We start from the raw sequence: 57,671 nt of genomic DNA on the forward strand, positions 1-57,671 counted from the left end.
AAGTGGGGATTGATAATGTTTGGCTTTCATGGCTTGATGACCCCAAAGACGGACAGGCGGGTAAAATAGCTGCCGGGCAGCGAAAGGTAACCGAAAAATTGGAGCAAATAAGTGAAAAGATAGCTGATAAGAAAAATAGCAGTAATCATTCGCTTGCGGCCGAACGGATAAATGATATACTGGGTTTTTATGGTATAAAGGATGCCAATGATACAAATACCGAAAAGAAGTCTAAAATTCCGGCTGTACCGCTAATGGGAATTAACAATTTACGGAAGATAGGAAAAAACGTCGCTTATTTATCTCCGGGAAGTGTTTTGGATTTACCTAAATTACCTCCGGGCTCGGTAAAGGTGTACGTGCTTGGGCCGCCAAGGGATACCAATTTGTTGTTTGATATCAACCCCAATAAAGATGAAACTTACGATACCAAACTGGCCGCAATAAGTAACCTTGCCGATGGCTACCTGCTGGCGATGACAAATTTTAAAGGTGAGGTTGACCCCGAAGAAAAGAATTTTCCGTTTGATAAAAAGCACGAAAAATTACTAAGTACAGATTGGTTTATAAACAGTGAGTATAAATCGGAAGCAAATGCCTGGAGAACAATAGATGATGAATGGCTTGACCAGGCCGAGCAATTGTCTTTGTACCTGGATACCTACACCAATAACAGCAGCCTGGTATTAGCATTTGAGTTGGTAGAATCTGGTAAGGTTTTATTGTTTGTGGGCGATGCCCAAACCGGTAACTGGCTTTCATGGAAAGATATTGCCTGGGATAAAACTAAAGTAAAAACAGGATTTTCTTTAGATTATTTACTCAATAACACGGTGTTATATAAGGTGGGCCACCATTGCAGTCACAATGCCACCTTAAAAGAATATCTTGACGATAAGATCATACACAAGGATCTTGTTGCCATGATCCCGGTTGACAGGGCCGACCCCAATATCACTAAGAAGAATGGTTGGAAAATGCCGGCGGTAAATCTTTTTAAAAAATTAAAGGAAAAAACACAAAACAGGGTTTTGATGATGGATATAGGCTATGATCCTGATTGCGACCCCGACGGCGAAGCCAAAGAATCATGGGCTAAAGTACCTTTTAAGCCCGTGTACAATAAACAAAAATTTTACATCGAATATGAGGTTCATGGCGATCTCAATTGATCATTTGACAAAGTTACCTTATACATTGGTTAAACGATTTTAAATCGTTTAACCAAACAATCTTTCATTGCTACTGTAACAATATAGCCTCCTTAGGCATCTATATTGAAACTATATCCGAATTTAGCGGCTGCTTTGCCGTGCGCGGTAGTGTTGATGATTTTAATTAATAATGATGTTGCTTATCCTGTCTTCCAAAAAAATCCAAACAAAACGTTTTTTTAATGCCCTGGCTTTATTGCCGGCCATTGTTTTAGTAACTGCATCCTGTGGTAATAAAAATAAGCAGGCCGCCAGCCAGGAACAGCAAGTATTGGATTACAAAGTAGTGCAGGTACAACCGCGGCAGGCCACGTTGAATGTTGATTATCCCGCAAGTATACAGGGGCAGCAAAATATCGAAATAAGACCAAAGGTTGATGGTTATGTTGAAAGGATCTATGTTGACGAAGGCTCCGTTGTAACCAAAGGGCAATTGCTTTTTAAAATTAATGCTCCGCAATATGAGCAGGAGGTACGTACCGCCGAGGCCGGTATTAAAACCGCCGAAGCCGATCTGGCGCTGGCTAAAATGCAATTGAATAAGGTAAAACCACTGGTCGAGAAAGATATTATCAGCCATTACGAGCTGGAATCGGCCGAGTATACGCAGCAGTCAAAAGCAGCAGCGCTGGCCCAGGCTAAAGCCGCATTGGTAAATGCAAAAGTGAATTTAGGTTACACTACCATCACCAGCCCCGTGAATGGTGTTATAGGCGCTTTACCCTACAAATTGGGCAGCCTGGTAACCAGCAGCACAACAGACCCGCTTACTACGGTTTACAACACCTCAAATGTTTACGTATATTTTGCCCTGAACGAAAAGCAATTGCTTGGGTTTAGTCGCGATAGCACAAATAAAACATCTTTTAAAACTAAATTGAGCCAGTTGCCGCCGGTTTCGCTCATATTGCCCGATGGCAGTACTTACGAGCATGCCGGTAAGGTTGAAACCGTGAACGGTTTAATTAACACCGCAACCGGCGCGGCCAACGTACGGGCCGATTTTGCAAACCCGCGCGGGCTTATCCGCAGCGGCAGCAGCGCGGTAGTACGCATCCCTAATGTTGTAAAATCGGCGTTATTGGTGCCCGAAAGCGCCACTTATGAATTGCAGGACAAACGTTTTGTTTACGTGGTTGATGGTCAGCACAAAATAAAAAATGTGGCCATTAAAGTGATGGATAATACGGCCGGCCAGTTTTACGTAGTTACCGATGGCTTAAAGGCCGGCGATAAAATTGTGCTGGAAAGCTCAGGTAACTTGCCGGATGGCACCGAAATTAAACCAAACGAGGTTAGCGCCGGTTCGGTTTACGGCAACGTTAAATAATATCGTTTCTATTCCTTACCGTCATTTACAAAAGCGATACTATGCTTAAAAAATTTATAGAACGCCCGGTACTGTCTACCGTTATTTCAGTTTTGCTGGTCATACTGGGTATTTTGGGTTTAATAAACTTACCTATTTCGCAATACCCGGATATTGCGCCGCCTACCGTTCAGGTGCAGGCCTATTACAGCGGGGCCAATGCCGATGTAGTGCTCAAAAGTGTGATCATCCCCATGGAGGAGCAGATTAACGGTGTAGAGAACATGACCTACATGACCTCATCTGCCAGTAACGATGGTTCGGCATCTATCACCGTATATTTCAAAGTAGGAACCAATCCCGATCTGGCGGCGGTAAACGTGCAGAACAGGGTATCAAGGGCCACAAGTTTGCTGCCATTGGTGGTTACGCAATCGGGTGTTACGGTAGCCAAAAGCCAAAGCAGTAACCTCATTATCTTCTCGTTATACAGCGAGAATCAAACTTACGACGAAACTTTTTTGCAAAATTACGCCAAAATAAACCTGGTGCCGCAAATTCAGCGCGTTACAGGTGTTGGCAATGCCGAAGTATTTGGCTCAAGGGATTACTCGATGCGTATCTGGTTAAAACCCGATGTGATGTCGCGTTATAACCTGATACCCGATGATATTACCGAAGCACTTAACGAGCAAAATATAGAAGCCGCGCCCGGTAAGTTTGGCGAAAACAGCAATCAATCGTTCCAATACGTTATCCGGTATAAAGGCAGGCTTAAAACAGCTGCCGAATTTGGCGATATTATCATCAAATCAGTAGGGCAGGGCCAATTGCTCCGGCTGAATGATGTGGCGCGGGTTGAATTGGGATCATTGGATTACTCCTTTGATATCCAAACCAACGGATTGCCATCTGTAGGTGTGGCTATCAGCCAGACGGCTGGTTCCAATGCAAGGGATGTAATCAACGAATCGAAAAAAATACTGGATGCCGCTGCTGAAAAATTCCCCAAAGGGATGAAGATAGCTTACCTGGTTGATGCCAATAACTTTCTTGATGCCTCTATCGAAAAGGTGATCAGTACGTTGATAGAAGCCTTTATCCTGGTGTTTATAGTCGTATTCGTTTTTTTACAGGATTTCAGGTCCACATTAATCCCCGCCATAGCGGTACCGGTTGCTATCCTGGGCACCTTCTTTTTCCTTAACCTGTTTGGTTTCACTATAAACCTGCTTACACTTTTCGCATTGGTACTGGCTATCGGTATTGTGGTGGATGACGCCATTGTGGTGGTAGAAGCCGTACACGCCAAGCTCGACCAGGGATACAAATCGGCCAGGAAAGCTTCTATTGATGCGATGAACGAAATTTCGGGTGCTATTGTGTCTATTACGCTGGTCATGTCGGCAGTGTTTTTACCCGTAACATTTATTTCGGGCTCAACCGGGGTATTTTACAAACAGTTTGGTATTACGCTGGCCGTAGCCATTTTGCTTTCGGCCGTTAACGCTTTAACGCTAAGCCCTGCGCTATGCGCGTTGTTTTTAAAGCCGCATGAAAAAGGCACAAAAAAGCACGGTTTCATCAATCACTTTTATGTGGTTTTTAATACGGCCTTTGATGCCGTAACCGGTAAGTATAAAAAATCGGTTAACTTTTTGGCGCATAAAAAATGGATTGCCCTTGCAGCCGTAGCGGTATTTGCTACCATATTGATTTACCTGGTAAAAACAACACCATCCAGCTTTGTGCCCAATGAAGACCAGGGTACGGTGTTTGCGGCCATTAGCCTGCCGCCAGCATCGTCAATGGAGCGTACCGAGGCTGTTGCAAGCAAAATAGATAGTATAGGCCGTACGTTCCCCGAGGTTGTAAATAGCCTTAAACTGGTTGGTTTTAACTTTATCGCCGGATCGGGCAGCGCTTACGCCATGGTAATCATGAAGCTGAAAAACTGGGATGAGCGTAAAGATAAAAGCCAGAGCCTGCAAAGTATCATATCCAGGCTTACCGTTAAAACAGCCGGGCTGCGTGAAGCCAGCGTATTTTACTTTTCGCCGCCAACATTGCAGGGTTTTGGTAATAGTGATGGCTTTGAATTTGAGCTGCAGGATAAAGGCGGCCATACAGTTGATGAGTTGTTTAAGGTGAGCAACAATTTCCAGGCGGCGCTTAAAAAACGCAAGGAGATTCAAAGTCTTAACTCGTCGTTTAACCCCAATTTTCCGCAATTCCAGGTTGATGTAAATGTGGCTAAATGCAAAGAGGCAGGTGTAACGGTCAACTCGGTTTTAAATACTTTACAAGGTTATTACGGTGGTTTATACGCCTCAAACTTTAACCAGTTTGGTAAGCAATACCGTGTTATGGTACAGGCCGATTATGATTACCGCGCCAATGAAATAGGCCTGAGTAAAATATTTGTACGTAACAGCGCCGGGGCTATGGCACCGATTACATCATTTATTACCTTGAAAAGGGTGTTTGGCCCCGAATCTATTTCGAGGTTCAATCTTTTCACGGCGATATCCGTTTCCGGTTCTCCAAATCCGGGGTATAGCACTGGTAACGCCATACAGGCTATTAAAGAAGTTGCCAAACAAACCCTGCCTGCCGGTTACGATTTTGAGTTTTCGGGCCTTACCCGCGAGGAATTGAGCACCGGCACACAATCGGCCTATATATTTATGCTTTGCCTGGTGTTTGTGTATTTTTTATTGAGCGCGCAGTATGAAAGCTATATCCTGCCGTTCGCGGTATTACTATCACTCCCGGTTGGTTTAGCGGGTACGTACCTGTTTGCCTGGATTTTTGATATCGGCAGTAACATTTACCTGCAAATTTCGCTGATCATGCTCATCGGTTTGCTGGCGAAGAATGCTATCCTGATTGTAGAGTTTGCCTTGGAGCGCCGCCGGGCGGGTATGGATTTAATACCCGCTGCCATAGCAGGCGCCGAAGCCCGTTTGCGCCCCATCCTGATGACATCTTTTGCCTTCATATTTGGTATTATGCCATTGATGTTTTCGACGGGCGCTGGTGCAAATGGCAATAAATCCATAGGTACAGGCGCTGTAGGGGGGATGTTTGTGGGGACGGTATTTGGGGTGTTTGTAATCCCGGTACTATTTATCATTTTCCAGGCCCTGCAGGAAAAGGTTGGCCGTAAACGCAGGCCTGAGGACGAAGACGACGATGCGGAAGTGGTAACCGCCCATTAATTTGGTAAGAGATACAAGATGAACAGACAAAGTTTTAAATATATATTACCTTTTACGCTGCTATTTAGCGTAATGCTATCGTGTAAAGTAACCAAAACGTATAACCGGCCCGATATAAGCACGACCGGGCTTTACCGCGATGGGCAAACTGCCGACTCAACTACGATAGCTGCCTTGCCGTGGCAAAAGCTTTTTGCCGATGCCATACTCACATCGCTGATACAGGAAGGGTTGAACAACAATCTCGATCTTAAAACCGCAGTTCAGCGGATATTGGAAGCGCAGGCAACATTGCAGCAAAGCAAGGCTGCGTTTTATCCATCGTTAAGTGGCAATGCCAGTGTAACCCGGTCAAAACAATCATCAGCGGGCTTAAATTATCCCGCCGGTACAATTGTTAATACTTTAACCACCACTTACCAGGCCGGTTTAACAACCTCATGGGAGGCCGATGTTTGGGGTAAGCTAAGCGGTACAAAGCGTGCCGCGCTGGCTGGTTTTTTGCAAACCGATGCCGCCAAGCGGGCCGTGCAAACCCAGTTGATAGCCGATATAGCCAACAACTATTTTACCCTGCTGGCATTGGACAGGCAGTTGGAAATTACACTGGAGACCCTCAAAAACCGCATTAAAGATGTGGAAACCATGAAGGAGCTTAAGGCCGGTGCAGTGGTAACCGGCGCCGCCGTGGTACAAAGCGAAGCCAACCGCTATGCCGCCGAGGTTTCCATCCCCGATTTAAAACGAAGTATCCGCGAAACCGAAAATGCTTTGGATATCCTGTTATCAAGGCCGCCGGGCCCGGTTAACCGCGGCAGCTTGGTCACCCAGAACATGGCCACCGAATTACAGGCGGGTATCCCTACACAATTGCTTACTAACCGCCCGGATGTACAGCAAAGCGAGTATGCTTTCCGCGCCGCGTTTGAGAATACCAACGTGGCTAAAACGTACTTTTATCCATCGTTTACCATCACGGCCTCAGGAGGTTTATCTACATTACAGCTGAAAGACTTTTTTGTCAATTCCATATTTTACAATATTGCCGCAGGCCTAACCCAGCCCATTTTTAACCAGGGTTTGAATAAGGCCCGTTTACGCACTGCGCAGGCCCAACAGCAGGAAGCCCTTAACAGCTTCCAGAAAACATTGCTGGTAGCGGGGCAAGAGGTATCTAACGCTTTATATGCGCACCAAACCGCACTTGAAAAACAGGATGCCCGTGGTAAGCAGATCATCGCTTTGCAAAAATCCGTTGAGTTTACGCAGGAACTGTTGCGGTACAGCTCGGCTACCAATTACACCGATGTATTGACATCCGAGCAAAACCTGTTGGCGGCACAACTAAGTGGCGTTAACGACAGGCTGCAGGAGTTGCAGGCGGTAGTAAATTTATACCGTGCGTTGGGTGGCGGCTGGCGGTAGCAGCAGCGTTGACTTTAGAGCCTCACAACAACTATGTCATTACGAGCGATTGCTTCGTGTCTTATTATGAAGTATTTGCAAATAGTTTATTTTCAACGATATATATCAGTGATTTATGTCATTGCGAGGAACGAAGCAATCGCGAACTTTGTATGGTGGACCTGGATAGTTCGCGATTGCCACGCTATCGCTCGCAATGACATGGTAGTTTTGAGCAGCTAAAGCCAACACGTCATCTCCATCTTTTTAGGTTTTATCTGATGGGTAATGACATAGTTTTATACATTCTGCATATCCCCCCTAAAACAAAAAAGCTTCTTAAAAAAGAAGCTCCTTTTCATAGATAGGTGATATATGATGATCAGGCAATGAAGCCTGTAAATTGCGGGTTGTTAGCTTGTTTAGCGCCCAGCAATTGTTTGTGAATAGCCTTAAGGGTTATTACTTCCCTGGTAAACAGATCAACAATTGAATTTTTGATGTGTTTAACTGTTTTTTCGGTATTGATGTGTACTATTTGCATGACTCAGTTAATACTAATTTCGTGCCAAAACCCGTATAATTTTCTTTAGGGTTTAAAATTTATCCTGCGGCCTTCGGTATGCGTGTTAAACTCGGGTGCATACATGTTTTGCAGGCTGGTAACACCTGTTGCATAATTACCGGGCTGCACCACACGCAGTGTATATTCAAATACATAGTTTCCTTTTTTTAGTGCACTGATAAAAAAGTTGGTGGCCACATCCTTACTTACCTGGTAATAGTACAAGCCGTCCTGGTATTTATAGGCCGATAGGGTTTCCATCGGCTCTGTACCTGCAGGGCGCATGTCTTTAAGTTGCACATAGTCAAAATCACGGTCGGCTTTAAGGTAAACCACCACTTTTAGTACATCACCTGTTTTAGGCTGGTGAGCGGAATCAACCGCAATCAGTATTGGCCCGGCATCAGTTTGTTTCTGGATAAAATACTTGCGCTCCAATTGAACGTTGGTGTTTGATGGGGTAATTTTATCCAGCTTTTCGGTATACTGCCAGTACATAGCCCCCCAGTTAATGGTTTTACTGCTGTTACTTACCTGCACATGGCCAAGTGTCGGTTTTACCTGCTCATCAATCCATGTGGTTTTTATATAGCCGGTACCGGCTTCGGCTTTAATGCCGGGTTTTAACCCGGTCAGCGGTTTGCTGTTTAAGCTGATATTGATGTTTGCGGTATCAGCAAGTATATTTTCACCCTTTATTAAAAGCGCGTAGCAGGCTGCTGCCGTAGCTTTGGTAGTGCGCCAGTTGTTGGTTTGCTTGTTGCGCAACAACCAAATCTTCATTTCCTCTACTGCTTTTGTATTATTGCCTGCCTCGGTAAACAGCTCGATCATCAGCGATTGCGTTTCAACCGGCGATTGGTACCAATAATACCCTGCTTTGTTATTAGCCCAATACATGCCCAAGTCATCCGATTGTTGGGCAGTTTCCAGTAATGATTTTATGATCTCTGCCGCCGTTTCCTTTTTATCAAAACGATATAGCGTAAGTGCTATCATGGCCTTTTCAAATTCCGGTTGTCGTACCCATTGCCTGCCTGCCCGGGCCAGGTAATTGGCCCTGATGGTAGCCATTGCTGCATCGGGGGCGCGCTTTTTAAAATAGCTTTGCGCGTACCACGCATGAATTTCTATATTATCCAAATCCCTTGCCATATAGTTTTTGATATGCTTTTTGGCGTTTGCCTCATCAGCCTTAAGTTCATTATCTACATAATTTAACGTGTTGGGGATTATCTGAGGCAGCGTGGTATTGTCTTTATCTACCATATTCAGTTTCATAAGCTGGCCTATGCCTGCCAATATATGCTGGGTAATATACCTGTCCGAAAAGTCGCCGCCAAACCAGGGGAAGCCGCCATTTGCCAATTGCTTTTGTTTTAGTTTGTTTAGGTTAGCATTAAGCTCATAGCTCATTTTATTGAGGTCGAAGAGAAGCGCGATTCGTTTTTTCTGTTCGGTTTCGTCAACGGCATCCTGCAGCCATGGAGTTTCTTCCAGCAATACCGATTTCAGTTCCGGGTTTTTTTCGAGGTTGGATAGCAGGGCTTTTGAATCTGCCGTTTTCCACTGCTCAAATGCCCTTTTTATCAGCGGGTAATGGTTTACGATATTCACCGCGAAGCTATTGGCATAATACCGGCTAAAAATTTGTTCCGAACATTCGTAAGGGAATTCCATCAGGTAGGGTAGTGCCTGCACTGCCGTCCAGGCCGGGTTTTGGGTATATTCCAGTGTCAGCGTTTTATTGGTTAGGGTGCTGCTGGTTTGATTAACCAGTTTATCAAACGTAAAGTTTTTGGTTTGACCGGGCCGAACCATCATAGGCATGGTTTCGGTAACCAGCATGCTGTTGGGGAGCACAGGTAAGGTGTTTTCTTCACCATCGGTATAATTGCCGGCCGAGGCTGTTAACCGATAGGTGAGGGCCTCCAAACCGGCCGGGATAACGAGCTTAAAAGATACGGCCCCGGTTGATGTGCTATCCAGCTCGAAAGGCTGTTCTGCATATTTTGATTTGCCAAAAAGCGCGACAGGCTGCAAGGTAACCGCATTGGTAAATTCCAGTTTAGCTTGCCCTTTCAGGCGTTGGTTTGATAAATTCACAACCCTTGCCGAAACCACCAGTGTATCGCCCTCCCGCAAAAAGCGCGGCATATTGGCGCTAATCATCATTTTTTTCTGGGTGATTACTTCCTGTTCAATGTAGCCACTTTGCAAATCCTTATTATGCGCGAAGCCACGGAATTTCCAGCGGGTTAATGATTCGGGGACAGTAAAATCAATCAGCACCTGTCCTTTATTGTCGGTATGCAATTGGGGGTAAAAGAAGGCAGTTTCATTGAAATTTTTGCGGGTTACTATAGGTGCTGCCCCAATTTCTCTTGCTGTGCGGATAAGAAGGTCCTTATCAAATTTTTGGCCGGGCTTGGTTTTTATTTCTCTTAAAACTACTGTATCATCGTATAATTCATCATACATCATAGGAACATGACTACGCTGGGTTTTGAATTTAGGCGCCGCAGCGAAATTTGAAGTGCCTTCTTCCACCTCCTGTTTTATATCAGCATTTCCAACCGACTCATCTATCCTGACATCCTCGTTAGGGTCGCCTTCCTGGCTTTTAACACCCGGATCGGCCAATGCTAATTCCCTGCGCATATCCATGGGGATTTTCATGAATACTATCATTTTTACGCCCTTAACCGGCCGTATTTTCCTGCTGATATAACCCTTACCGCTGAATGTTAAAACCGAACCGGCAGGTACTTTGATCCTGAAATACCCGTACGAGTTGATGGTTGTGCTTATAGTTGAATTATTGATACCGATTCTTATCCCCGAAGCGACTCTGCCCCTCCAGTTAACTTTGCCTATTACATCGTAGCCGCCTTTAATAAGCCTGGCATTGCTCATATACCTGGCTTCTATTTGTTTATTGCTGAGCGCATTCTTTTTATTGGGCGCAATACCTTCGTTATTACCGCTGTAAAAATAATTATCGCCGCCATCGTAGTTAAAACCTAAATTATCAATGGATTCATAAATTCGGCCAGTTTCGTCATAATAGGGCTGGTATGGCTGGTCTCCTGAAGTGTTATCGTTGGCAGACGGAGGGGTGGTTTCCCACTCAAAATAACGGGCCATATATTGGTATTCGCTTAATTCTGTTTGCCAGCTTAATGGCCGGGTAATATCATCCAGCGAGGCATCATATAAACCTGCCAGTAATTCGGATGTTTGTTTGTTGTCGCCTCCGTCTATCTGCAGTTTCCATTGTTCTTTTTCGCCGGGTTGCAGCTTGTCACGCATCGTTAAAAAGCGGATATTTAATGGCTTAACCGTGTCTTTTACCATAATGCGCTGGTAATAATGATATTGCCGGTTGCCGTTTATCAATTCGAATTGCACGGTAAACGCATTTTTGCTGGTGGGCACTACCGGTACGTTTATTTTTTGCGGCGCACCTGCCTGTAGTTGCAATAACTGCGATGATAGCAATTTGGGGCCATCATACGTTTCAAAAAGCACCTTGCAGGCTTTGCCAATTCCTATATAAAAATTAGCCGGTTCATTAGCTGCAACCGAGGTAACCTGGGCTGTTACCCAATCTTCGGGTTTTTGTATATGGGCTTTATTGGCAATGTAATTAATATACTTAATTACTGATGCCGTGTCGCCGTTGTTATTTTTGGCGCTGATAACCAATGCATATACGCCGCCTGTTGATTTAAGGAGTTTGTTTAGGTCGATATTGGTGCCGCTCTTTTGGATGTCGATATCCAGGTTGGCTATTTTTTCCTGGCGTTGCCAGTTTGAATATGCATCTTCGTGGTTATAGGCAAAGTTGGGGAAGTATTTTTCGTAATCGGTTTTGCTCATCAGCCATTGGTCGGGTACATCCCAAAGCCTGTTTTTAAAGAATGCGTCGGGACCTTTCAATTCATACACTTTGATGTTGGCCTTGCCATTTTGCTTTTCATCGTTGCCGTTAAAAATGGTTAAAGCGGCGTTGGCATGTTGGCTGTCAATAGCTTTTTCGGGTACATCCGCCTCCAACCGGATCGGATTATCGCTGATGGTGATCTCACTGGTTGCAAAATGCGTTTCGCTATTGGCATCGGTGACGTTGGCTTGTATGCTAAACCGGCAGGTTTGGCCCTTATTTTCGTTATCCGGCCCGTTGGCCAAAAATCTGAACTTGAAGTTACCTTGTTCGTCGGTTTTAATAGTATCAACAGCAATTATTGCCTGCTGATTATCATTGTTATAGTCAGATCTTTTACTACCATAGGCGGCGTTAAAGTATGGCCGCATCTGCGGCTCTCTTGTTACATTATAAGCTACCCTGGCACCAGATAGTCCGTATCCCGAAAATGCATTTACCTTACCCTTAACAGTAATGCTGTCGCCAAGTTTGTAAAACTGTGTAAACGGCTCAAAATCCACTTTAAACGTCGGTCGTTTATATTCTTCAACTTTAACCATCATCCTGCCGTTGGCGGTGAATAGGGTTAGCCAGCCATTCAGCACATTTTGAGGAATGATAAAAGAGGAAGCTGCGGTCCCAAACTGGTTGGTTTGTAATTGAGCGATGCCCAATTGCTTATTATTCTGGTCACTTAATTTGATGTCCAGATCGGCTTTGGGCATAATGCTGCTTTTGCCGTTTACACTTTGCAGCTCCATGGCTTTAAAGTAAATGGTTTGGCCGGGGCGATAAATTTGCCTGTCGGTAAAAAATACGGTTCTGATAACGGGTGCATTATTTAAGATGGGCTGTGGCCAATGCGATTCAAATTTATCATCAGTAGTTAAACGGTCGCCTCTATAGCTTATATTTACTGTATAATAATGTGAACCCTGTGAATCAAAAAGAAACACGCCGTTTGCATCGGTTACCCCTTTAAATATAACCGGCCTTTTTTTAGCTTTACTTTCGTCTTCCTTACTGTTTGTAATCGTTACGGTTGCACCAGCCAGCATATTGCCGGTTTCGCGGTTTGTTACCCGTATTTCGCGCTTTCCGTCAGACCTGCTGCGCATGAGGTAAGTTATTGCGCTTACTTTAAATGTGCCCAGCTGTATCAGGCTATCCTTTACGCCTTGTAAACCGGCCATTACTAAATATCTGCCAGGTTGCAGGGCATCAATTTTAAACTCGGTAGTATGCTCCTTTAAATCGGTGGTTGCTGGCAGGTTTAGCTGCTGATCTTGTAATACCTTTAACGTTTTAATAAAAGCCAGCGTTTTTTCGCCTAGTTGAATTGAGCCAAAGTGGTTATCCAGTTTTCCGATATAGGTTAGCTGTGCATCTGTCACCTTATAAATACGATAGCGCGCCTTGTTAATATTGCGGTATTTTAAACCTGCCAGGATAGGTATACCCGGCGAGTTCACATCCTCAAAATTAACTTGCAGTTCTCTTTGTGTGATTTCATTTATCTTATTGCCTGCGCGTTGTGCGCCGGGGCTTTTGGGGTAACCGGCCATTGCCTTTTGAAGGTAAACCAGGGTGGTAGTTAAGCTATCTGCATCGGCGTAATAGTTACCAATGGCATCCAGCGCGTCGGCACAAATAACGCCGCCCGATGTATCAGCAGCAACGGTTTTAAGCGCGGCAATGTACAAGCTGTTTTTATTGCTCAGAGTGGCCTTGTCGTATAAGAAAGTAAGCCTTTTCATATCGAGGTCGGCCAGGGCCTTCCTGTCATTTTTTTGCAGATGGAAAGCTGTGCCCTGTTGTAGCAGGCGGATGCCATGATAGATGGTAGATGCAGTATCGGTAGTTTTTATAACCACGCCGGCAAAGGTTTTACTATCATCAAAAAAGCGTGGATCGTTTATAGAAAACGGCATTTTTGGTTTGGTGAGCGCTGGTTCGTCTGCCAGGAAAAAGTCAAATGCGCGGTGCAAAAGCAGGTCGTATAGCGTGGGCCTTAAGAAGCGGGTGTTTTTATCGCCTTGCAAAATGCCGTCTAAAATATCAAGCGGCGTGTTTTGTTCCCTGTCGACATCGTGTAACGATAATTGGTAAAGACTCGTGGTTTCATCAATAATAGTTGCCAGGTCCCATTTCCTGAAATCGATGTCTGGAACTTCCAATTTGCTCCGGCCGGCAAATGTGTACCGGTTTTGCTGGTAGTAATTCCAATACATATCGGCCAAAAACGATTGCAAAACCGGCTTAACCGGGTAGGATGACCGGCCGATATCTGCCTTCAAAGCGGTAATAACACTCACAAGTGCATCTTCCTTTAAATAAGTTAGGAATTTGGCATGATAAATAACCGCGCGCACCATTTGCGGTATGTTATTTTCTTTGCGTGCCAGGGCATCAAGCTTATCAACCTCTGTCAATGCCGATTTTGGCAAACCAACATCGGTTAATGAATCAATAGTGAATATGATGTTGTGATAACTGGTTTGTGCCGATGATGACCTGGCTATAAATAAAAAACAGGCAATAAAAAGGAATTTCAGGGTTTTGCAGGTATGTGATGGCATAAGGAATCAGGATATGATAGGATAACGGCAATATTAACAAAATATGATTGTTAAAAATTGTTAATTGTTTGGGATTGGATGTTGTCAGGTAACAACTCTACAAATTGGACAGTCGTTTTTTAATAGCTGCTTTTTGCCGTCCACGCAAGGTTGCACTAATTGCTGGCTATTTTTTATCCCAAAGCCTGTTGGTAACCACCTGGCCAATCACCTGCTCCCGGTAATTGCGGCTGATAGGGATTTTGCTGGTTTGGATAAATATCTCATTGCCTTCAATCCCATCAATTTTGTTGATGGCCACGATGTATGATTTGTGCACCCTGATAAAAGCCTTGCCGGCCAGGTTTTCCTCCAGGTTTTTAAGGGATAGCATGGTTACATATTTGCCTTTCATCGTAAATATGTTCACGTAGTTTTGCATGCCCTCTACAAAAAGGATCTCATCCAGCGGTACTTTTTCATATTTGCTACCGCATTTAATAAAAAAGTAATCGTCCGGCCTTTCGGTTTTAATGACATCGGCTGATGCAGGTTTCGTTAGCAGCCGGTGATAATCCCGGGCTTTGCTGGCCGCCTTAAAAAAACGCTCGAAGGTGATGGGTTTAAGCAGGTAATCCAGCACATCCAGCTGGAAGCTTTCCAGTGCATAGGTAGGGTAGGCGGTAGTAATAATTACCATGGGCGGTTTTTGCATAATCTTCAAAAACTCTATCCCATTCATTTTGGGCATCTGGATATCCAGGAAAATCAGGTCGGCAGGTTGCCGGTCAAGCAGTTTCATAAGCTCAAGCGGGTTCTCGCAAGTGCCCGCCAGTTGTAAAAAATCCACCTCGCGAACGTAGTTTCCAAGCCCTTCGCGGGCCAATGGCTCATCGTCAACAATTATACAATTGATATTCATATTAAGCCATTTGCATTGTTGGTGATATTTGGAGCACAGCAAGTGTTAGCTGTAGTTTTACCGTAAAAGTATCGGGTTGGCTGTCAATATCCAATTCATAAATGCCGGGGTACATCAAATCGAGCCTTCGTTTAACGTTGGCCAACCCTATACCGCCATATTTTACCGCTTGGTTAGCCTCGCCAGGGGCTGTACTGTTGCTTACAAACAAGCTAAGCCGCTGCCCTTCCAGTTCAAGTTTTATGCTGATCCAATTGCTGCCATTTACATGGGCCGATACGTGCTTGAATGCGTTTTCTACAAAAGTCATTAAAATAAAAGGGGCAATACCCAGGCGGCCGGAAAGCGGGGATGTTAGCCGGATATCGGCTTCAACTTCGGTATCATGTCTCAGCTTTTCCAGTTCTATAAAATTTTCAAGATAGGCTATTTCTTTTTGAAGGGGGATTTGCTGATCGTTGCATTCATAAAGCTGGTGCCGCAACAATTCAGAGAATTTGGCCAGCGAAGCGGATGCCATATCAGGGTTTTTGTGGATCAGAAAAAATATGGAATTGATACTGTTAAACAAAAAGTGGGGGTTAAACTGATATTTTAAAAATTTAAGCTCGGTTTCCAGCTTCTCTTTTTCCAGCATTTGTTGCCTTTTTTGCGTTTGTGCCCAGGTTTTAGTAAGCTTAATACTCATGGCAAGGGTGCTGCTGGCCACTATTGATGGCAGCGGATTGGCCAGGAAAAGGGTGAAAAAGTTATGCGGCCCGCTACCATACAAATCATCCATTGTTTTGCCCGATAGGATGGCGCTTAAAAAATAACCCGGAACAATCAGCATGGCAGCGATGATGATGGTTAATAACTCGTAAGTTATGTATTGCGCAAATTTGCCCTTTTCCATATAACGTGGCATCAAAAAATACAGATTAAAATACGCCGCCAAAGCCTGGAATATCAGGTAAAAACTAAACTTTACCGTGTAGGGAGAGAAAAAGATGCTGCGCGCAACGCCAATAGGATCGCCCTGGGAAAATACCCACCACAGGTAATTGTATAAAAACCAAAAGGGGAGGTGATACAATTTATACCTGATTAGCCAGTTTTGTTTGGATTGAATTTGAGGCATAGCTAAAGATACAGCTAATTGATTTATTTTTTAATGGCCGCAATCTCAACGGCCTTAATTAATTGACCAAATGCACCTGTTGGTGTATAACCGGTAAATTGTAATAAATACGGACTGTTTTAATAAACTTTGGCACTTTTAATGTATTTCATCAACCGGGGCAGTACGCTTGTCAATCGGATTTCTGTGCGGTAGTTGGTTTGTATTCTTTTGGTCATACAACCTTTTGTAATTGACCTATGAAATACTTAATCATCAGCTTACTAACGTTTCTTTGCCAGGCATCGTTTGCCCAGGTATCAGGAAAATTTGTGGATGCCACCGGGCAACCTGTTTCATTTGCAACGGTAATATTATTTGATAGTACCGATAACGCGCTGATAAAATCGGCGCTTACCGATGATAAAGGTGCTTTCAGGTTTGAACCGGTTACCCGGGGCAGGTACATGATTAAAGTAAGCGATATGGCTCACGAAGCCTGGTCGTCGCCCGTATTCGAGCTCACTGGTGCAAGGCCGTCAAAAGACCTTGGCGTTACCGGGTTAAAAGCAGCCTCCAAGCAGTTGGCCGAAGTTATGATCCGGGCCGATAAGCCTTTGGTACAGCAGGAGCCTGGTGGGATGGTAGTAAACGTTCAAAGCAGTATACTAACAAAAGGCAGTTCGGTTTTGCAGGTATTGCAGCGCTCGCCCGGGGTAATTATCAACCCCCAAAATACCAGTATCACGCTGAACGGGAAGGGCGGAGTAATGGTTATGCTGGATGGTAAGATGATGCGGATGTCCATTCCGCAGGTGCTTACTTTGCTAAACGGCATAAGCGCCGATGATATTGAAAAAATAGAATTGTTAAATACCCCGCCGGCCAAGTACGATGCTGACGGCAATGCCGGGCTTATTAACATCGTCACCAAAAAAAATAAACAGCAGGGTACAAACGGATCTGCTACCGTAACGGCGGGATATGGCCGGGGCGAAAAGGGATCAGCAAATATCTCAATCAACCACAATACCGGTAAGGTGGGCCTGCGGGCTTCTTATTCGTATGCTCATGATCGTGGCCATAGTGAGTTGTTTGCAGGTGGAACGGAAATTGTACCAGCCATAGGTGGGCAAACCGAGTTTATGTATACAGGGCTTGCCAAACCAATAGCCAAATACCAGGATGCTGAAATTGGTGCCGATATCCGGCCCAATCAAAAGACAACCGTTGGCGCCAGTATCTATTTTGCGGCCGGGAGTAACCACAACAATAATTACAACCATGGCCATTATGCCCTTAAGCCCGATTCTGTTTTGCTGTTCAATTCCTACCTCGATGGCATTAATCGCACTTACAATACCATTGGCTCCATTTACCTGGAACGGGAACTAAGTAAAGGCGAAAAAATCAATTTTGATGCGGATTATATTTATTACAAAAACAACGGGCAAACAAATGTTGAAAGCACCTTTGTTGATAATTATGGTAACCTGGCCGGAGCCGGCGACAGCCTGTATGCCCCCCGCCAGCGCGACCTGGCCAGTACCGCTATAAAAGTATCGGTACTTAAAGCGGATTATTCAAAACAAATAACCTCCAGACTAAAATTAGAAGCGGGTGCAAAAGGCACTTTCACCCGCAGCAACAGCACATCAGGAATTGAAAACATGCAAAACGGCCAATGGGTACTAAGCAGTGTAGGGGTATCCAATAACCTGGTTACAAAGGAGGTGATTGGCGCCGGGTATGCAACTTTAAATGCAAAATTGGATACCGCGACCAGCCTGGTTATAGGTGCACGCTACGAGTATTCGCACAACAGTACGGATAACGCCAGCAACGCGCAATATAACATCGACAGGAAATTGAAGAAACTGTTCCCGAGTGTGTTTCTGACTCGGAAACTTAATGACCATTCCCAGTTGCAGTTATCCTATACCAAACGCGTAAGCCGCCCATCGTACAGCGACCTGGCTTCCTACGTAACCTATAATGACCCGGTATCTGTTTTTACAGGCAACCCTGCGTTAAAACCTACCATTACCGATAATATTAAACTGGCTTATAATTACCACGATTACCTGTTTTCGATTTTATTCAGCCGCGATAAAGATGTGATATTACAAACACAGATTTCTACCGGGCCATCTAAAGGGCTGGTTTACCTTGCCCCGCAAAACGCACCTTATCAAAATAACATCACCCTGCAAACAAGCATCCCGGTAAAAATAACAAGCTGGTGGGAGGGGCGTTATGGCTTTGTTGGCGGCTGGCGGCAATACAAAGTGGACTATACGCCGCAAACTTTTATCAAATCATACTTTGCCGGATCGGTTGATTTTAGCGAAACATTTAAACTTCCCAAGAGCATCTCGGTGGAGGTTTCCGGTTATGCCTATTCAGCGGCGTATTATGCTACCTCAAGAAGCAACGGAAACAGGATGCTGAACCTGGGGATAAAAAAGGAGTTGGATAATAATAAAGGCAGTTTCCAGCTATCATTTACCGATTTGTTGTCGTCGGCAAGCTATTACGCTTATATCGGCCACCTTACCCGCGACGCTTTTAATTCGCAGGTATGGGTACGGTACAATGGCGAATCAAGAAGTTTTCCGATCATCAAGCTTACCTATTATCGCTCATTTGGCTCAAAAAACAAAACTCAACGGAAAGATGACAATGCATCAAAGGATGAAAGAAGACGGTTATAGATATAAACGATTGTGTCCTATATTAGGGCATGAAAAACATTATAAAAATATGTCTCGCTTTAATGGTTGTGGCCCAATCGGGCTTTGCCCAGCAAAAAACTTTTACTAATCCCTTACTGCCTTCCGGGGCCGATCCCTGGGTTATTTACAAAGATGGTTTTTATTATTATACCAATTCAACAGGGAATCACCTGGCTATCTGGAAAACTAAAGATATCACGCAACTGAAAACAGCCGTCAAAAAAACAATCTGGGCGCCGCCGGTGGGTACCAGCTACTCAAAGGAACTTTGGGCGCCCGAGCTTCATTTTATAAAAGGTAAGTGGTACATGTATTTTGCTGCCGATGATGGCAATAACAACAACCATCGGATTTATGTACTTGAAAACCCCACTGCCGACCCAACAGAAGGCACCTGGGAATTTAAAGGAAAAGTAGGCGACAGCACCAACAAATGGGCCATTGATGTATCGGTATTTGAAAACAAGGGACAGTTATACATGCTTTGGGCGGGCTGGGAAGGCAATGTTAACGTGCAGCAAAACATCTACATAGCCAAAATGAAAGATGCCTGCACCATTGACGGCCCGCGGGTAAAAATATCAAGCCCTGAGTTTGACTGGGAAAAGTATGGCGACCTGGGCGCGCAATCAAACCCGCCGCATGTTAACGTGAACGAAGGCCCCGAGATTTTGAAACATAACGATAAACTATTCCTGGTATACTCGGCAAGTGGCTGCTGGACGGATTATTATGCCCTTGGCATGCTTACAGCTTCAAAAAACGGTAATTTGATGGATCCCTCGTCATGGACAAAATCGGCCCAACCCGTATTTAAGCAATCGCCGGAAAACGGCGTTTATGCACCCGGCCATAATTCATTCTTTAAATCGCCTGATGGAACGGAGGATTGGATATTGTACCACGCCAACTCCAAACCAGGCCAGGGCTGTGGTAATGACCGGTCGCCCCGGGCGCAAAAATTTGGCTGGAAAAAAGATGGCTCGCCCGACTTTGGCGTTCCATTAAAAGAGGGCTTGCCTCTTGATATGCCATCGGGGAATTAAATATATTGATAAAACGTTGCCTGTTAGTTACAAATTAAACGTTATTTCACTACATAAGTCCTGCTTGAAAGCGGAATATTCAGAAACTATAACTTTCTCATACCCCGGTTTTTACTATTGCCGGTGTTGCCTGTCAGCTGGTAAACCTGTTTGTTATTTCCAACGCTATCGGTCACGGTAATATTTACCTTAAAGTCGTTATTGCTACCGTTAACCGATCCTTCAAGCCGAATTGAGTTTTGCAGGCCTCGTTGGGTAGCGGCAGCGAGTTCGATGGGTGTACTGTCTTTAAACGTAATTCCGCCATCAATTACTTCAATATTAGTCAGTCTGCCACGCCAGCCGTTATTAACCAAACCCATGGATACATAACTACTCCCATAACCGTCAGAATTGCTCAGGCCGATGGCAGGCTGCCCGCGCGTATAAATCGTTTTTATAACCATACTTAAACCATTGATTTTTATTACGGATGAGTTATCATCAGCATATTCATCTACTATCATGGCTTCGTATAACTGCTTTTTAGTAAGCTTTATCTGTTTAAGTGAATCTTTATGGGCAAGGTAATAGTTCCCGGCGTCTATCACAGTTTCGGAAATTTCCTTTTGCAAGTTTATTTCAACCAATGTTACTTCATCGTTACTAACACTTTGCACTTTCAGATAAAAGTTGCCATACGGCTGATATTGGTTTTTATCTGTTAATTCCAAATAATTCTGATCGCTTAAATGGCTTAGCTGGTCATTAATTTCAAGAGTTTTGTATTTGACATTTTCCTGTTTGAATCTATCGTCTCTATAAGCTGAATAAAAGTTGGTACCAAAATAATAAATAGCAACTACAGCCATCGTTATAGGTATAATAGCAAAATACCTGTCGCCCTTGATTCCGGATGGTTTTTCGGCCATTACAGTAGTGTAGGTTAAGTTATCATGCCAGTTGTTACCAGTTAAAAAGGAAAAAGTATCAAATGGGATAAACCTGGAAAACGTTCGTTTCAGGATATGGGATGTGTCGGGCTTTTCTCCATCTTCCGTCACCACTAAATTTTCGGCAAGCATTTTTCCCGGCGTGGAACCAAATGTTCGCTCAAAAATAAAATAATACGAAAACCTTAACACGACATATGAAAAAAACGGGTTAAAGGCATATTTAACTAAAAACCATAAAATTCCTTCACCCCTCGGGTACATCGAAAAGTTTTCGAGTCGGTCATACAGCGTTGTATATAATAATATGATTATCAGGTTATCAATCACGAAATGGAAAAGCCGCTCCCTTTTTTTTGGGTAATGGTAACTAAGCACAATATTTTCGCCATAGCCGATTAATTCGGTTCCGGGTTCCTTTGTATTCCTCAAAAAGCGCAAAATTATATAGCTAAGCCACATAACGCCGAACTGAAATGACAAAAACAGGCTAAAGTAACACAGCCTTGCCAGCACGCTTTCGTCCCGGGAATATAATTGATAGGTTAACCCGTAATTTAGTATAGCAAATGCAGTTAAGACCAACTTGTTACAAAACACGACAGAAAACCCAAATCTAACAAGCCGGGTTTCTTTTTGATTTGAAGCGTAATATAATCCACCGCCTGTCAATAACATGACGTAAAAAAATAAGTTAATGTAATTATCTTCATGATTAATCGCATGGCGATCAAGTACCCAGTTAAACTGGATAGACGACGCTATGCTTTTAATCAAATTAAAAACATAGGATCGACGATAAGCGAAACTATCGGCAACAATACCCGCGATGGCTATAATAATTGCGGCTAAGGATATATTTGCTTTGCTTGTAAATGTAGATTTAGGCATAGTAATTTTTATATCCTAAATATAGGAATACATATCATAAACAGGGTAGTAAAAATTAGGTTATTCGCAGTCGCCGGTTGCCTGGCCTTTGGGTGTATGCCCTTGCATCTTTCAAATAAATATTTCTACATTAGTATAACCAGTTACAAACTATTTAATTCCTGTCTGCCATGATCAAAAAGCATTTTCAACAAGGCCTGGCGGCCTGTTTATCACTTGTTATTTTATTTTCAACAGATGCCAAAGCGCAAAATAAGGATGGCTGGCGACAGCTTTTTAACGGTAAAGACCTTAACGGCTGGAAACAGGTTGGCAAAGGCAGCCGCTATGTAAAGGATGGCTTAACCGGCAGCCACGGCGGCATGGGCTTATTATACTGGACGAAGGAAAAATTCAGCAACTGCACTATCCGGGTAGTTTACAAAATGCAAAAGTTTAACAGTAATGCGGGCGTGTTCATCCGCATCCCGATTGAGCCGCGCGAAGAATGGATGCCTGTATTTTATGGATATGAAGTGCAGATAGATAACCATCCCGAAACATCAAAAGAGGATGATTACCACATAACAGGTACATTGTACTCACTCACCAAACCATTGGCCAAACCCGGCAAGCCCGGCCCGCAGTGGAATACGATGGAAATTACATTGGATGGCCCGCGAACTATAGTTGTTGTTAACGGCCAAAAAGTAACCGACTATAAGGAGGGAGACCCGACACCGGCCCGCAAATTTGATTTTGAACCGTTCCGCGGCACTCGTCCTAATGAAGGCTATATAGGCTTGCAAAACCATGGCGATGACGATGTTGTATTTTTTAAGGAAGTAGCTGTTAAACCATTGCATAAGTAATAACCATGGAGCAATTGGATGAAACAAAAAGTAACAATGGCATAAGCCGGGCCGACTTTATAATAAAAGCCGCTATAGCTACGGCTGGTTTTTACATTGTACCCCGTTTTGTGCTGGGTGGCAAAGGTTACACCGCGCCAAGCGATAAACTGTATATTGCCGCGATAGGCTGCGGCGGCGAGGCTGAGAACGATATTAAACATTTTGCTACCACGCCGAAAAAGAATGCCGTTATAGCCTTTTTATGCGATGTTGACGACAGGCAGGCCGCGCCGCGCCGCAAGGAGTTTCCAAAGGCGCCTTATTATCATGATTGGCGCGAGCTATTTGATAAACAGCATAAAAACTTTGATGCTGTAACCGTTGCCATACCCGATCATAACCACGCTTTGGTTGGCTTGAGCGCTATGCAGCTCAAAAAGCATCTGTACCTGCAAAAGCCTTTAACGCACGACATTTACGAAGCCCGCATACTAACCCAGGCATCCGAAAAATACCAGGTGGTAACCCAAATGGGCGACCAGGGTGCATCCTGCGATGGCATGCGCACCATGCGCGAATGGTTTGAAGCCGGCCTCATAGGCGATATTGAAAAAGTTTACTGCTGGACCGACAGGCCGGTTTGGCCGCAGGGTATTTCCTGGCCAAAAACAAGTCCGCCAATTCCTAAAGAACTCAAATGGGACCTGTGGCTGGGTACTGCAAAGCAAACCAACTACATTGATAACCTGGTGCCCTTTAACTGGCGTGGCTGGTGGGAGTTTGGCACCGGCGCGCTGGGCGATATGGGCTGCCACATTATGGGGCCGCCTTTTAAACTGCTTGGCCTGGGTTACCCAACCGAAGTTTCGGGCAGTGCCAGCACCGTTTACAGCGGCATTTTTAAAGAAGGTATTTATCCCGAAAGCGGGCCGGTATCCAGTTCTATTAAGTTTAAATTTAAGCAGCAAAATGGTAAAAACCTCGATCTGTATTGGATGGATGGCGGTATAACACCCGAACGCCTTAACGAGCTTGACCCTGCTTTAAACATGAATGAAGCGCTGGGCGATTTCCCCGGCGAAAATGATTTTGAAGGCTGTACATTATTTATAGGCACCAAAGGAAAAGTTTCCTGCGGGTGGGGCGGAAGCCACCCACGCCTGTTGCCGCTGGCGTTAAACAAGGATGTAATCGTACCCGAAAAATACCCGCGTGTTGCCGGCGGTATGGATGGTCATTGGTGGCAATGGGTTGATGCCAGTATAGCAGGTTATGGCAAAATGGAAGTCGATTCGCCATTTGTGGGTTACGCGGGGCCGTTGACCGAAACCGTATTAATGGGCAACCTGCTGCTACGTACCTTTAACCTGCGCGAAAAGATAAAACGAAACGACCCGGTTTATGGAAACATGGATGGCTACAAATTCAGTGGCAGGTACACCGGCTTAAATTGGGATGGCGAAAACATGCGCGTAACCAACTTTGAGCCTGCTAACCAATACATTCGCCGTACTTACCGGCAAGGCTGGGGCGAGTTGAAACTGTAATTAACCAGGGGAATATAAAACCGGGCGGGTGATATTTATCACCCGCCCGGTTAAAAGGGGCTTCATCAATTTATAAAGCTACCGTTGTACTGTTGGTCACCTTCCAGATGGCACTACCTGGTACAGGAAAGCTTACCCCGTTGGTATTGCCCCGGGTTGCGGCATCCTGTCCAAAATGGTATAGCGGATGCCCTTTGTAAACAAGCTGCGTTTTTCCGAATACGTCAATAGTGGTAAACTGCGTTTTATCAAAAATTGAAGGGATGCTGGCGACTCCTGTAACCTCATAAATAGGCCACGCGGCGTTGTTGCTGAAATCGGGTTTGGTAAAGTTGTTTTTGCCTGATGCATCCTTGCTAAACATGTAAAGTGTAAGCCCCCTGTCGTCGGTTATAAATTGCGACGATCCTGTACCGGCTATACCCTGGTCGTTGTATTGCACTTTATCTAGGCCAATTAGCTGTGCATTACCAAACATTACGGTGTAGTCGGCTTTTGCCATTGCCCAAAGATTGGCAACCTTATCGCCATTAGTATCGCCGGCTTTAACGTCTTTGCTGTAATAGTATAAAGGCCAGCCTTTAAATGTACTTTGCTTACTGCCATCAGGCCGGTTAATCACCCCAAAGTCTGACGATGTTAAGCCGGCGCCGATAGTGAGGCCTGCTTTGTAAAATACGGGCCAGGTAGTAGCGCAACCGTCAACACATGCCGATGTGCCGCTTACATCTTTAGCGAAAAAATAAAGCGAGAATCCGTTATTATCTGTAATTACTTTGCCGAAGGTGGCGTTATCGGTTAGCACAACTCCGGTAAGCTGCGGCGTTGGTATAATGCGGTTTGAACTTTTACTGCATGAGGTGCCCAACAGCACAATGCTTACAAACACTGCAATAATTGCATGAGGTAACTTGTAATTTTTCATAGGTTTTAATTTAAGATATAGTTGATTTTATTAGTCATTACTCTAAAAAGAGGTAAATGGTTGCTTTTTAAGAAATGTAAAATTTAAGGTGCACCTAAATGCTCAACGGCAGGTTACGGTGTGTACAGGGTTTTGTAGAAGTGTATCGGTAAGAAAAAAATGTCATTTCAAACGAACATGGGAGGGGCTTGAACGCTGGCGTGAGGAGAACTTGTACGTCCTGCATTCCTAGCGAGCTAATCGTGAAGCAGGGCGTACAAGATTTCTCACTCGTACCTCGTTTCGAAATGACAACTTTTTTTTAATAATGCTCGTGTATACAAGACAACTTGTTCGGGCAGACTCAGAGGAATATAATTAAGCCTCCCCAACCGGGGGAGATTTAGAAGGGGCTATTTCTATCAACCCCAATGCCCATATTTTAGTTGTGTATATTAAAAAAACACATTCGCAGCGTTTAATACCGGGCAGATAAAAATAAATTTCTATCTTTTCAACTAATATGAGCACGCGTATTTTAACAGCAACAGATATCAACCTTACATATACCCCTGTAATCAATTTCGCACTTCAACAAAACCATGTGCCGGTAATCCGGTCGCTGGTAATTAACAACACTACCGGTGCCGATTGGAATGCCCTCGAGGTTGAAATTACCGTTGAACCTGCATTTGCACCTTCATGGAAAAGGCTTTACGGGTATGTAAAACAAGGGGATGCGTTTGAAACAGGTGCTATACAGCTCAACTTATCAGCCCAATACCTGGCCGAATTAACCGAGAAGGTATCAGGTACTATAAATATCATCATTCGTAATGGTGATGAACTGCTAATATCAGAAAATCGCCAGATAGAACTGCTTGCTTACGACCAATGGAACGGCCTGGGCTTGTTGCCCGAGATGCTGGCAGCTTTTGTAACACCCAATCACCCGGAAATCCCAAAAATCCTTCGCCGGGCATCTGCCATTTTGCAAAGTTGGACGGATAACCCATCATTTGATGATTACCAAAGCCGTAGTCCCGATAGGGTACGTAAGCAAATGGCCGCCATTTACGAGGCCATTGCCGAGCAGCAACTGATATACTGTTCTGTACCTGCCAGCTTTGAAGAAAGCGGCCAGCGCATCCGGCTTTGTGATGCCATATTTGCCAACAGGCTGGCCAATTGCCTCGACCTATCGTTGTTATACGCCGCCTGTATGGAGGCTGTGGGTATTCACCCGATTATTATCATAGTGAAAGGGCACGCCTTTGCCGGCGGCTGGCTGGTTGACGAATCATTTGCCGATGCGGTGAATGATGATCCATCGCTTATTACCAAACGTACCGCGGATGGCATTAGCGAAATAGCCATTGTGGAAGCTACCTGTATGAACGCGGGCAACAATACCTCATTTGATTCGGCAGCAGCATCGGCCGGACAAAAAATGCTGAATGGCAATGAGTTTATATTGTTTATAGATGTAAAACGCGCCCGGTTCAGCGGGATAAGGCCATTACCACTGCGGGTACAAACCGCTGCAGGCTGGGAGATTATTGAAGAAAGCCGCCAGGAGCGGGCCAACGCCCTGCCCGACGAAATTTACGCCGGGCAAAAGCTAAAAAATGTTGATCATATCGAGATTTCCAAGCAACGCCTCTGGGAACGTAAATTACTCGACCTTACGTTGCGTAACAGCCTGCTCAATATCCGCATAACCAAAAGCGTAGTACAGTTTATGACCGTAAACGTAGGTAAACTGGAAGATGCCCTGGCCGATGGGCAGGAATTCCAGGTGTTGCCAAGGCCGGCCGATTGGGACAATTCGCTGCGCGATGCCGGTATGTACCAGGCACTGCATCAATCGGACCCGATTGCCGAGCTGATACAGCACGAGCTAAGTCAAAAACGCATCCGCAGCTTTTTGCCCGAGCCGGAGCTAACCAACGGGCTTACCAGTTTGTTCCGTGCCTCGCGAATATCAATTGAAGAGAATGGCGCCAACACCCTTTACATCGGCTTGGGTTTGTTAAGATGGTATGAAACTGATGCCAGCGAACGCCCAAGGTATGCGCCTGTGTTGCTGGTGCCTGTCGAGATCATCCGTAAATCGGCTCAAAAAGGCTATGTAATTCGCAGCCGGGACGAGGAAACCATGGTGAACATTACCTTGCTGGAGATGATAAGGCAGGACTTTGGCATCACCATAGGCGGCCTGGATACTTTGCCTAAAGACGAAAGTGGGGTAGATGTAAAACTGATATTTAACATTGTACGGCAGGCTATTATGGCCAAATCAAGGTGGGATGTGGAGGAGCAGGCGGTGTTGGGAACCTTCTCGTTCAGTAAGTTTATCCTCTGGAACGATATTCATAACAATGCCGAACACCTTTATCGCAATAAGGTGGTAGCCAGCCTGGTATCTGGTAAGCTGGAGTGGCAGGCGCAGGAAAATGCCGATGTATCGCTGATACAGGATAGCCAGCTGCACCCGGCAAATATCGCGCTGCCTATCAGTACAGATTCATCTCAGTTGCAGGCGATAGTTAGTTCGGGACAAGAAAAAAGTTTTGTGCTGCACGGGCCGCCGGGCACCGGCAAATCGCAAACTATTACCAATATTATAGCCAATGCCTTATATGCAGGTAAGCGGGTGCTTTTTGTAGCGGCAAAAAAAGCAGCGCTTGAGGTGGTAGAGGACAGGTTGGAATCAATAGGCATAGGCGATTTTTGCCTCGAGTTGCATTCCAACAAATCAAAAAAAACAGCGGTGTTGGAGCAGTTGAAAGCAGCAACCGAGGTAGCCCGCAAAGCCGCCCCTGAAAGTCACCGCGATGAGGCCGACCGCCTGTTTGCCCTGCGAAATGAGTTGAATACCTATGTTGAAGTGCTGCATAAAAAATACCCGTTCGGGTATTCGTTGTTTGATCTGTTTAGCAGCTACAGCCGTTTTGAAAAAGGGGAGGATAAGGTATATTTCGCAGCGGGCGCGATAGCGCAGCTAAGCCCTGCAAAGCTAACAGCGTGGCACGATGTGGCCGAAGAATTACAGGTAGCCGGCGCGCTGATAGGCCAGCCGGCCAACCATCCCCTGCAATACATGCGTTTGCAGCAGTATAATAACCAGGTTAAGCAAGACGCCGGCCAATTGATAGAACAATTGCTTGACCATTTAAGCAAATACCAAAGCCAGCTTGTTGGTGTAAGCAGGTTGCTGAAAATAAACGGGTTGGTTAAAAGCAAGGAACAGCAGCAATCGTTACATACCCTGGTAAGCTTACTGCTCGACTTACCCGATATCCCGGCATCATTGCTGCAGGCCGATTTCCCGGAACAAACCTTTGCCCAGGTGGCAGGCGTTGCGGCCCACGGGCAACAGCGCGATAAACTACGTTCGGCCTTGCTTGGCCGGTACCAAAAAGAAGTTTTGGATGTACCTGCTCAAAGAATTTTATCTGAGTGGAATATTGCCGACGCTAAATGGTTTTTACCACGGTGGCTGGGCCAGCGGGCAATTGCAAAAAACATGCGTGTGCTTTCGGCCACAGGGCAAATTGATAAATCGGCTATAGCCCAGGACTTGCAGCAGGTGATAGCCTTCCGGGCCGAGCAGGATGTGATTGACAAAGCCTCTTTTTTACCCGGCCTGCTCGGCTTTTTATGGAAAAATGGCGATCCCGACTGGGACGCGTTAATCCTTATAAGCGATGCCGTTATCAATATTAACCGCGCCGCAGGAACGCTTGTAGGTGCCACCCAGTTAAGGGAATGGCGGGCGACATTATCGCGCGAGTTTACCGAAGGCAGCAGGGCGTTTATCATATCAAACACAAGCACATTAAGCGGCTTGCTGGCTACGGAACAACAGGTAGCCACTACCGAAGGGCAAATTCAACAACTGTTAGGTATAAACTTTGCCGCGTTGCCTGTTGGTATCGGGGACTATACGGCCGACCTGATTGATGAGGCCGTTAAGTGGGTACAACATCTTGATGAATTGAAGGACTGGCATAACTGGACGCTAACCAGGGATAAAGCGGTGATCGCCGGATTAGACCCGCTACTTGATGCCTACGAAAAAGGTAATATAACGAACGCCGACCTGGTGAGGCAATTTCAGAAAGGATTTTACCGCTCGGCAGCCGAATATATATTAAGCCTGCACCCGGAGCTTGCCAGTTTTAACAGTGGCCTGTTTGGCGAAAAAATAAGGAAGCTTCGCGAGGTGAGCAGCAAGTTTGAAATGCTTACCAGGCAGGAGTTATATGCAAGGCTGGCAGCAAGGATTCCCTTGTTTACACAGGAGGCTTCACAAAGTTCGGAAATTGGTATGTTGCAGCGGGTGATCAGGAATAACGGGAGGGCTATGTCTATCCGCAAGATATTTGATGGCATTCCTAATTTGCTGCACCGCCTGGCGCCATGTATGCTCATGAGCCCCATATCGGTAGCCCAGTATTTTGATGCAGGAAACCCTAAGTTTGATCTGGTGATATTTGATGAAGCATCTCAGTTACCAACCTGTGAAGCAGTAGGGGCCATTGCCCGCGGTACCAATGTAATAGTAGTTGGCGACCCGAAACAAATGCCGCCAACCAGTTTTTTTGCTACCAATAATTTTGATGAGGACAATGTGGAGAAGGAAGACCTGGAAAGCATTTTGGACGATTGCCTTGCGCTATCGATGCCATCGCAACACTTGTTGTGGCACTATAGGAGTAAGCACGAAAGTTTAATTGCGTTTAGCAACGCTAAATATTATGATAATAAGCTGCTTACCTTTCCATCAACAGATGATATTACCAGCAAAGTAAGTTTTGTGCCGGTAGATGGGCATTATGATAAAGGAAAAAGCAGGCAGAATAAGTACGAAGCCAAAGCAATTATTGATGAGGTAATTAAGCGATTATCCGATCCGTTGCAGGCCGAAAGGAGCATTGGTATTGTAACTTTTAGTTCGGTGCAGCAACTGTTGATTGACGATATGCTTACCGAAGTATTTGCGCTGCGGCCCGATCTGGAAAAAATTGCCCTGGAGACCGGCGAGCCATTATTTATTAAGAACCTTGAAAATGTGCAGGGCGACGAACGCGATGTAATCCTGTTCTCCATCGGCTACGGCCCGGATGAACGAGGTAAGGTAAGCCTAAACTTTGGTCCTGTTAACCGCGATGGGGGCTGGAGGAGGCTGAATGTAGCCGTATCAAGGGCAAGGTACGAGATGAAGGTGTTTTCTACCTTAAGATCAGACCAGATAGATCTTAACCGCACATCGTCTGAAGGAGTAGCAGGGTTAAAAGCCTTTTTAGCTTATGCTGAAAAAGGAAAAACCGCTTTGCCTCCGCGTGCATCGGTTAAACAAAAAGAAGACGGAGGCTTTGAAATAAGCATCGCCGAATCGGTTCGTAAACAGGGTTATGAAGTACACAGCCAGATAGGTTGTTCTGATTTCAGGATTGACCTTGGGATTGTGGATAAGGAAAATCCATCGGCTTATATTTTGGGCGTGTTAACCGATGGGAAAAACTATCATGCGGCAACCACCTCGCGCGATAGGGAGATAGTGCAGGTTGATGTGTTAAAGTCGTTGGGATGGAATGTGCACAAGATCTGGTCGACAGAATGGTGGGAGAAGCCGGACAAGGTTATCAGCGGCATAATGGACGCGGTTACCAAGGCAGAAGAAAGTAAAAAGAAAGCTGCCGAACCGGCTGTAACGGAAAAAGCTAAGCCGGTACCACCGCGCCCCGAAGATTTAAACAACAAACCATCGTTTAACCAGGCTGTTGCGGAAACGCAAGCCCGGCCGGCAACCCCGGCTATTTTAAAAGTTGCCGAGGAATACGAGGTTAGCCACTTAGATACTGTTCATACCCTAACGGCCGATGATTTTATTATGCAGCATAATCGTGGCAAGCTCAAAGCGCAGGTATTTAATGTGCTGCAAACTGAATCGCCGATAAGCAAGGATCTGCTCATCAGGCGGGTTCTGGCAGCGTGGGGAATTAGCCGGGTAACGGCGCGGTTTGTTAATCACCTTGATGGGGTATTTGACCAGATGAACCTCACCCAAACCAAAACGGCAGGGGGCAATGTTTATTTCTGGAAAGCAGACCAAAGTCCCGAAAACTATAGCATCTACCGTATAGCCAAAACCGATGCCGATAAACGGGATGCTGATGACCTGCCGCCCGAAGAGGTAGCAAACGCTATCCGCGAAATTCTTCATAACCAGGTAAGCCTGGCCCGGGCCGACCTGGTAAGGGAAGGGGCGAAGCTGTTTGGTTTTGCCAGGATAGGCGCCAACGTTGAAAGCGCCATGCTAAACGGAATCAATATTGCGGTGAATAAGCGTTTTGCAACTGTAAATGGCGAGCGTGTAGTTTATAGTGGTTGATTTGTGTGCAAAAAATAGCAATGAGTATATAAATATTGCAAACTGCTAACTTAAAACTGCCAACTTTTTAACTACATTTGTACCCTTAACTGCAAACTGCCCACCGGCAAATTGCGAACTCAAAAAAATGGGGTCGACCGGAATTGACAGGATGGAGATAAGTAGGTAAGCATGCAGCGCGTTGGGTGAATTAGCGCTTAAATCTGAACGCTCAAACTTACAAATGGCGAAAATAACTACGCCTTAGCTGCCTAATTTAGAATTAGCATAGCTTTTGTCCCGCCGGTTCTGCGTTTCATTGGATCGGCATCAGGGGCATCGACAAATGAAACTGGCCTGCTTGGGGTGTGATAAGCGGGCGAGATAAAGCACCTACGGAACACGGTACAGGTAAGCGACTGACCTTCCTGTTCCCGACAATTAAACAGAAGCTAAGCATGTAGAAAGCTTACCTTATACCATGTTTGGACGAGGGTTCGAATCCCTCCGGCTCCACGAAAACGGTATCAAACACCACTAAAACCCTTCAAACGCTACGTTTGAGGGGTTTTTTGTTGCATTTTGGTGTCATTTGGGAGCAGAATGTTTTGGGGAAAAGGAAAAAAATCATTGTTTTGCGATGTACAACAATACCACAAAAAACTGGTCGAATGCTTACGAAACGCTGATTCGCCTGATCTTACCTCAAGGCCTTTTAGACGATTTTGAACTGACTGATGCTAAGCCAGCTGAAAACGGTCAGCTAAATATTTACCTCGAAGAAAAGAATCTGCCGCCGGCAGGTTATCAAAAAGCGCAATTAGAGTCGAAAGGCTTTCTGCCTGAAGCAGCCGTCCAGGATTTTCCTATCCGTAGGCATAAAGTAGTGCTATGCATCAAACAAGGCAGAAGGGAAGTAAAATCCAGTGGGAGATCTTTACGAGGATCTTGGATTTAGTGAGTAAAGGGGCTCGGATGACAACAGAATTCGGTATTCGTCCGGGCGATTTGCTAGGACGGAGATCAAGAGCCCGGACTGAAGCGCGCGGACAATTTCATCGTATCTAAGTAACACTCACCAACTTTATATAACCGTTTTTAGACAGCCGCTGAGAAGGGAAATAAACCAAAGGTTAATTTTTATTTTTTTCAACATCGAAGCTCTAAATAAGTCAGCGTCGAATATGGGAAATAAATCTACACTCTGGGCAAACACTGTCACTGTATGAGTATTGAGAAGTATTGTTTTAATATTGATATTTATTAATTTCCATAAATAATCAACTGGTTAATTAAACTAACGCCCGATAACTCTCATTTACTTAATAATTATCTGGTAACGTGTTATTTTTTAAAGTCGATTATGGAAACGGAGAATTAATATTTAATTAAAAAAAATACATTTATTTGTCTTTATCGTCGGTAACCTAGGGGTATTTATTACTATTTTTAAAGTTGCTAATATCAGTAACACTTTAACACAATGGCGATAATATATTCATTTGTTCGAGATCACTATAAAGCTTTCTTTACTTAAAGCTAAAAAAATTTCGAATTATTAAAAAACAAAACTCCGGATAGGTTCTTATGCTGCGTTTAAAAAAGCCTTCCTCCTTAACCAATCTATAAAAGAATCGTAGATTTAGCTTGTCGATAAATTCAGGATAAAAGTTAATTTCTTTCCTCGTTTGATGTAAAAAACCACCACAGGTATAAATTGCGCCTGTATAACCTGCTCCCCTTAGGTCAACTGCCATTGTTTCCTGTAAAATTGTTCCCATTCCTATAAATATTATATCAGGGTTTGACAAGACAAGGCTATAAATTAACTCCTGCCTTTCTTCTCTCCCGGAAAAATAACCGTTCTGATAACCTGCAATATTTAGCTTGGGATAATTGGACTTAAACACCATTACAGTTTCGTCGATGCTTTGAGCATCTGCACCCAAAAAAAACACGCTTAACTCATTTTCAAGTGCAATCTTAAAAACAAATGGAACAATAGAGGTCATATCACATGAAAACCTTTTGATTTTAAAAGCCGCAGCTTTTATCCAGTTTAACGCTAGTACTAATAATATCCCATCTGGTGCTATAACATCAAAACGTTCAAATAATTCCGGGTTATTAAAGGCCAAAGTATAAGAATGGGGATTTAAAAAAGTAATCAGCTTCCTTTTTCGAGGATCAAAATAATCAATGTCCGCAGGTATCCTGGAAGTAAATATATTGTATATGTCCATAGTACTTGGGATATTCATGGAGACTTAAATTCTTTCGCCGCCGTTGCTTATTTTTATGCTGCTTAACACTAGGCAAACCAAGAGCCAGAAATACCGGGACAATAAATTACAACCGGAACATATTAACCTATACGAAATAATACTATCAAAAAAGTCAGGGTATGCAAACGAAACTTATTTAGCTATGCTTTTAAGTTGCATCTTGTTTCTGCTGGATTTAGAACATCTTAGTCAAACTAACAATGTTGAATTTAAACAGGGCTGATACAAAAAAAGCCTCGAATGGTAACTAAAATAGTTTAGCTATACTGTTAGCATTAATTGTTCGTCAGTATTTATTTAAAGCGGCAGGTATTTAAAATTCAAAATATTTATCCCCTACAAAGTAGGGGATATCGCGCGACTCACCTTTAGTTTAAGGTATCAATTATGTTTCAGACTTGCCACTATTTATTCTTGTAAAGAATAGATAGTGGCATTTTGAACTTCGGAAACAAAGGCCTACAGTTGTTTAAACATAAATACGTATTGGTCTGCGGCCAGCAAATCAATACTTTCATAAAAGTTAAATACCGGCAGATATTTGTTTGTCATCAACACCAGCAACCCGATTTGGTTTCTATCAGCATATTCTTCGCATTGCGCCATTAATTTTTTGCCATAGCCTTTTTTTTGGGAAGCATTGCTAACAAAAAGCTCATCTATCATTAACTGATCATGCGTCCACCATGTTTTTCTATGTCCTAAAACTGCGCCAGCGGGGTGTTGGTTTTCATATATTATAAACCCAACAAAACTGGAATTATGGATAAGTTCCGATAGATACCTACCCGCCTTTTCAATTGTCCATTGGCAATTCCATGGAGGCGAGTTGTAGGCATCGGTAAATATTTTAATACAGTCATCAAGGTGGTTTTCGGTAATTGATATTATCTCCATTTGTGTTAAATAAGTTGCTTATGAGTGCTGTAACTGCCTGCATATGCACTCAGTAGCTGTTGTTTTAAAGCTTCCCGATCATAAATTTGCTGATAAAAGGCAAAAGCATTAGTTTTCAGGGTTTCGCGCGTGGAAGCGTCAAGATCATTGATCTTGTGAATAATTGAGCCCGGCTCATCGTTATTAAAACTAATACTGGTTACATTATCGACTATTAGATCCTTAAAAAAAGAAATATCCGACACCAGCGATGGCACTCTAAAATAATATGGGAGGGATAAGATACCCGATTGGGTACCGGATATGTAAGGAAACACCACGCAAAAGGCGTTGGTAAACAAGCTTTTTATTTCCTCATCATCTATATAGCGATTTATGAATAAGACATTCGATTCTTTTTGAACATTCCGTTCAAAATAAATATGTCCTTTGCCGGCTATCACCAAATGGCGCTTTGAGGTACCGGTAGTATCGTTTATAAAGGCATTATACAAAATATCAACTCCTTTATATTGTTCTACCTGGCCAAAAAATAAAATATAATTATCAATACCAGCTAATTCGGGAACCTTCATTTCACCGTTTTTAATAATATCGGTAACCAGCGTTGGGAAATTGTGATAGAAGATACTTTTTTTAACAAATGACTTTAACATCCAATTATACTGGTATTTACTACAGGTTACCAGGTTATCTGTTTGTTTTATAAGCCGGGTTACCCTCATTTTTACCAACACGGTACGCAAAATCCAGCTTAATATATTTTTATAAACCTTTTCATGAAAAAAAAGGTCGTGTACAGTATAATATACTTTGGCCAGCTTTTTCAATCGCTTTACATGAAGAGCGAGCGAAGAATCCTCAGTTAACAAATGGATTACATCAATATTATTATCCCTACAAACTTTATCTATGGTTTTTAGTAAGAGTTTAGGGTATACATTGTGCAGCAAGCCTTTAATTTTACTTTCCGGGAAGTCTAAAAAAATATAATTATCGCCATTGGGCGTAAGCGCCTTACGGTAATCGCATTTAGCGGTACAAACAAATATACCGTAACTATCGTCATCGCGTATTGTATTTACAATAGTGGCTGCAAACGGCAATAGCCCGGCGTAAAATTCAGAACAGATAAATAATTTTTTCATTTAAAACCGATAATGCGGATAATAACAACTGTTTAAGGTCATTTCCTGCTTTGTTAATCTGATGTTATTATCTTCTCTGCCGGGGGTGCTTTGTAGTATGAATTATCAAATTCATAGCCATAACCAAATTTTTTAACATTCACGCCGTTAAATACTATTTGCATATTAGGCAGCTTGTTTTCTTTAACCAGGGCTTTAATGAATTTTAACTCGCTTTTGCGGGTAATGCCCTGCCTCACTATATACAAAGTAACATCACTTAAGCGCGCTATAATGTGGGCATCGGCTACGAGGTGCACTGGCGGACTATCAATAATGATGTTGCTATAAATGTTTTTTAATTCGGTAAGCAACTCATCCAACTTGCCGTTTTCAAGTAGTTCCGTTGGATTTGAAATGAACGAACCACTGCTTATTATATCAAGCGCCGGGTTGACGCCTGATGGCTGAATGATTTTTTGAAGCTGGACTTTACCATTTAGGTAATCTGAAATGCCCGCATGTTTTTTTGATAACTTAAAAAGGTCCTTAATTGCCGCCCTCCTTAAATCAAGCTCCAGGATTATCGTTTTTTTGCCCGTGTTGGCCAATGATACGCCAAGATTACCTGTGATGAAGCTTTTTCCTTCGTTAGAAACGCTTGACGTAACAAGGGTAACATGCGACTGCCTACCAGCGTCATAAAGATCATGTAACTTAGTTCTCAGGCTTCTGAATTGTTCTGTTACCAAGCCCTTTTTGGGCACTATGCCCGGAGCGTCGCTATCCAAAGCCACTTCTGATAAAACAGGATGTTCTATAGCGTTTTCAATGTCCGTGGGGTCCAATATAACGCCACGGAATAAATGTGCCACGTATATGCCTATTGCGGGCAATACGATGCCCAAAATCAGTGCAACCAGGTAGATTAATTTTTTATTGGGCCATTTTGATGGCAAAGTATGGGCGGTATCAAGTATCTTGTAATTTGATACCGTAGTTGCGTAACTTAAAGAAACTTCTTCGCGCTTTTGCAGCAAATATATATACAGGTTTTCTTTGATGGATTGCTGGCGCTTAATGCTGATAAACTGGCGCTCCTGGCTTGGCAGGTTTGATATCGACGACTCAGAACTTGAGCTTTGTGCCTGAAGTTTACTTTGGGCATTAAGCAACGACGCCTTAATGTTTTTTACATTCTCTTTAATGGCGGCCTTGGTTGTTTTAATTTGGGCATTGATTTCTTCAAAATCAGGGTTGGTTTCCGGCGTAGTGGCTAGTAACTGATCGTGCTGCAATTGCAATTGGGAAAGCTTTTCGACCGAGCTTACCAGTGAGGGATCATTTATGCCTATAACCGCGGGAGCCTTATCGGCTGTATGTGGCGAATTTACAAACCGCTCAATACCATTAATAACACTTAACTGAACGTTAATTTCGCTGAGGTGGCTATCGTTATTTTGAAGTTTTTCAAGCTCGAATTTGGCATCAGAGGTGATATCTGTAAGCCTGTTGGAACTTTTAAAATTGGCAATATTCTTTTCAACGCCGTTTAGTTCGCCGGTTAACGAAGCCAGCCGCTGATCAATAAAGCTGATTGTGTTCTGTGTTTCTTTATTTTTATCGGCTATTTCATCCAGGTTGTAAACCTGGATCAGGTGGTTAATAATATCCTTTCCTTTTTGCTTGTCGGTCGTGCTAAAAGTAAGATCGACCGCTGTGGCCAGTTTATCTTCCAGGCTTGCATCTATATTTTTTTGATAATAGTCGGTTAATTTATCGGCGTCGAGCAGTGATATCCTGATAGTTTTATTTTTAAATGAAGAGACATTGGCCGTTGGAATGAGTTTCCAGCTACCGATTCCGGTATGCATAATGTCATTAAAGGAATATTGTTTGTAATCCCCGTCAGTCTTCATCAGGAAGGTTTTGTCGTCCTTTATCTCGATTGACATTTTAATTTCCTCATCGGCATCTGCATTAGGTCTAATAAAAACTAACTTAAAAGGCGTAGAAGCATAAATATCTTTATACAGTAAACCATCTTTTTGCTCATAGTTTACATTAAGCTGAAGATCATTAATAACCTGGTTAATAAGTTTGGCCGATTTTAACTTGGCAAGCTCATTTTCAACAACATCTGATGTTTTGGGCAAATCTATTTTATCTAAAACCGATTGGTTGGCATCGGGTTTATCAGCATCTTTCGGGATATTAACCAGCAAAGTTGCCTTTACCTGGTAAATTGGATGGGCAATTTTCAGGTAAACAAAAGCTATAATAAGCATTAATATGGTAGTTGCTAAAATTACCGGCCAATTGTAAACATATTTGGCAAAAAGCGACCTTAAACTAACAGATGACTTTTTTTCCTTTTCGGTAGCGAAGGTTAAAAACTGTGCGGCGTTGTTACTCATATAATTTAATTACGCGTTAATACTATGGCAACAACAGATAAGGCAGATATAATTATCCCTAAAACAGGCAACCCATTAGCTGTAAGTTTTGCCCGCCCTGGTGTTACGTAAATTTCATCGTTGTTTTTGAGGTAAAAGTAGGGTGAACTATAGATGTTTTTTGATGTAAGATCAAGTGGGACATATTTACGTTCGCCTCCTTCAACTCTTATCAATATAACCTTTTTTCGTTCGCCGGTAATATTCAAATCCCCGGCCATTGTAAGGGCCTGTATCACGGTGACGTGCTCATCAACAACTGTATAAGCGTTGGGCCGGGCCACATCGCCATATACGTATACTTTAAAGTTTACTATCCTGACATTTATCACCGGATCTTTTAAATAGGTAAGCAAGGTTTTGCCCAGGCTTTCTGTTAATTGGGTGGTAGTTAAGCCTACTGCTTTTATTTCGCCGGCCATGGGTAAATGAATATTGCCGTTGTCGTCAACCATGTAGCCTATTACCGGGTTGTCTGGAGATGTATTGTAGCTATTACCATTTACACGGGCAAGGTTATAATTAAAAACCGCTGCAGATTCCGGGTTTCTGCTTGTTATATTGATGCCCAGTATATCGCCGGTATGAATAAGGTATGCCGGGTTATTACTGATCTTTTCCGTCACAATTTCTTTTTTATCAAGATCCTTGTAATAAGGAACGTTTTTATAAGATTGACATGATGACAGCGCGTAAGTGATAAGGGAGAAGGCTACAAAGAACCTTTTTGCTTTAAATAAACTCATTGATTTTCTTTGTTTTCAATTATTTTGTTGTGTAATTATGCCGGGCTATTTTTTGCTGATGTTTGATTGAACATTCCCTTCAGAGTTAATCAGCATCACGCCGCCCAAATTTTTTCCCCGCAGTATGTTACGCTTCGACGAAATATTTTTGTATTTGTAAAAAACGATACCATTACCGGGAATGGTTGATTTAATGTAGTTGTCGTCAACTTTAACATTTGCCAAACCGGTGGTTGTACACGCATCAGAAACATTAATGGCCGGTGTGCTAATATGAAGCACTCCCTTAAGGTTTTCAAAAGTGTTAATTATTATATTCCCTGTAATGTTAACATTTACGTGGCCAAAACAATCAATCTGACCCTGGTATACTTTATTATTATAAACGTTGTGATTGCCACTTAAAGAATCAACCCTGCCGTTTTTATACCCGTCGTAAAAATAGCCTATGGTTACCGCTCGCCGGTACCTGATAATTTTTCCACGTTCAACGGGACCAAAGCCATCCCTGAAATTAAATGTATTGTTGTATACAGATACATTAACAACAGTTTCATTGGCGCTATGCCGTTCTATGTCAACGCCACCAACCAGGTAGCCATTACCATGCACAGTATTGTCATAAAATAATGCGCCATTAACACAGCAAAACATGGTTCCTTCACGATAAATGTTAAAAAAAACACAATGATGAACGGAAACGTTTGTAACTATCCTGCTGTTAAGAGTTGGTTCAAAAGTATCGCCAAAAAGCAGGCCATCCCCCCTGAAATTTTGAAACTTACAATTCTTTACCTCTATATTTTTGCCATTGTTTATGCTCAGCGCATGGCAAAACTGGTACTCCGGATCAAACTTTTGCTTAGCCAGATTCCCATCAAAATCTATTCCTTCGATAACTATGTTATCTATTGACGGCTCTTCCCACCAGGCCTGGTAAAATATAGAGTTGGGATTATTGCGTCCTCCCGATAAAATAAGATGGGTTTTTGTCGTACCATCTCCAATTAAACCAACGCCATTTAACAGTTTGATAACTCCGGGCTTATCTCCCTGCTCTTTAATCAAATATTTGCCGCCGGGAAAATAAACCGATGGTATTCCTTTTAATTTTGCCAGCTTAATTGCTCCGCGTATTGCCTCGGTGTCATCGTTTATTCCATTACCCTTAGCTCCCGCGTCTTTTACATTAACTGCTAACGGTTGCATTTGTGCATTAATGATTAACTCGTTTTTGGCAGAACAGCAGTAAGCCATTTTTAAAATAAAAAATGAGAATAGCGTTGTTAACGTGTATAAACCATTAATCATACACTGATATATGTCTGGTGTGGTTTAATTACTCTCTGCATCAAAAAACATATGCCGCAATCTTTTTTAACAAAACGGCTTTCCATAAAGCTATGAATTAATTTGGAACGGTATAGCTAAAGTTGCCGGTCGAACCACTTTCCATCGTTTTTATGGTGACAGGATCAAGATAGATGCCTTTGTACATTACGTTTGATGTAATTAACCCGTTTGCACTTTGGATTGCCACTGTTATTTTATGGCCCACTACCGGCGTAAAGCCATAGTCAAATGCCGTTGTCTGTTCGGCATACTGGGTATTATAAGGTGTAACACCGTCATTGTCGTATTCAATTATAGTTATTTTAAACCGGGCAGTTGAACTTGCTTTTACCCTGAAAATATTATTATGTGCGTCATAATTAGGATCGTTGTTTGCAGGAGCATTTTCTGACAGGCCACCTTTTTTACATGCCATTAATGTTATTGTAACTGCGAGAATTAGAAGTGTAATTTTTTTCATAGTATATTGGTATTTCTATTAATTTCATTACCACTTAAATGTCCGCATCGGACCCTAGTCAAATAAATAATGCTATTGGCACAGCGCATGCAATATCTATGCCATTGCTCGGCAATGGGCAATAAATACTAAACTACAACCAAAAGAAATTAAAATTAGCATTAATAAATTGCCTGTTTATTTACGTTGTTGCCGTGGTACCTACAGTTACGTTGTTAATATTGCCTTGTAAAATATCTCCAAACATCGCTACGTGAGGCGGCTGGAGCATAGAAAAATGATCGCCCGGAATCTCAAAGAGTTCAACGCCTTTTTCGGCATACTTTTCCCAACCCAAAAACTTTCCAAATTCAACATAGTGTACACTAATTTTTGCCCGGTATAAATACAGTTTACCATCAAACGGCTCCAAAACATAATTCCTGAAAGCCGTAATATGTTTGCCTTTTATTTTTTGCACCAATTTGTAAAAATCTTTTGTGTCATTTTTTTGCTCTGTAGGGGCAGGTCCTTGCATGCTCTTGTCTTTAAATAGTTGATTTATCGAAAATTTTAAAGCTTGTACCATGCGTGGAAAATGTCTTTTAGCTTTTTGGGGCAGCAGAGAATACCAATCCTTATATTCTGTTTTTTCTGCATCTGTATCAAAAATAATCAGCATTTTAACGTCCTTACCCAAGGCAGCCATTTGCTTCCTTATTTCCATAGCAACATAACCACCCGATGAATAGCCTGCTAACAGGTAAGGCCCTTGTGGATTGTGTTGAAGAATTTCCTGCATGTAGTGATATGCAATAACCGGCAGGCTATCAATTGGTTCGTCTATTCCATTAAGGCCTAAAGCTTGCAGGCCATAAACAGGCTGTTCGCGGTGTACATGCTTAGCAAGATGACTAAAGTTGAGTACATTCAAACCATCGCCGTGAATAATGTATAGCGGGTGTTTTGATCCTGAAGGCTTTATAGCAACTAATGATTTGAAATTATAATCGCTGGTTTCCTGATCAATAAAATTAGATAAAGCCCTTACCGTTGGATATTTGTAGAGAATGGAAATTTGAAAATTTTTCCCGGTTACTTTTTTTAGTTTTGACAGTATTTGAACAGCCATTAATGAATGGCCGCCAATTTCAAAAAAACTGTTTGTAACGCCAATGTTGCCTTTTTTGAAATAATCTTTCCAAATATTAAGCAGCATCCTTTCGGTTTCCGTTTCGGGCTCGGCTATATCCGATTTAACTTGTTTAAAATCATCGTTGATTAAAAGCGCGTGCCTGTCAATTTTGCCGTTTGCGGTAAGTGGCAATTTTTCAAGCTTTATCCAAACAGCAGGTACCATATAATCCGGTAGGGTTTTCTTTAAATAAGCTGTTAAGGCTTCATTGCTGGTCTCATCACTGTTGTTATATACTACATAAGCAACCAGTTGTTTGGTGCCATGTTCATCTGCTTTTGCCAAAACTACAGCACTGCTTAATAAACCGCTATTGTTAAGTACGCTTTCTATCTCGCCCAGTTCCACCCTGAATCCCTGAATTTTTACCTGGTTGTCTTTGCGGCCTATAAATTCTATATTATAATCGGTCATCATACGGCCCAAATCGCCAGTCCGGTACATCATACCGCCAGCACCAGCATGAAAAGGATCTTTGATGAATGATCGTTGTGTTTTTTCAAAGTCATTGGCATAACCGCGGGCTACGCCCACTCCGCCAATAAAAAGATCGCCCACGGTTCCCAGGGGTACGGGCTGTAAATGATCGTTCAGGATGTAAAAAAAGTTGTTGTCAATTGGTTTGCCATATGGGATACTGTTCCATAAAGGGTTAACCTCATCCACAATGTAAAAGTTAGACCACACCGTAGCTTCAGTTGCGCCGCCTAAACTCACCACCCTGGCACCCGGAAAAAAAATTTTAATTTTATTCGGAAGATTTACAGGTATCCAATCGCCACTCATAAAAACCGTCTTTAATCCCGCATATTTGTAAGACGAATTTTCTTTTTCAAGGGTCCGTGCCAGGTAGTCCATTGTGGTAGGTACAGAATCCCAAAAGGTAATGGAATACTTTTGCATCATCTCTGATAGTGTTTGAACGTTTTGAATCTCGTCCTTTTCTGCTATGACCAAAGCTCCTCCTGCTGTCAGCATTCCGAATATATCATACACCGATAGGTCAAAACACATCGATGTAATAAAAAGCAGCCTATCGGTGGGGTTAACGTTAAATTTCTTATTTACCCACGATACCAGGTTTACTGCCGAATGATGCTCGATCATTGCGCCTTTGGGTTTGCCTGTTGATCCTGATGTATAAATGGTGTAGGCGAGTAGCCTGCTATCAATTACCAGGTTTGGATTGGTATCGCTTAATTTTGCGTCCCCCGCGGTATCTATAAGGATAAAATTTTCTGTCTTTATTAATGACTTTAATGGATAATTCTTGTCGGCTACCACCATTTTGATCGATGACTGGTTGAAAATGTACTCCTGTCTCTCCAATGGATAGTCAGGATCGATAGGTACATATGCCCCTCCGGCTTTAAGTATGCCTAACATACCCTTAATCATATCAAAATCCCTTCCGGCCAATAGGCCAACGTTATCGCCCGGATTTATGCCAGCATTAATAAGCAGATGGGCAAGCTGGTTGGATTGCTTGTTTAATTCGTCATAGGTTACTTGCCTTTCACCCTTAATTAGTGCAGCGTTCCCAGGCTGTTTGATAACTCGTTCTTCAAAGGCGTTAAATAAAGTTTTTTCACTGGCGTAAGGCACAGTGGTATCATTGAAATCGTTCAACAGTGCATTCAATTCGATATCGCCAAGTATATTATACGCGCCTAAGCTCAGGGTAGGATTTTTTGAAACTTCGGCTAAAAGGTTAAGGATTCTATCGTTAAATGGTTCAAAAAAGCCAAAGCCAAACTTCTTTTTGTCGAAAAAAACAGAAGCGGTAAACTGATTACCGGTTTCTTTAAAATATAGGCCAAAATAAAAGTCGTCAATTTGCGACAACAATTGGCCAACGATTTCCTGGCTATTGGATGAAGCTAAGTCATCCTGGCTACCACCGGTATCAACGATAAAGAATATCTGAAATAGCCCTGAGTTAGCCAACGCCGTTGCATTTATTTCGTTTTTATCTATTTTATTAAAAACTGTTTCATTCAAAATGCCGGCGTTTACCTGTTTTAACTGGTCGATAAAAGTTATATCGCTATCAAACTCGGTCCAGATATGCCCTACTTCTATTTCTTCTGCGTTAATTGTGTTTTTCACACAGGCTTGTCCTAATAATACATTGGGCTGGCCCGTATATCGCTGAAGCACAATGTTAAGCGCTGTGATAAGAATTGGAATAGTAGTTATATCGTGATTGTCACTCAAAAGTTGTAGTTGTTTGTTAACGGCGTTATCCGTATGAAAGTCAATTATGCCATAATTTCTATTCGCACCATTATCGGTGCCCGCAGTTGTGGCTAAGGCCGTTGGTCGTGTTAAGATTGCAGCTTTTTCAATTAGATTTAATTTTAGTGGTTCGGTTTGGGTGGCAGATGTTAGGGACATATTTATAGTTAGATATTATTAGAAGGCTATTATTAAAAAGATAAGGCAATTTTACGAGGTTTTTAATACTTAATATAAAAAACAGCAAAAAGGTTTTTTAAGATATTCAGTTTATTCTGGTAGCAAACTTTATCGTGTAAACTGTACTTTATTTATAACAACGCTGTATTGATTTGAAGAAAAGAGAGCAAGAAAAATTCCTTTTTCGATAAATATAGACATGCGTGGAAAATAAGTAGGTATGTAACAAAAATTTTAATATTCGTATATGTTGTGCAGATGTTTTGTTTGACGTTTTTTTTATGCTTCAAAGTTTAAAATGAGGCGGTTAGGTTTACAATAGATTAAAAAAGACTTTTTGGTTTTTGCATGTGACCAAAGTTGGCTTTGCATTTGATTAAGACATTGCTGATTTAAAAAGAAATAAAGATTGGATAACAGAATCCAACAACCGGAGAAAGATGGATATCTATAATATTTTCACTTCAAAAATACCTTGCACATTAGAAGATTTTGACCCAAGAAAAAAAAAGCTGATCACTTTTTTGAATCCTCACTCATATACACTGGCTTTTAAAGAAGCGGAGTTATTTGGAGGCTTTGACTTTATAGCACCAGACGGGATATTGTTAGTATTCATATTAAATTTATTAAAAGCTGCTGCTTTTAAAATAAAACGATTTTCGTGCGATATGACGTCAGTTGTACCTTACGTATTTAATATTGCCATTGAGGGCAACCTGGGCGTGTACTTTCTTGGAACCGACGCTGATAGTTTAAAAGATACAGTAGCCGTGGTTAAAACTAATTTCCCCAGGTTGAATATAGCAGGCTTTCACGATGGTTACTTTTCTTCAAAAACACACCGCGAAGAAACTATCGAATCAATTGTAAAAACTAATCCTGATATCATTTTTGTGGGCATGGGCGCTTTATTACAGGAAAGGATGGCTTTGGATTTAAGAGTGGCCGGATATATCGGCGCCGTTTACACTTGTGGCGGTTTTTTACATCAAACCAAACGCGAGATTAATTTTTATCCGCAATTTATTGACAAATTGAACCTTCGTTTTTTTTATAGACTGTATAAAGAACAAGGTTTTCTTGAACGCTCAATAAAATCCTATCCTCAATTTTGCTATCTTATCATTCGTAAGCTCCTTTATTTGTCCGAAAAAGACGATGACGCAGGCCCAAAAGATGACGATTCCTCCACATATAACCATTCGAAATTTAAGATTAAACGAAAACTAGCTAAAATTATTAACCGGAATTTGAAGAAAGATTTAAAAGATAGGGAGTGTATAGATACCTAATATGACGAATAGTTTCTACTAAAGCAGATAATTCCGTTAGATATTAACTTAAACAAGTGGTAAAATATAAAAGCTACCGAAAACGTACCACCAATGAAAAACTTTTAAAAAGCCACTGTGCCTCGTAAGCATAAAACTGCCGTTTTTGGGTTATTCGGGTAAGTAGCCTACGTATTTTTGTATAAATAAAGACCCATGGCTTAGTTTACAAGATTTTTTCGGTGTCCTCGACTATAAGGCCGTCTTCTTTATTACTACGGTTATAAAGCGGATACTGGCGATGAAATTCGAGCGCTGGAGCGGCTATATCAGGCACGGCCCGATGGGGCTTAATCTGATTTTTCTTTTTTTTTTTGAAGACAAACCTGATGCCGTTTTTCCAATATTTTTCAAGTGTAATGATGCTAAGAACGTTGATTACAGCAAGCAAAATCCTAAACTTTTTATTATTCATCGTCTTCAGAGGTTACCAATTGCGGTTTTATACGGATGATAGCTCCATAAGGTTTGTGGATAAATCTGGTTATTTTGATGTAATTGCTAAAACTGGAAAAGTTTATCTTGAATAAATAAAGCAAAGGGGAGAATGCCTTTGCTTCTTTCATCGCAATGGCGACGAAACAGAATAACTGTTATGCAATTTTCACAATATTACATACAAAAGCTAAGTTGTGGTTAAGCTATACTTACCGAAAAAGAATGTAAAGAGCAAAAAGATTGGAAACGTTGAATGAGAAACAGGCGCCCAATCGGTAAATCCATAAATAATGTAAGTCATCAACAAAGCTATTTGTGTTAACGAAAATATGGTATTAACATTATGGGCTATGTTGGCTTTAGCTTTAGCGAATGTTGTTCCGATAAAAATCAACCAAAGGGCAAATCCGATAATGCCTGTTTCGCAAAGTATTATCAGGTGTGTGTTATGTATTGGATTAGATGTTAAAAAGTCGTTATGAATTACTTTGCTCATTTCGGGCGACCGGTTCACAAATTCAAGGTGGCTGTTAATACCCACGCCTATAACCGGCGATCTCTGAAAAATATTAAATCCCATGGTCCAGTGGTCAAGCCTGGCCTGGTACATGTCGTCGGCGTCCGTTTTAAGGAAGGTTGCGCTAAATGGCGAAAGAAATATCAACCAATAAAGCACAAGAGTAGCCGGCAATACCCCTAAAAAAAAGCTTTTCAGCGATACTAATGGCTTATCGGCATTTTTAAAGATATAATAAAGTGCAAACAATATAATCACCAACGTAACGTAGGACGTTCTGGAATAGGTAAGTATAATGGTTATAGATACCATTATAAGCGCAATTAAGCTAAGCTTCTTTTTAAATCCGGTTAAATAGCCCGAAAAGAAAAAACCCGAGGCAATAACAGAAAATAGCCCAAGATTAGCTGGTGTTACAAAAATGCCAATAGCCCCCGCGCGTGTACCGTTCCTGGTGGCCCAAATATCGCCACCAGCCTGGAAAATAGTAGTTACAAATGTTACACCTAAAACAGGATATAATATGGCAAGGCAAAAATTAAGAACGCCCAGAAACAAAAAGCTGGCAAAAATACCGTTGATAATTTGTATGGGGCTAAGGCTATTGTAAATTAATCTAAAGTAAAATATGTACGAAAACATGGCTACTGCAAATGCAACCGTTCCCCACCTGGCTACATTAAATGGGTTTACCAAAGAAATTGCAATAATCAGTATAACCCACAAAATCCATCGTTCGTTTTTGTATATATAAAATACATTCTTGTTTTTTTGAATTACCAGCAGTACAACCGATGCTATCATTGGCAGCATCAAAAAAACTTTGCCGGTAAAGGACCCGATTCCATCTATAGATATATACGTGGGAGTATACAGAGGAAACGACATTTGAAAAGGTATACACGTAACTATAAAGCTAAAAAACAGGTGTGACGTATCTTTTTTCTGAATGAGCAAAGTTATATACCACGCCAGGTAAACAGCTATAACGGCAAAAAAAATCAGAATCTTTAAGAGCATAAATAAATAACTGCTATGTTTTTTGTCGCGATAGCATTATTTACCTATCAGCATCGATGACTACCTCATTCTTTGAACCAATCATCCCCACTATAATCGTTAATTGGCAAAAAGGTTTTTTGTTTTTTAAATTCTTTATCGATGCTAAATTTACAAAAAAAGGAGGTAACCCCGGCTTGTATCTCTTAAAAGTGTTATAACTTATTTTTAGTTTGCCAGATTATTAAGTAGTTGCACAAAAGTCGCCTGGAGCCAATATACCGATACAATACCCGTAATCATATTGTGGCCTTTATTGTTTACCACTTTGGGTGCAACTTTACCATTGTTGGCACTAACTATCTTTACAACATAATCCATTGTACGTAATTGACCTGATGTTGTATTTGATGCCTGGTTGGCCACAATTTCTAATCCGGACGAGTTTCCGCTAACCACAAAACCTGCAGCGGGTTTGAGTATTGTACCGGCATCGGTAATATTGTTGCCATAAAAATAGCCGCTTGTGCTTAAAATAACTATTGCATCTGCAGGGGTGCCGCTTATAACATTTGCGTTGGCCTGTGTTTGGGTATAATTATTAAACATAATACCATTTCCCATTGCCGATTTGATAATATTGTTATCAACAGAAACTTTTATAAGACCTTTTGTAATTGATGGATCGGCAATGTTTATAGCCGGTGCCGTTAAAAATTGTATTCCTGTAATGTTTTCATATGTATTGGTAAAGGAATTACCAGAAATACTTATATTAATCATTCCCCAACAGTCAATTTGTCCCTGGTAAATTTTATTATTATAAATTTTATGATGGCCGCTTAATGAATCGGCAATGCCATTTTTATAGCCGGTATAAAAGAAACCCATGGTTACTGCACGACGATAACGGGCCTTTAGTCCTCCTCTTTCAGCCGGGCCGTAGCCATCGGCAAAATTAAAAATATTGTTATATACAGATACGTTTAATACGGTTTCATTCACGCTGTGCCTCTCAATGTCAACGCCGCCTACAAGGTAACCATCGCCATGCACATTATTATTGTAAAACGATGCACCGTTTACGGCGCAAAACATAGTGCCTTCACGATAAATATTAAAAAATTCCGAATCGTGTACATTTACATTGGAAACGATATGCAGATTTAATTGTGTTTCAAAACAGTCTCCAAAAAGAAGGCCATCGCCCCTGAAACTTTGAAACTTGCAGTTTTTTACTTCGATGTTTTTGCCATTGTTAATGCTCAGCGCATGGCAAAACTGGTAGCTGGCATCAAACTTTTGTAACGCCAAGGTGCCATTAAAATCGATACCCTGTATGATTAGATTTCCGACTGACGGCGTGCCCGTATAGTCCTGGTAAAAAATAGAGTTTGGGTTATAGCGGCCACCTGTTAATTTGATGTGGCAGGTAGCAGGCCCATTACCTATCATGCCCACACCGTCAACCAATTTAATAATGCCGCCGCTGTTGCCGGTTTCACCTATCATATAACTGCCGTCAGGAAAGTAAACGTTAGCTATTCCGTGAGCCTTGGCATAAAGCAGCGCATTCCTGATTGCTTTTGTATCGTCGGCAACGCCATCGCCTTTGGCGCCTTGATCTTTTACATTATAAGTTCCGGTTGGCACCGCCATGGCGGCTAATGATGTTATAACTGTGTTTGGTGTAGAAACATTTGCCGCTTGTGGGGCTAAAACGGGAATTTCTTTTTTACAAGCAACAAAAAAAAATAAAGACACAAATAGTAAGTTGTTTTTCATGGGGTATTATCAAATAGCTTGCCCCATTTTAACGATTTTTGTGACGAAATAGTTACAAACAATTAATAAAGTTATTCGTTCGAGAACTTTGCTGATTTGACTCAAAAACTGGCCCGATTATTGAATGCGGGATTTTGCAGGTTGCAGGGGATAATGTTGCCCACTCTTACAAAGCGCAGCAAAAAAAGATCGGCGGGATCCTGATTTTTTAAATTTGTAGTTGGTTATTGTCGTCGTTATTATATCGAGACGTTGTTTGAAGCTACAATGTAATTTAACTGATAGTAATATGGCAGAATTATGCCCTTCAATGTATTCTTTGCCGTATTATTAACAATTTTAGGAGGGACGGCACCGTTATTTGAACTGCCTATTTTCACTACATAGTCAGTGGTGCGGTTGGTGCCTGTGGTTGTATTGGCAGCCAAATTCGATGCAACATATAAGCCCGACGCGTTGCCATTAATTAATATTCCAGATGCGGGCGTAGTCGTTGTACCAACATCGAATATCTGGTTGCCGTAAAAACAGCCGCTGGTACCAAGTATGCTTATGCCGGCCAAAGGCGTACCTGTTATGGTGTTGGCGTTTGCAGTAACGCTTGTGTAGCTTTTAAAGGCTATTCCATTGCCAATATCCGACCGGATGATGTTATTATCTGCATTTACGTTGATAAGCCCGGTAGCACCTGCATTGTCAGATATGTTAATTGCTGGTGCCGTTAAATATCCAACACCCAAAATGTTTTCATAGCTGTTTGTGAAATTATTGCCAGATATGCTTACGTTAACCATATTCCAGCAATCAATTTGACCCTGGTAAATCTTGTTATTGTAAATTTTATAATGTCCGCTTAACGAATCAACCTTTCCGTTTTTGTAGCCGTCGTAAAAGAACCCCATGGTTACCGCCCGCCTATATCGCACCCTGGGTCCACCACGTTCAACCGGACCATAGCCGTCGCCAAAATTGAAAGTATTGTTGTATACAGATACGTTTAAAACGGTTTCATTAACGCTATGCCTTTCAATATCTACTCCACCTACCAGGTATCCGTCGCCATGAACATTATTATTATAAAACGAGGCTCCGTTTACGCAGCAAAACATAACTCCCTCGCGGTATATATTATAAAATTCGCAGTCATGCACACTTACCCCTGTAACTGTCCTGATATTGAGGCTGGGCTCAAAAACATCGCCAAAAAGCAACCCATCACCCCTGAAACTCTGAAACTTGCAGTTTTTTACTTCAATATTCTTTCCATTATTGACGCTGAGGGCTGTACAAAACTGATAGCTGGCATCAAAAGTTTGATTGGCCAGGTTGCCATTAAAATCTATCCCCTGTATCACCACGTTATTGATAGATGGCGTGCCAACATAATACTGATAAAATAGCGGATTGGGGTTTTTTCGTCCGCCGGTTAATTTAATATGGCAGGTGGCCGGTCCCGTACCAATAAGCCCCACTCCATCAATAAGTTGAATAATACCCCCACCATTGCCGGTTTGCCCTACCATATAGCTTCCATCGGGGAAATAAATATTAGCAGCCCCCTGGGTTTTTGCAAACAAAAGCGAGTTTTTAATTGCTTCGGTGTCATCTGTTACGCCATCACCCTTTGCTCCGTGGTCTTTAACGTTCACGTATGCTACAGATGCAGCGGAAATAGATGAATTAATTGTTAAAGAATTGCTAAATGATTCAACTTGCCCGAAATTTGAAGGCGTGGCCTGCTTTTTGCATGCGATTAAACAAAATGAGGCCGCAAAAATTATAAGTTTCTTCATAGATAGGGGTATTCGTTAGCTAAAATATAAAAAAAATAAACAAATTTCGCAAAAACAACAATTTGCAAAAGCACAAATCGCCAGACTGCACAGCATAAAGAAATGAAATATTACCTGAAAGATTTAGCAATGAAGCCAATTTTTAACTGTTAAGAAAAAAATGGCTTTAGAAATATTATCCACTACATCCGATCTTAATGAATATGGCGGAGCACAAAAGGTACTTTTAGATTTGCACAACGGCATAAAAGCTAAATACAATTGCAAAATACTGGGATTTACGAAATTTGAGGAATTACACCCAAAGTATGGTATTAAACAGGCAGAATATGTAAAATTTGCCAACCCTTTCTATCTAAACAATAAAATATTGTTGGTGCATGCCCGCAACATAATGGCTTTGATTATGGTTATTAAGAGGGTGTTTTTTTTGAATACGCGGATAATTTATATCGCACACAATGTATATAGCACTCATAAAAAATTTTCGTTTTTTCCGCGTGATATTGTATCAATTTCCAAAAAAGTTACTGATAACCTGCTCACATATTTTAATCTGAAAAACAGAAACATCACTTTAATATATAATGGGATTAGGGACGAAGGAGAGGCTAATCCCGTTGAATCATTTAAAACAGGTCAAAAAATTAAAATACTGTACTCGGCCAGGGTGATTGATGTTAAGCGCCAATTATTAATTGTAGACCATTTAAAAGGTAAGCTTCACCCCGACATCGAGATTCTTTTTGCAGGTAAAGGGCCGGACTATAACCAGTTGGTTGAAAAATGTAACAATACCACAAACTTTAAAGCATTAGGCTTTGTTGAGCACGTGAATGAGTTAGTTAAACAGGTCGATTTTTTGATGCTTTTTTCCATTCAAGAGGGTTTACCTATAGCTTTATTAGAGGGTATCATGCATGGAAAACCCTTATTGGTAAACGATATAGGAGGAAATTTGGAAATTGGCGTACCCGGCTTTAATGGCATCGAGCTGACAGAAGACTGGAATGGCCTTGCGGATACAATAAACAGCATAGTAAATTTATCCGTTAAAGATTACGGGCAAATGAGCAAAAACAGCCGCAAGCATTATGAAGCAATGTTTACCTATGAGGTGATGATTAATAACTACACCAGGCTTATCGACTCCTTATAATTTATTCCTGACGATAGCGCGACTTCATTACAAAATATACATACACTTTTAAAAATTACAGTACAGGATAAAATGAAGATTGCATACAGTTTAGTTTCCACTAAAATTTCAGCCTTATTTCAAAGTTCTCTTTTTAAAAACAGCAGTTGGGGAATAATATCCCAAATGTCGCAAACGCTGTTCCTAAGCTTATTTTTTGTTATCCTGGCGCGCAAATACCCTACCGGCATTTTTGCCAAATACATCATAGCCAACGCTATTTACCAATTGGTTACTGCATTTTCAACAATGGGCTTAAGTCAATGGTTTATCAGGGAATTTATTCATACTGATGATAAGGAAACATTGATAAGCAAGTTTATTAAAATGCAGATATATTTTGGCATTGGATTTTACATAGTCAATATCGCCCTTGCATTTTTGATTTATGGCGATCAGTTTACCCGGCTTCTCATTATCCTGATGGGCGTTAACGTTATTTTTGACAACCTTATTAATGGTATAAAATCACTGAACATTGCCAATTTTGAACAAAAGAAAACTTTTATCATCCTTACAATCGAATCGGTACTGAAGTTTGTTGCCGGATGTCTGTTGTTTGTTTATCCTTTTTCTATCATTACCTTATCGGTAATTCTAATAGGTATCCGCTTTTTAACACTAAACCTGTTTTTAACTATTGGCTCATCAAACCTTGTTACGGTAAAAACATTATGGCGTTGCAAGGTCACCTATCATGATATGAAAGCACTGGTAATATTAAACTGGGCATTTGTAATTATAGGGGGTGTTTCCATCATTAACTGGCGAATGTCAAACATCATTATATCAAAGGTATTAACGGCTTTTGATGTGGCCAATTATGAAATATCATTCAAGATATTTTCAATAGCGCAAATATTACCCGTAGTGATATCAACTTCGGTTTTTCCATTGCTGGTAAAGCATTATTCAAAGCCGGATAAAGGCGATTTTTTTGCGTTTTATAAAAAAATGCATGTATACTATTTATTGTTTGGCTGGCTGGCATTTACCTTTATATATTCATTTTCGGATAAATTGATTCCTATAGCATTTGGTAATACTTACTTAAGTAATGCCGAATATACCAAACAAATGTTTTTAACCATCCTGGTTTTCCCGACGGCGCTGTTGCAGGCTAACGTTTTAATTGCCATGAAAATGGAAAAACAAGATATGTTATTTAATATTATAGCATTGATAGTAAACTTATCTATGTGCCTTGTTGGTGTGTTGTATATCAAATCATTAAGCGTGGTAAATTACTCCATATTTGCATCGTTCCTGGTGTTTCACATCTCGCAGGATATTTTGCTCCTTGGGCGTAAAATGGTTACCTTAAAATCAATCCTGACATTCTATATCACCACCGTTGCATTTATAAGTGGTTACATGTTTTTAAGCAAAGTGATGAACTCCTACCTGCTTTTTATACTTGCCTGGGCAGCTATCTTGGTTGTAACGTTTGGCGGTAAAAAAATACAGGCACTGATGTTAAAGCCAAACGCTGTAGCATAACCGGGTTACCTTTAACATAAGCTTAGCATATAAGTAAGAGTAAAATTGCAGGCACTCCACAGAAGAATATACAAGCGGTGTTACACTTCTGTTTCGGCAAGTTTTTTGCCTTTGGTAAAGCTAAAAATATCCGCTGTTTTTATATACGCTATTTCCTTTTCAGGTTTTCGGTAACTGAACAGCCACCAAAATCCATATCGAAGACAGAGATTGTAGAAAAAGATAGGCAATACAATTCCGGCGGACCAAATGATAAATATCAGCGCAGGTACGTATGTAATATGTAATACCCCTATGCAAATAGTGCGCGCTACCGTCATTACAATTATTTGTATACAGTATATATACAATGAATGATAGCCAACTATCCGCAGAAATTTCAACACCTGTAATTTTTGCAAAAAGAAAGAGCAGTTTACAGATAACGCGCATCCAATAATAGCCTGCGCAAAAAACAGGTATGGTTTATTAACCTCAACATACCTGATACCAAAATCTGATGCTTGTAAATTGAAGGGGGTACAGTAATATTGAATAGCTAAAAAAGATAACAGCAAGGGTACAAAAAACTTCCATGAGGTATAAATCCTCATTTTTTGATCATCAAGCATCAGGTTTGAAAGCAAATCACCCAACGCAAAAAAAACGTAATATTCAAAAATATCGATAAACAAGCCTGCTTTAATATGATACATTAAAGGGAACAGTGCATATAAAACGCCACCTATACACAACTGCGCAATAGCAGGCACCTTCAGTTTGACGTGCAGAAAGGCATATATTACACCGATGCAATACAAGGCGTTCAAATACCAGAAAATACCTGTACGTCTCGGGTTTATAATCAAATTTAAATAATCTATCGGCGCATAACCGTTGTGGGTAAAACGGTTCATGATAATTTGTAATGTAACCTGAATTATCCCCCATACAAATAAAGGGTGCAATATATTATTGCTCCTGTTGCTAATGTAAACCGAAAGGCCTTTTTTATTCAGGCTTTTTACAATGAGCAGCCCGGATATAATAAAGAACAAGGGCATACGAAAACCGTACAAGAAAACTCCTATATAATTAAAAAAAGGATATTGATCCAATGCCAGGCCATGATCTTTAAGGGTTTCATAGCAATGTCCATAGGCAACCAATATGATACTAATTCCTTTATCATAATCAATCCAGGGCCATCTTTTTTCATTACGTATAAATTGGGTATTAAACGGATCCATCAACAAAATTTATTGCAGGCTTTTTATGATTATAGGTGGTGGTCGATTTAAAATTCCACAAAGCTGTTTACTGTTAAGTAAAATTGTGACCGATTTTTCCTAAGCTCTAAATGGCTTATTAAACAAAGGCCATTCCAACAAATTTGCAACAATAAAAGATAACATGCATTAGAATAAATGCACCTGGTTTGTTTACCACTGGCCGTAACTGCGATCGAAATAAACCAATTTTATGCTTAGGCTAAGATAATCGGCTTTTTTATCCTGCTATCTACTTGATAAACAGTCGACTGTTCATTCAATGGAAATAAAACAATCTTATTCCAATTAATTATCCACCTTTTATTTAGTGAAAGCGCACCAAATAATACATTGTAAAAATATTAATACTAATGCTAAGCAAGCTCCGGTCAGCGGCATTGTGTTTTAAAATAACTTAGCAAAATGCTACATGAAAAGCAATTAACCATTGTCAAGCTCTAAGTAACGAACCGAGCTCGTATCTTTAGGCTATTAACAAGCCGGCCTTGTGTCAACTCAAAAAAGGTAACTACTACCAAAGTAGCCGATCCTTTATAATAATTAGTAAACCCGCGATCAAGTTAATGAACAACAAAGGACATGCTGTACATTTTGTTGTTAACCAGATTTATAGTTATAATTGATGCTTTAAGTTTACTGCTTAACAGTCGATGATTATTATCTACTACAATCACATAACGGCTTCGTCATTTTCTATATCCGATTATTGGGATTATGGTTTACCGCAAAGCTATTTGCAATACCTGTTACGCTTCAAAAACCAAGACGATGCGCTGTTATCCATTCGGGGCCGCATGTTGTTAAAAAAAATTGTTAATGAAGAATTTAACGCTCAACTCGACTTTCAATCAATTGCCTATAATCAATTTGGGAAACCGTTCCTGAATAACAGCGCTTTTGACTTCAGTATTTCGCATACAGGGGATGTGGTTGCATGTGCTGTTTCTGATACTGGCCCTATAGGAATTGATCTGGAAAGGGTTCACCAAATTACACTTGCCGACTATAAAGAACAAATGACTGATTTTGAATGGGGCCGTTTATTAAACTCATCAGAACAGGATGCTTTTTTTTATTACTGGACGCAAAAGGAAGCCGTTTTAAAGGCAATAGGAATAGGTTTGGGTATTGAATTAAATTCCTTTGAAGTAATTTCGGGGACAACAATTGTTAAAGGTGATAAATGGTTTGTAACGCCGATAAAGTTACCTCCAGGCTATATATGTCATGCGGCAACTGACAAGAATATTGAAACAGCAGCTTTGACATTAAAGGAAGTTTGGTTCGACTAAAAACGAATCGCAGCAGAGGGCGGGGCAGAACTTACTACTACTGCTGCACCTTGCCCCCGATAGATAAAATGTGTAGGAGATCAAAAATCGACCCTTCATTCATTGAACTCGTCGTGGTTCCGCACGGGAGAAAAGTATTTTTAGCAGTGATCAATGGAGTCAACTGTTAGAAAGTTATTATCAGCTTGACGATATCCGGCTGGTGAGGTAATTATTGAAAAACTATACGAAACCAATCCCTGAGTTTTTGAAGTATATTTTTGGAAAAAGAAAGAGGCAGCTCGGCTATTTTTGCTCAATATTATTTGTAAATAACTGACTGTGAAAAAGATATAAAATTTGGCGTGTTAATTCGTTTGTTCTCCACGACTTTTGAAAAAAGCTTGGGGTTAAAGCTATATTCCGCAGCATACAAGTGACTTCTTTGTGATCTGTTTAAAGAAAATGTGTTCAACTTCCGTGAGTTATGGTTATGGTAAAACAAAATACGATCCTTCCACCGGTACTATGTTCTTTCTGAGTCCGAGATAGATAGTGGAGTTAAATGATTTTGAACAAAAGATAGAAGGATTTCTCATGTACATTCACGAAGACTTTCTTTCCGGACATCCTTTGCATCCGGCTCACTAATTAGGTATCAAACACAACAAAAACCCTTCAAACGCTTTATGTGGGGGGGTATAAAGCCTTTTGGCCTAATACTTCAACGCTAACAAATACGGCAAGTATATGATAACGGCGCACACTACTGCGAAAAAACATATTATAAGCACTGCTCCCGAAGCTAAATCTTTAACCTGGGCAATTAATGGGTCTTGCTCTTTGGTAACCCGGTCGGCTAATTTTTCAATAGCTGTATTGAAAATTTCTGCCATCCATGCCAGGCCAATCAGTATCAGCGTAATGAGCCACGCTGTTTGATTGACTTTCAACAGGATATTTACCACCAAAACGGCAATAGCAGCGGCAAGATGAACGATCATGTTATGTTCGTATCGAAATGCTATTACTATGCCCCGTATAGCATATCTGTAGCTTGTCAAATGTTCCTTAATTCTGTTCATGTACGCTGAGGGTAATTTTTCGTCCTATTTAAAAACATGTGCTAAATAAACGATGCTGTAACTGGCCAAACAAACAA

General features: G+C 41.8%; 35 protein-coding genes and 1 other RNA gene (1 of these 36 only partly in view). 16 read left to right on the top strand and 20 right to left on the bottom strand.

Features of this window, described 5'->3' with window-relative positions; translation table 11 throughout:
* The 4 genes from AC1DXF_RS00455 to AC1DXF_RS00470 form a co-directional block, all read left to right on the top strand.
* Positions 1 to 1,172, top strand: the 3' portion of a protein-coding gene (locus AC1DXF_RS00455; RefSeq protein ID WP_477444987.1) for an MBL fold metallo-hydrolase. Its footprint begins 271 nt before the window's first position; 1,172 of the gene's 1,443 nt are visible here — the last part of the coding sequence; its start codon lies off the left edge, out of view; it ends in the stop codon at positions 1,170 to 1,172.
* A 172-nt stretch (positions 1,173 to 1,344) separates the two neighbouring features.
* The gene (locus tag AC1DXF_RS00460) at positions 1,345 to 2,544 is read left to right on the top strand and encodes an efflux RND transporter periplasmic adaptor subunit (protein WP_477444989.1); all 1,200 of its coding nucleotides are present in this window, start codon (positions 1,345 to 1,347) and stop codon (positions 2,542 to 2,544) included.
* 41 nt (positions 2,545 to 2,585) lie between these two features.
* Entirely contained in the window at positions 2,586 to 5,744 is a 3,159-nt protein-coding gene (locus AC1DXF_RS00465; protein ID WP_477444991.1) for an efflux RND transporter permease subunit, read from the top strand.
* 18 nt (positions 5,745 to 5,762) lie between these two features.
* A complete protein-coding gene (locus tag AC1DXF_RS00470) occupies positions 5,763 to 7,169 on the top strand; it encodes an efflux transporter outer membrane subunit (RefSeq protein WP_477444993.1) in 1,407 nt (468 codons plus the stop codon).
* A gap of 361 nt (positions 7,170 to 7,530) precedes the next feature.
* Here AC1DXF_RS00470 and AC1DXF_RS00475 read toward each other — a convergent pair whose 3' ends face one another.
* From AC1DXF_RS00475 to AC1DXF_RS00490, 4 genes are all read right to left on the bottom strand, one after another.
* A complete protein-coding gene (locus AC1DXF_RS00475; RefSeq protein WP_477444995.1) occupies positions 7,531 to 7,692 on the bottom strand; it encodes a hypothetical protein in 162 nt (53 codons plus the stop codon).
* Positions 7,693 to 7,737: 45 nt separating this feature from the next.
* Entirely contained in the window at positions 7,738 to 14,220 is a 6,483-nt protein-coding gene (locus tag AC1DXF_RS00480; protein WP_477444997.1) for an alpha-2-macroglobulin family protein, read from the bottom strand.
* Between the two features lie 166 nt (positions 14,221 to 14,386).
* Positions 14,387 to 15,121: a LytR/AlgR family response regulator transcription factor gene (locus tag AC1DXF_RS00485; protein ID WP_477444999.1), complete on the bottom strand. Its 735-nt coding sequence runs from the start codon at positions 15,119 to 15,121 to the stop codon at positions 14,387 to 14,389.
* Between the two features lies 1 nt (position 15,122).
* Positions 15,123 to 16,241: a sensor histidine kinase gene (locus AC1DXF_RS00490; RefSeq protein WP_477445001.1), complete on the bottom strand. Its 1,119-nt coding sequence runs from the start codon at positions 16,239 to 16,241 to the stop codon at positions 15,123 to 15,125.
* A gap of 239 nt (positions 16,242 to 16,480) precedes the next feature.
* On the opposite strand from AC1DXF_RS00490, the gene AC1DXF_RS00495 reads away from it, so the two are divergent.
* A complete protein-coding gene (locus AC1DXF_RS00495) occupies positions 16,481 to 18,934 on the top strand; it encodes a TonB-dependent receptor domain-containing protein (protein ID WP_477445003.1) in 2,454 nt (817 codons plus the stop codon).
* A 29-nt stretch (positions 18,935 to 18,963) separates the two neighbouring features.
* Complete coding sequence (locus tag AC1DXF_RS00500) at positions 18,964 to 20,001, top strand: glycoside hydrolase family 43 protein (RefSeq protein WP_477445005.1); 1,038 nt, start codon at positions 18,964 to 18,966, stop codon at positions 19,999 to 20,001.
* 86 nt (positions 20,002 to 20,087) lie between these two features.
* Here AC1DXF_RS00500 and AC1DXF_RS00505 read toward each other — a convergent pair whose 3' ends face one another.
* Positions 20,088 to 21,365 (bottom strand): RDD family protein, encoded by a 1,278-nt coding sequence (locus tag AC1DXF_RS00505; protein WP_477445007.1) that lies wholly within the window; start codon positions 21,363 to 21,365, stop codon positions 20,088 to 20,090.
* 291 nt (positions 21,366 to 21,656) lie between these two features.
* Between AC1DXF_RS00505 and AC1DXF_RS00510 the strand changes: the two genes are divergently transcribed.
* The 3 genes from AC1DXF_RS00510 (at position 21,657) to AC1DXF_RS00520 (ending at position 24,204) form a co-directional block, all read left to right on the top strand.
* Complete coding sequence (locus AC1DXF_RS00510) at positions 21,657 to 21,785, top strand: hypothetical protein (protein WP_477445009.1); 129 nt, start codon at positions 21,657 to 21,659, stop codon at positions 21,783 to 21,785.
* Positions 21,786 to 21,994: 209 nt separating this feature from the next.
* On the top strand, positions 21,995 to 22,675 hold the full coding sequence (locus AC1DXF_RS00515) for a 3-keto-disaccharide hydrolase (protein ID WP_477445011.1): 681 nt from the start codon (positions 21,995 to 21,997) through the stop codon (positions 22,673 to 22,675).
* A 5-nt stretch (positions 22,676 to 22,680) separates the two neighbouring features.
* Entirely contained in the window at positions 22,681 to 24,204 is a 1,524-nt protein-coding gene (locus AC1DXF_RS00520; protein WP_477445013.1) for a Gfo/Idh/MocA family protein, read from the top strand.
* Between the two features lie 70 nt (positions 24,205 to 24,274).
* On the opposite strand, the gene AC1DXF_RS00525 is transcribed toward AC1DXF_RS00520, so the two are convergent.
* A complete protein-coding gene (locus tag AC1DXF_RS00525) occupies positions 24,275 to 25,129 on the bottom strand; it encodes a hypothetical protein (protein WP_477445015.1) in 855 nt (284 codons plus the stop codon).
* Positions 25,130 to 25,631: 502 nt separating this feature from the next.
* On the opposite strand from AC1DXF_RS00525, the gene AC1DXF_RS00530 reads away from it, so the two are divergent.
* From AC1DXF_RS00530 to AC1DXF_RS00540, 3 genes are all read left to right on the top strand, one after another.
* Positions 25,632 to 31,508, top strand: coding sequence for a DUF3320 domain-containing protein (locus AC1DXF_RS00530; protein ID WP_477445017.1), 5,877 nt, complete (start codon positions 25,632 to 25,634; stop codon positions 31,506 to 31,508).
* A 129-nt stretch (positions 31,509 to 31,637) separates the two neighbouring features.
* Positions 31,638 to 32,006: a transfer-messenger RNA gene (gene ssrA / locus AC1DXF_RS00535) on the top strand.
* Positions 32,007 to 32,127: 121 nt separating this feature from the next.
* A complete protein-coding gene (locus AC1DXF_RS00540) occupies positions 32,128 to 32,445 on the top strand; it encodes an ISAon1 family transposase N-terminal region protein (RefSeq protein ID WP_477445019.1) in 318 nt (105 codons plus the stop codon).
* 571 nt (positions 32,446 to 33,016) lie between these two features.
* Here the strand turns inward: AC1DXF_RS00540 and AC1DXF_RS00545 are convergent.
* From AC1DXF_RS00545 to AC1DXF_RS00580, 8 genes are all read right to left on the bottom strand, one after another.
* Positions 33,017 to 33,730, bottom strand: coding sequence for a WecB/TagA/CpsF family glycosyltransferase (locus AC1DXF_RS00545; protein WP_477445021.1), 714 nt, complete (start codon positions 33,728 to 33,730; stop codon positions 33,017 to 33,019).
* A 501-nt stretch (positions 33,731 to 34,231) separates the two neighbouring features.
* The gene (locus tag AC1DXF_RS00550) at positions 34,232 to 34,669 is read right to left on the bottom strand and encodes a GNAT family N-acetyltransferase (protein WP_477445023.1); all 438 of its coding nucleotides are present in this window, start codon (positions 34,667 to 34,669) and stop codon (positions 34,232 to 34,234) included.
* A gap of 5 nt (positions 34,670 to 34,674) precedes the next feature.
* Entirely contained in the window at positions 34,675 to 35,817 is a 1,143-nt protein-coding gene (locus AC1DXF_RS00555) for a glycosyltransferase family 4 protein (RefSeq protein ID WP_477445025.1), read from the bottom strand.
* A gap of 53 nt (positions 35,818 to 35,870) precedes the next feature.
* Positions 35,871 to 38,213, bottom strand: coding sequence for a GumC family protein (locus AC1DXF_RS00560; RefSeq protein ID WP_477445027.1), 2,343 nt, complete (start codon positions 38,211 to 38,213; stop codon positions 35,871 to 35,873).
* Between the two features lie 5 nt (positions 38,214 to 38,218).
* Positions 38,219 to 38,998 (bottom strand): polysaccharide biosynthesis/export family protein, encoded by a 780-nt coding sequence (locus tag AC1DXF_RS00565; RefSeq protein WP_477445029.1) that lies wholly within the window; start codon positions 38,996 to 38,998, stop codon positions 38,219 to 38,221.
* A gap of 45 nt (positions 38,999 to 39,043) precedes the next feature.
* Positions 39,044 to 40,207 carry a glycosyl hydrolase family 28-related protein gene (locus AC1DXF_RS00570; RefSeq protein WP_477445031.1) on the bottom strand — a complete coding sequence of 388 codons (1,164 nt, stop codon included), beginning with the start codon at positions 40,205 to 40,207 and terminating at the stop codon, positions 39,044 to 39,046.
* Between the two features lie 199 nt (positions 40,208 to 40,406).
* Positions 40,407 to 40,766, bottom strand: a complete 360-nt coding sequence (locus AC1DXF_RS00575; RefSeq protein WP_477445033.1) for a hypothetical protein — start codon at positions 40,764 to 40,766, stop codon at positions 40,407 to 40,409.
* Positions 40,767 to 40,992: 226 nt separating this feature from the next.
* Positions 40,993 to 44,382 (bottom strand): non-ribosomal peptide synthetase, encoded by a 3,390-nt coding sequence (locus AC1DXF_RS00580; RefSeq protein WP_477445035.1) that lies wholly within the window; start codon positions 44,380 to 44,382, stop codon positions 40,993 to 40,995.
* A gap of 461 nt (positions 44,383 to 44,843) precedes the next feature.
* On the opposite strand from AC1DXF_RS00580, the gene AC1DXF_RS00585 reads away from it, so the two are divergent.
* Positions 44,844 to 45,698, top strand: coding sequence for a WecB/TagA/CpsF family glycosyltransferase (locus AC1DXF_RS00585; RefSeq protein WP_477445037.1), 855 nt, complete (start codon positions 44,844 to 44,846; stop codon positions 45,696 to 45,698).
* Between the two features lie 205 nt (positions 45,699 to 45,903).
* Here the strand turns inward: AC1DXF_RS00585 and AC1DXF_RS00590 are convergent, their stop codons facing one another.
* The 4 genes from AC1DXF_RS00590 to AC1DXF_RS00605 all read right to left on the bottom strand — a co-directional run bounded on the left by AC1DXF_RS00590 (position 45,904) and on the right by AC1DXF_RS00605 (position 51,269).
* Complete coding sequence (locus AC1DXF_RS00590; RefSeq protein ID WP_477445039.1) at positions 45,904 to 46,152, bottom strand: hypothetical protein; 249 nt, start codon at positions 46,150 to 46,152, stop codon at positions 45,904 to 45,906.
* Positions 46,153 to 46,362: 210 nt separating this feature from the next.
* The gene (locus tag AC1DXF_RS00595) at positions 46,363 to 47,580 is read right to left on the bottom strand and encodes an O-antigen ligase family protein (RefSeq protein ID WP_477445041.1); all 1,218 of its coding nucleotides are present in this window, start codon (positions 47,578 to 47,580) and stop codon (positions 46,363 to 46,365) included.
* Positions 47,581 to 47,919: 339 nt separating this feature from the next.
* Entirely contained in the window at positions 47,920 to 49,476 is a 1,557-nt protein-coding gene (locus AC1DXF_RS00600; protein ID WP_477445043.1) for a glycosyl hydrolase family 28-related protein, read from the bottom strand.
* 239 nt (positions 49,477 to 49,715) lie between these two features.
* Complete coding sequence (locus AC1DXF_RS00605; RefSeq protein WP_477445045.1) at positions 49,716 to 51,269, bottom strand: glycosyl hydrolase family 28-related protein; 1,554 nt, start codon at positions 51,267 to 51,269, stop codon at positions 49,716 to 49,718.
* A gap of 160 nt (positions 51,270 to 51,429) precedes the next feature.
* Between AC1DXF_RS00605 and AC1DXF_RS00610 the strand changes: the two genes are divergently transcribed.
* Both AC1DXF_RS00610 and AC1DXF_RS00615 read left to right on the top strand, forming a co-directional pair.
* Positions 51,430 to 52,428, top strand: a complete 999-nt coding sequence (locus tag AC1DXF_RS00610) for a glycosyltransferase family 4 protein (RefSeq protein ID WP_477445047.1) — start codon at positions 51,430 to 51,432, stop codon at positions 52,426 to 52,428.
* 72 nt (positions 52,429 to 52,500) lie between these two features.
* Positions 52,501 to 53,967 carry an oligosaccharide flippase family protein gene (locus AC1DXF_RS00615; protein ID WP_477445049.1) on the top strand — a complete coding sequence of 489 codons (1,467 nt, stop codon included), beginning with the start codon at positions 52,501 to 52,503 and terminating at the stop codon, positions 53,965 to 53,967.
* A gap of 80 nt (positions 53,968 to 54,047) precedes the next feature.
* Here AC1DXF_RS00615 and AC1DXF_RS00620 read toward each other — a convergent pair whose 3' ends face one another.
* Positions 54,048 to 55,196 (bottom strand): acyltransferase family protein, encoded by a 1,149-nt coding sequence (locus AC1DXF_RS00620; protein WP_477445051.1) that lies wholly within the window; start codon positions 55,194 to 55,196, stop codon positions 54,048 to 54,050.
* 776 nt (positions 55,197 to 55,972) lie between these two features.
* Between AC1DXF_RS00620 and AC1DXF_RS00625 the strand changes: the two genes are divergently transcribed.
* Entirely contained in the window at positions 55,973 to 56,530 is a 558-nt protein-coding gene (locus AC1DXF_RS00625; RefSeq protein WP_477445053.1) for a 4'-phosphopantetheinyl transferase family protein, read from the top strand.
* A 695-nt stretch (positions 56,531 to 57,225) separates the two neighbouring features.
* Here AC1DXF_RS00625 and AC1DXF_RS00630 read toward each other — a convergent pair.
* The gene (locus tag AC1DXF_RS00630) at positions 57,226 to 57,594 is read right to left on the bottom strand and encodes a diacylglycerol kinase family protein (RefSeq protein ID WP_477445055.1); all 369 of its coding nucleotides are present in this window, start codon (positions 57,592 to 57,594) and stop codon (positions 57,226 to 57,228) included.
* Between the last annotated feature and the right edge of the window lie 77 nt (positions 57,595 to 57,671).

The organism is Mucilaginibacter sp. P2_A5, from assembly GCF_056404995.1.

What these genes read in the sequence shown, in the direction of transcription:
- AC1DXF_RS00495 (WP_477445003.1), top strand. Translation starts at nt 16,481, where the DNA reads ATGAAATACTTAATCATCAGCTTACTAACGTTTCTTTGCCAGGCATCG.
- AC1DXF_RS00550 (WP_477445023.1), bottom strand. Translation starts at nt 34,669, where the DNA reads ATGGAGATAATATCAATTACCGAAAACCACCTTGATGACTGTATTAAA.
- AC1DXF_RS00605 (WP_477445045.1), bottom strand. Translation starts at nt 51,269, where the DNA reads ATGAAGAAACTTATAATTTTTGCGGCCTCATTTTGTTTAATCGCATGC.
- AC1DXF_RS00530 (WP_477445017.1), top strand. Translation starts at nt 25,632, where the DNA reads ATGAGCACGCGTATTTTAACAGCAACAGATATCAACCTTACATATACC.
- AC1DXF_RS00615 (WP_477445049.1), top strand. Translation starts at nt 52,501, where the DNA reads ATGAAGATTGCATACAGTTTAGTTTCCACTAAAATTTCAGCCTTATTT.
- AC1DXF_RS00545 (WP_477445021.1), bottom strand. Translation starts at nt 33,730, where the DNA reads ATGGACATATACAATATATTTACTTCCAGGATACCTGCGGACATTGAT.
- AC1DXF_RS00460 (WP_477444989.1), top strand. Translation starts at nt 1,345, where the DNA reads ATGATGTTGCTTATCCTGTCTTCCAAAAAAATCCAAACAAAACGTTTT.
- AC1DXF_RS00595 (WP_477445041.1), bottom strand. Translation starts at nt 47,580, where the DNA reads ATGTCGTTTCCTCTGTATACTCCCACGTATATATCTATAGATGGAATC.
- AC1DXF_RS00555 (WP_477445025.1), bottom strand. Translation starts at nt 35,817, where the DNA reads ATGAAAAAATTATTTATCTGTTCTGAATTTTACGCCGGGCTATTGCCG.
- AC1DXF_RS00470 (WP_477444993.1), top strand. Translation starts at nt 5,763, where the DNA reads ATGAACAGACAAAGTTTTAAATATATATTACCTTTTACGCTGCTATTT.
- AC1DXF_RS00580 (WP_477445035.1), bottom strand. Translation starts at nt 44,382, where the DNA reads ATGTCCCTAACATCTGCCACCCAAACCGAACCACTAAAATTAAATCTA.
- AC1DXF_RS00510 (WP_477445009.1), top strand. Translation starts at nt 21,657, where the DNA reads ATGGCGATCAAGTACCCAGTTAAACTGGATAGACGACGCTATGCTTTT.
- AC1DXF_RS00565 (WP_477445029.1), bottom strand. Translation starts at nt 38,998, where the DNA reads ATGAGTTTATTTAAAGCAAAAAGGTTCTTTGTAGCCTTCTCCCTTATC.
- AC1DXF_RS00540 (WP_477445019.1), top strand. Translation starts at nt 32,128, where the DNA reads ATGTACAACAATACCACAAAAAACTGGTCGAATGCTTACGAAACGCTG.
- AC1DXF_RS00620 (WP_477445051.1), bottom strand. Translation starts at nt 55,196, where the DNA reads ATGGATCCGTTTAATACCCAATTTATACGTAATGAAAAAAGATGGCCC.
- AC1DXF_RS00570 (WP_477445031.1), bottom strand. Translation starts at nt 40,207, where the DNA reads ATGCAACCGTTAGCAGTTAATGTAAAAGACGCGGGAGCTAAGGGTAAT.
- AC1DXF_RS00500 (WP_477445005.1), top strand. Translation starts at nt 18,964, where the DNA reads ATGAAAAACATTATAAAAATATGTCTCGCTTTAATGGTTGTGGCCCAA.
- AC1DXF_RS00630 (WP_477445055.1), bottom strand. Translation starts at nt 57,594, where the DNA reads ATGAACAGAATTAAGGAACATTTGACAAGCTACAGATATGCTATACGG.
- AC1DXF_RS00560 (WP_477445027.1), bottom strand. Translation starts at nt 38,213, where the DNA reads ATGAGTAACAACGCCGCACAGTTTTTAACCTTCGCTACCGAAAAGGAA.
- AC1DXF_RS00480 (WP_477444997.1), bottom strand. Translation starts at nt 14,220, where the DNA reads ATGCCATCACATACCTGCAAAACCCTGAAATTCCTTTTTATTGCCTGT.
- AC1DXF_RS00600 (WP_477445043.1), bottom strand. Translation starts at nt 49,476, where the DNA reads ATGAAAAACAACTTACTATTTGTGTCTTTATTTTTTTTTGTTGCTTGT.
- AC1DXF_RS00610 (WP_477445047.1), top strand. Translation starts at nt 51,430, where the DNA reads ATGGCTTTAGAAATATTATCCACTACATCCGATCTTAATGAATATGGC.
- AC1DXF_RS00515 (WP_477445011.1), top strand. Translation starts at nt 21,995, where the DNA reads ATGATCAAAAAGCATTTTCAACAAGGCCTGGCGGCCTGTTTATCACTT.
- AC1DXF_RS00575 (WP_477445033.1), bottom strand. Translation starts at nt 40,766, where the DNA reads ATGGCATGTAAAAAAGGTGGCCTGTCAGAAAATGCTCCTGCAAACAAC.
- AC1DXF_RS00490 (WP_477445001.1), bottom strand. Translation starts at nt 16,241, where the DNA reads ATGCCTCAAATTCAATCCAAACAAAACTGGCTAATCAGGTATAAATTG.
- AC1DXF_RS00525 (WP_477445015.1), bottom strand. Translation starts at nt 25,129, where the DNA reads ATGAAAAATTACAAGTTACCTCATGCAATTATTGCAGTGTTTGTAAGC.
- AC1DXF_RS00585 (WP_477445037.1), top strand. Translation starts at nt 44,844, where the DNA reads ATGGATATCTATAATATTTTCACTTCAAAAATACCTTGCACATTAGAA.
- AC1DXF_RS00485 (WP_477444999.1), bottom strand. Translation starts at nt 15,121, where the DNA reads ATGAATATCAATTGTATAATTGTTGACGATGAGCCATTGGCCCGCGAA.
- AC1DXF_RS00520 (WP_477445013.1), top strand. Translation starts at nt 22,681, where the DNA reads ATGGAGCAATTGGATGAAACAAAAAGTAACAATGGCATAAGCCGGGCC.
- AC1DXF_RS00465 (WP_477444991.1), top strand. Translation starts at nt 2,586, where the DNA reads ATGCTTAAAAAATTTATAGAACGCCCGGTACTGTCTACCGTTATTTCA.
- AC1DXF_RS00590 (WP_477445039.1), bottom strand. Translation starts at nt 46,152, where the DNA reads ATGAATAATAAAAAGTTTAGGATTTTGCTTGCTGTAATCAACGTTCTT.
- AC1DXF_RS00475 (WP_477444995.1), bottom strand. Translation starts at nt 7,692, where the DNA reads ATGCAAATAGTACACATCAATACCGAAAAAACAGTTAAACACATCAAA.